Below are 56,382 nucleotides of genomic sequence, written 5' to 3' on the forward strand. Positions count from 1 at the left end.
ACCGCCCGGGCGGCCAGGGCGGGGGCGTTCAGCTGCACGATCTCGGCGCCGGTCTCGACCGCCAGGGCGGCGATCCGGCGGCCGGCGACCTCGACCTCCTCCGGCCGGCCGGCCAGCCAGTCCAGCGGCAGCGCCGTCTCCACCAGCCGCAGTCCCGGCACCAGGCCGGCGGACCAGCGCTGGTCCTCGTCCGGCAGGGGGCCCAGCACCGCCAGCGTGGTCTCGACGCCGTGCCGGCGGGCCAGGGCCGCGGCGAGGTCCAGCGCATAGGACCAGACCCCGCCGACCGCGTCCGCCGTCATCAGCAGCCGGCGGGGGGTGCTCACGCCGGGCCGCACGCTGCCTCCAACTCTCTCAGGGGCAGGGGCCGATCGTCCTGGATGTCGCTGAAATGGTCGAACTGGCGCAGATAGTGCTCATGCGCCCGCTCCCAGGCCCGGTCGTCGGGCTGGCCCCAGAGGCGCCGGTAGTCGGGCGAGCTGGGATAGGGGTACAGCGGCACCGGGTCGTTGGCCCAGACGCCGTTCCGCTGCAGCCTGTCGCGCCAGGCGGCGATCATGTCGGGGTCGTCGTCGGCCGTCTTGATCAGGTTGGCCTGAACGAAAGGCACGCTGCGGCGGGCGTAGAGCAGCCGGTCGGCCAGCTCGTCGGTCGACATCCTGCAGTTCTTGGTCAAGAGGTCGCGGCCCTCGCGGGTCAGGCTCTCGACCCCGGCCTCGATCGACACGCAGCCGGCCCGGCCCAAGAGGTCCAGCATCTCCGGCTTCCACAGGTCGATGCGCATCTGCACGCCGAACTCGACCCGCCGGTCGACCAGGGCCTCCAGCAGCGGGCGCTGCGGCAGGAAGATCTCGTCGACGAAGTACAGATAGGTCGCGCCCTGCGCGATCAGCCCGTCGATCTCGTCGAGCAGGAGCGCCAGGTCGCGGCGGCGATAGGCGTCGCGGTACTCGTTCTTGGCGCAGAAGCTGCAGTGATAGGGGCAGCCGCGCGACGCCTCGACCTCGGCGCCGGGGCCGTGCGCCTCGGTGCCGAAGCGGTGATGGTGGTGGTCGTGGCGGCGGATCCATTCGTCCGGCCAGCGCAGCGCCGGCTGGTCGGTGAAGCGGCTGGCGTTCAGCCCGCCGTTCACGATGATCCTGTCGCCGTCGCGATAGGCGATCGCCGGCACCCGGCGCAGGTCCGGCCCTTCGGCCAGCGCCGCCACGACCTCCTCGCATTCGCCGCGGACGACTATATCGACGCCGAGCTTGCGCAGCGTCGCCTCCGGCGTCACCGAACCGTGTGGGCCGACCGCGACGGTGCGGCCGCCGCGGCCGTCCAGCGCCAGGATGAACTCGCGCGGGATGCGCAGCTCGGGCGGGGCGCAGCGCCAGAACAGATAGGTCGGCGCGGTGGTGACGACGGTCATCTCCGGCCCGAAGGCCGCGGCCTGGTCGGCCAGGGCCTGCATCTCCGTGCCGCAGAGATGGCCGTCCAGCATCAGCACCTCGTGCCCGGCGGCCTCCAGCATCGCCTTGGAATAGCCGAGCTCGAGCGGCAGATGCGGTTCCCGGCACCCGAAATAGATGCTGTTCTCGTAGCGCCAGGGCGGGTTGATCAGGGCGATCTTCACGAGATGGCCTCCGCTCGCTGTTCGCGGGGATGGGCGGTGAACGGAACCTCGGCGGGTGGCGGGTTGCGGCGCAGCCAGTCGGCCAGGCGCTGCAGCCCCTCATGCCACGGCAGGGGCTCGGGCAGGCCGAGATCCCGGCGGGCGCGGCCGATGTCGGAGACGTAGTAGCGCTGGTCGCCGGCCCGCCAGTCGCGGAACTGGACATTCACCGAACGGTCGGTCAGCGTTTCGATCCGGCGGATCAGCTGCAGCAGGCTGACGGCGTTGGCCGGCCCGCCGCCCAGGTTGAAGGCCCGGCCGCGCACCGCCGCGATCCGGTTCCAGGCGGCGAGATAGGCCTCCACCGCGTCGTCGACGAACAGGATGTCGCGCACCTGGCGGCCGTCGCCGAAGATGGTGATCGGCTGGCCGGCCAGGGCGCGAATCAGGAAATGCGCGACCCAGCCCTGGTCCTCGGTGCCCATCTGGTGCGGGCCGTAGATGCAGCTCATGCGCAGCACCGCCGTGGGCAGGCCGAAGCTGCGGGCGTGGTCCAGCACATACTGGTCGGCCGCGCCCTTGGAGCAGCCATAGGGCGTGTGGAAGTCGAGCCGGCGGTCCTCGCCGATGCCGCGCCTGCGGAGATCCGCATCGGCCGGGCGATAGGCGTCCTCGGTCCGCTCCAGCGCAACATCGGCCAGGTCGCCATAGACCTTGTTGGTGCTGGCGAAGACCAGCGGCGCGCCGGGATTGTGCCGCCGCAGCGCCTCCAGCAGGCGCAGCGTGCCGGCGATATTGACCTCGAAATCGGTCCAGGGATCGTCCAGGCTCGTGGTCACCGCGACCTGGCCGGCCAGGTGGAACACCGCCTGGACCTTCCGCGCCGCCGCGGCCACGGCGTCGCCGTTGCGCAGGTCGTCGATGACTGCGGAGATCCGGCCGGGATGGGTCCGGCGCAGCCAGTCCAGGTTGCGTTCCACCCCCGGCCGCGCCAGCGCGTCCAGCACCAGCACATGGTGGCCGTCGCGGGCCAGCCGGTCGGCCAGGTTGCAGCCGATGAAGCCGGCCCCGCCGGTCACCAGGACGGGCCGCAGGCCGGTCACGGCGGGAGAAGGCGGGGATCTGGTCATGCCACCAGCCCGCGGGATTCGAGCTCGCGCCGCGCTTCCGCCACGCGGTCCACCGCCTGCTGGGCGGCGACCCATTCGGCCAGCTCGCTCAGCCCCTCGGCGAAATCCTTGATCGCGGCGAAGCCGAGCTCCTCCTGCGCCTTGCGGATATCGGCGAAGCAGTGGCGCACATCGCCGGCCCGCGCCTTGCCCACCAGCTCCGGCTCCAGCTCCGGCCGGCCCATGGCATCGGCCAGGGCCTGGGCCGTCTCCAGCACCGTCCGCTCGCGGCCGCTGCCGACGTTGAACACGCCGCCCGTCGCCCTCGGCTGCTCCAGCGCCAGGGCGAAGGCCTCGGCGACGTCGGAGACATGCACCAAGTCGCGGCGTTGCTGCCCGTCCTCGAACACCAGCGGCCGCTGGCCGTTCAGGATGCGCGAGGCGAAGATCGCCAGCACGCCGGTGTAGGGGTTCGACAGCGCCTGGCCGGGGCCGTAGACGTTGAACATGCGCAGCGCCGCAGCCTCCATGCCGTAGGCGCCGGCCACGGTCAGGACCAGCCGTTCCTGGCAGTACTTGGTCAGGGCGTAGACCGAGGCCAGCATCGGCCGCTTCCATTCCGGCGTCGGCGCCGGGACCAGCGGCCGGCCCTGCCGGTCCAGCGGATCCCAGGGGTCGCCCGGCCGGCGTTCCGGCCGCATCACATCCTCCACCGGCTCGCCTTCGGCCGTGCGGTACAGGCCCTCGCCATAGACGCTCATCGAGGAAGCGACGACGATCCGGCGCACCGGATGCGCGATCAGCCGCTGCAGCAGGGTCGCGGTGCCCAGGTCGTTGACCGAGACGTAGCGGTCCACCGCATACATGCTCTGGCCCACCCCGACCTCGGCGGCGAGGTGGATGACGGCGTCGACGCCCTTCAGCGCCCGGGCCACGGCGACCTCGTCGCGCACGTCGCCAACCTGCAGCTCCACGTCGTCCGGCAGCGCGGCGGATCCGCCGGCGCTGCCGCCGTGCACCTGCTCCAGCAGGTTGTCGAGGATGCGGATCCGATGGCCGCGCCGCAGCAGGGCGTGGGCCACATGGCTGCCGATGAAGCCTTTGCCGCCGGTGATCAGGATGGTCTCTGCCATGGATCGGCCTTCCTCTCGGCTCCCGGGCGCGGAGGTCCCCCGGGGCTGGTGCGTGGAGGGGCATCCGGACCCGCTGCTGATGCTGTCGCTGCGGTGCTTCAAGCGCAGTTCTGGCGCGCTTCTTACGGGGCCAACGGGATGGGTACTTACCCAGTTCCACCTCCGGCCCTTCGGCGCGCTGCGGCTGCCGCCGCGTCAGAGGCCTGCCAGGAGCCGCCGCAGATGGCGGGCGTAGCGCGACACCTCGCGGTCCAGCCGCGCCGCCTCGTCCGGGTCGCCGTCGGATTGCCGTGCCATGCTCCAGGACCCGAGCTGGAAGGCGGCGTAACAGGGGCCGAGGAGGCGCAGCAGCTCGGGGTCGACCGGGCGTCCGGCCTCGTGCCGGACCAGGGTCCGCAGCTCGGCCTCCTCATCGGGGGCAAGGTCCAGCTCGATTGCGGCACCGGCGATGTCCCATGCCAGATCCTGGCAGCCGACCAGGTCGTGCGCCGCGCAATGGTCGAGCGCGTCGGTCTTGAGCAGGGTGCCGGTCCGGTCGACCAGCCATTCCCAGCGGTGCAGCCGGTTGTCGGTCTCGATCCTGCGGATCCGGGACTCCAGGCGGCCGGCGGCGCGGGTGAAGCGGTCGAAGGCGCGGCCGGCCTCGTCCCCGAGCGCCTCGGAGGTGTTCCGGCGCAGCATCTCGGCCAGCATGGCCAGGTCGGCGCCGCTGTCCGCCGGCGCCGGGAAATGGCGGGCGCGGAAGCCGAGATAGGCCGCGATCCGCCGCAGCAGGGCCGGCCGGTCGCGGGCGGCGGGATCGAGCGGCCTGGCGTCGTCGATCCAGCGCTCCACCAGGAAGCCGCGCCGGCAGCCGACCGGCTCCGGGCTGAAGCCGGCGGCGTGCAGCGCCTGCGCCCGCCGCAGCTTGTCGCGGCCGTGCCGGCCCAGCCCGGCGAATTTCAGCAGGAAGCGGCCGCCGCCGGTGTCCAGGCGGAACTTGCGCCGCTCCTGCTGGCGATGGGCCGGCGGCCAGCGTGCCGGCGGCTGCCCGTGGCCGGCCCGCCAGCGGCCGGCGGACAGGTCCTCCAGCCGGCCCGGACCGCCGACCAGATCCTCGACCCAGGCCCCCAGCCCGTGCCAGGGCTGCCGCGGGCTCAGCGCCAGCGCGTCGAAGTCGACCCAGTGCCGGACCGAGTTCCGCCACCGCTCGCGATGGGCCGGCGAGGCCTGCGGCCCGGGTTCGTTGCCATGGCTCGGGAAGAACCGGATGCGGCCGCGGTCGACGCCGTGGGCTTCGAGATGGTCCGCGACCGCGCCGAAGGAGCTGCCGGACAGGCCCGGCCCCTCGTCGACGACCGCGAAGGCCGCATCGGGGTCGCGCAGCAGGCCGGCCGTCAGCGCAGGGTCGAGGGCGAGCTCGCGCCGGAACGGATGACCGACCGGCCGCACCGAGACCGGATCCTCCGCGCCGCAGGCCTCCGCGACCACGGCGGCGAGCGGCAGGCCGATGCTGCGGATGCCGATCACCTCGAGCGGCCGGATCCCGGCCAGCGCGGCCGCGGCCTCGAGATAGGATTCCGGATACAGGGCATAGAAGGCGAAGCCCTCGGCCAGGCGGCAGCGGATCGCGGCGGGCAGCGGCAGCGCGGCCAGGGCATCGATGCGGCGGCGCGGAGCCGGGTCCTCCGGTTCGAGCGGGAACCCCGCCGCCCAGGACCGCCGGACCGCCGCCGCCAGGGCGGCCAGCAGCGCGGTCGCGGCGTCCCGCAGGGGCGAGGGCGCATCGCGGCCGAGGGCGTCGAACCCGGCGTCGATCGCACCCTGCGCGAACTCTCCGGCCTCGATCAGGGCCTCGACCAGATGATCGTGGCGGTCGATGCCGCGGCGCGCGTCGCGGGCCCCGTCCAGCGCCGCCGCGACGCGGCCGAGCTGCCGCCGTGGCTTCTCCATCCGCACGCCGTCGCCGAAGACGAGCATGACGGCACCTCAGAGGAACCACGTCGCCACCAGCCCCGCGCTGGCGGTGAAGATGATCCCGGTCGTCGCCCAGCCGAGGATGGCGATCGCAGGGGTGTTCACCTGGTCGCCCATGATCCGGCGGCTGCCGGTCATCAGCATGATCAGCAGCATCAGCGGCGGGGTGGAGAAGCCCTGGACGATGCCGGACCAGACCAGCGCCTTCATCGGGTTGAAGCCGAGGAAGTTCAGCCCCATCGCCACCAGGGTGAAGCCGACGATCGCCAGGTAGAACGCCTTCGCCTCGGACGGGCGGGCGTGCAGGCTGTGCTTCCAGCCGAAGGTCTGGGCCAGGTCGTAGGCGGCGCCCGTGGTCATCACCGGCACCGCCAGGAAGCCGACGCCGATGACGCCGGCGGCGAACAGGATGCCGGCGGCGTCGCCGGCCAGGGGGCGCAGCGCCTCCGCCGCCTGGGCGGCGGTGCTGATCTCGGTCTGCCCGGCGGCGTGCAGCGTCGACCCGGTCGACAGGATGATGAAGTACATGATCAGGTTCGAGAAGATCATGCCGATCAGCACGTCGGCGCGGGTTCTGCGCAGCTCGGCATCGGTCGCGCCGATCCTCTGCGACAGGCGACGGCGGCCCATCTGGATCTCCTCCTCGACCTCTTCGTTCGACTGCCAGGTATAGAGATAGGCGGAGAGCGTGGTGCCGATCGCGGCCACCAGCATCGACAGGAACTCGGCGGTCAGCTCGATCCGCGGCACCACCGTGCCGGTCAGCGTCGCCGCCAGATCCGGCCTGGCCAGGACCGCCGCCCCGACATAGGCCAGCAGCGCCAGGGCCAGCCAGCGGAACACGTTGCGGATCAGGGCGTAGGAGCCCCAGATCTGCAGCGCCAGGATCGCCGCCGTGACCGTCACCACGATCCCGGCGAAGGGGACCGGCAGCAGGAGACCGATCGCCGCGGCCATGCCGCCGATGTCGGCCGCAGCCTCGATGGTGTTGCCGATCAGCACCCCGATCAGCGCCGGATACAGCACCCAGCGCGGGAAGTGGTCGCGGATGACGTGGAACAGGCCGCGGCCCGACACCTGGCCGAGCTTGGCGGAAAGGTAGACCACCGCGAACATCATCGGCAGCGTCGCCGGGGCGGTCCACAGGAAGGACGGCCCCAGCGCGGCGCCGGCGCTGGCATAGGTGCCGATCGCCGAGGGGTCGTCGTCCGCCGCCCCGGTGATCAGGCCGAGGCCCAGCACCCGCAGCGGACCGCGCCGGGCCACCTTACCGCACGTCCGGCGGCGCGTCGCTTCGGGGTTCAACGGGCGGCCTGCAGGCCCTTCTGCAGCGCCCGGGCCCGGTCCAGATGGCGCTGGATCATCGGCAGGCCGGCTTCCGCGATGGCCCGCAGCGACGGCTCCTCGGCCGTGGGCGCGTAATGCTGATAGACCTTCAGGGCCTCCTGATGGGCGGTGACCTGGCCGTTGAGGTAGAGCCGGTCGAAATCGGCATCGGTCGCGCGCTGCAGCTGGTCGAGGACCTGCTGGTGCTTGAGATCGATCCGCTTCGGCAGCGGGGTCGACAGGTCGTGGTCCTTCACCGCCTTGGCGATCTGCTCCTGCGACCGGGTGTGGTCGGCCACCATCATCTCGGCGAAGGCGCGGATCTCCGGGGACTGCGTCCGCCGCAGGGCGATCCTCGCGGCCTCGATCTCGAACATGTCGCTGCGCCCCGCCTGCTGCACGAAGAAGGCCGCGTGCTGGCCCTCGGTGCCGGTCAGCACGCCGCCCTCCTGGGCCTGGGCGGCGCGGCCGAAGGGAAGGGCCAGCACGGCCGCGAGCAGCAGGGCGGGGGCGATCCGCATCTCGACCTCTGAGGCTGGTTCGAAGCTGCCTGGACAATGGGGCGCCGCCGGCCGGGGTTCCGGCCATGCGACGGGCGGAGACCGCTGCCCGGTCCCCGGATCGGACCCCGGGATAGACTCGGCCGTCCATTGCAAAGGTGTTTCAGCAAATATGGGCAGCATTGATCGCTTTCGCCAAAGGGAGGGTCTGATGCAGGGTTGAATCGTCTGTCATATCGAGATAAAATAATATGCCTGCGCAATACTGAAGTACAATAGTAGATAAAACTTTCGACATATATAGAGACAATTATCAGACAATTATATAGATTCAGTCCTATACTGGTAATATAGTTAGTCGATTAATTACTTATTGCACTGCACCGTAAACGATGCCAAAAAGAAGAGGTGGCCTGCGGCCGACGAGCCCTGATGACAGGCGTTCAGCCTGCATGGGGAATGGCGCTACGACGCCATTGTGCCTGATCTGGGGTTCAACCCGGGCAGGAGGTCGCGATCATCGGCTGTTCCTGCGCTTGACGGATGGCTGATTTCGGGCTGCGTGACTTGGACGAAGGGGGATCAGATGGAATCCAGCGACCACCGGCGTCTCAGACGGACACCCGACGCCCGTTAGCGCCGAAGATTCGCGCCTCTCAACGATGACAGCCACTCTCCGCCCGGCCGTGCCGCCGGCGGTCGGCAGCTAGTCGCGTCCGCATTTCCGGAAGAGGCCCTTCCGGAAGCGCGGGAGGCCGGTCGCGTCATCCCCCCTCAAACCCGCTCTTGGAGGGGAAAGTGGATAAGCACCACAAGGACATGATCTCGTCGCTGAAGGCCGCGTCGGGAGAAGAGGTTCTCGTCCCGGACTACCTGTTCGAGACCTTGTCGAATGCTTTGACCAATGCCCGGGTCATTCCGTACAGCGCGGCGGCGCAGCTCAAGTCGCTGGTTCCCGATTGTGCGATCGTGCACAAGGGGCTGATGCCCCGCCTGCCGCGGCAGATCCTGCAGGCGCTGGTGATCCACGGCGATATCCAGCATGCCAACGAGGTGTTCGTGGTGTTCGCCCGGCACGCCGCCGGCGCGAAGCCGTCGGTGCTGGACGTCACCCGCCGCCGCCACACCCAGCCGGTCCTCGAATACGTCAAGCGCGACACCCGCGTCCGGCGCCGGTCGTCGACGGAGAGGCGGGCGGTGGTGGTCTCGGCCTTCGGCGTCGGCAATGTCGGCGACGACGCGGTCAGCTTCGGCGCCCGCGAAGCCCTGTATCGCAACGGCTTCGACGAGGTCGAGCTGGTCGGCCCGAACCCCGACTACGGCGTCATCGACACGGCGGACCTGGTCGTGGTCGGCGGCGGCGGGCTGCTCTACGACAGCAGCTTCAGCAACGTCTCGAACTACACCGCGCCGATCCGCTACGCCTATGAGCGCGGCATTCCCAGCGCCGTGCTCGGCGTCGGCACCCAGGGGATCCGGACGACGCTCGGCGCCGCCGCCTACAAGGACGCGCTGTCCCTGGCGCGGCTGGTCACGGTGCGCGAGCGCAGCGACGCCACCCTGCTGACCGAGACGGTGGGGCTGAAGAACGTCCACACCACCGGCGACTTGGCCCTGCTGCTGGCGGACGGGCCGGACTCGATCTCCCTCCGGCGCGACCCGAGCCTCGTCGTGCTGTCGCTGAGCCACAGCCTGGAGAGCTGGCTGGCCAAGCGGGACAGCACGATCGACGCCTATCTCGACGAGACGCTCGACGCGCTCGGCAAGACCCATTCCTCGGTGGTCGGCGTGGTCCATTCCGTCGACGACGAGGCGATCTACGAAAGGCTGCGGCAGCGGCGCGAGATCCAGGTCGTCAAGGCGGCCGATTTCGACGTCTCGGCGATCATGGACCTCTACGCCTCCGCCGGCCTCGTGGTCAGCTCGCGGTTCCACGGGCTGCTCTTCTCGGTGATCGGGCGGACGCCGCTGATCCAGGTCTGCGGCCCGACCAGCAAGAGCGGCCGGGCGCTGGCGGAGCGGTTCCCGTCGCTGACCCGCGCCGCGATCCTCCTGGACAACGCCAACCGGAACCTGCGGATCGCGGACGCGATCGAGTTCGTCCAGCCGGTCGGCGAGGAGGAGCGGTCCGCGGCGATCGAGGGCGCGCGCGAGAACATCCAGCTTCTGGCGACCGTCTTCGACCGCAAGGGCGCCATCATGGTCGAGGCCGTCCCGGCCGAGCCGGCCCCGGCATCCGCGAAGGCCCCGCCCGCGGCGAAGGCGCCGGAGCCTGCCGCCGCGCCGCCTGCCGCCCCGGCCGCGGCCGAGGCGCGGCCGGAGAACCGGGAGATCGTGCTGCCGGACCATGTCGTGGTCACCACGGCCGATGCCATCCAGCTCGCCGTGCCGGCCGACAGCGCCGAGGCCGAGCGGCAGGAGATCGAGGCCCGGCGGTGGCGGAACAGCACGCTGGCCTGCGCCGCCAAGATCCTGAAGCCGGGCGACAAGGTGGTCGATCTCGACCCGGGCTTCCTCTATTTCGCCTCCGCCTTCGGCAGCCTCGTCTCCAAGGCGGGATCGGTGTCGGTTGCGTTCGAGAAGAGCGAGGGCGAGCCGATCCTGAAGCAGTACCAGGCCCTCAACGGCAAGAAGACCGACCGGGCGGCGATCCGGCTCTGCGATGCGGCCGACCCGAAGCAGGTCGCGAAGGCCTGCGACGACGCCAAGCTGGTGCGGCTGCGCCTGTCGGGCGAGATCGCGAGAGACCGGGCGGAGTGCATCCGCGCGATCCGGTCGCGCTCGCCGCACGTCATCCTCGAGGCGCCCGACCTGCCAGCGGTCAGGGCCGCGATCGAGGCATTCCTGGGGTCCGAGATCGCCCGCGAGGGCCGGCGCATCTTCACCTTGGGCGACTCCGACCTGGTCGAACGCCCGATCTACGAGATCAGCCAGCTCGACGAGACCACCCTGCTTCTCCAGCTCGAAGAGGCGAATCATGGATAAGGAAGCCGTTGTCGTCAGCTTCTACGGCGGAAAGCAGTACTACTACGACTCCGCCTACAACCTCGCCGAGGACTGCAAGAAGCTCGACATCGAGCACGATTTCGAGGAGGTGAAGCTCGGCCCGGACGCCAACTGGGCCGACATCTGCCGCTACAAGGTCAACTACTATTCCCGCAAGCTGGAGGAATACAAGCGGCCGATCATCTGGGTCGATATCGACACCCGCATCATCAAACGGCCGGACCCGTTCCTGCGCTGCGAGAGCGACTTCGCGGCCTTCCTGCGGAACTTCAAGTATTTCCGGGAATACGACCCGTTCATCTTCGCGCGGACATTCCATCCCGGGTTCCTGTTCTTCAACTACACCTCGGCGACCCGGCGGCTGCTGGAGCAGCTGGTGGAGCTGGAGAAGACCAGCAAGGAGCGCGGCACCGACGACTACTTCTTCGAGGAGGCCTGGCGGGCGCATTCCGAGCAGCTGCAGGTCACGCTGCTGCCGCCGAAGCGGATCGCCTGGGGCGAGAAGCTGGGCGCGGCGGATGCCTGGTTCGCCTTCGGCGACAGCGGCAATGTCCGCGACTTCGTCAAGGAGGTGGCCCAGCACGACGCGCCGATCCTGGAGCCGTCGCGCCAGTACCGCGTGCTCAAGGCCATCTCCGAGCAGGAGCTGAAGGCCGGCAAGCTGCAGAACGCCGCGGTCTATCTGAAGAAGATGACCGACCTCGACCCGTCGCAGGACGACCCGCTCAACACCCTCGCCCGCGTCGCCCGGCGGCAGGAGGGCGAGAAGGCCGCGCTGACGCTCTATGAGGGGCGGATCTCGCAGCTGCGGCAGGAGGGCGAATACAGCGAGCGCCTGTCCACGCTGCTGCAGCGGGTGGTCGATTTCTGCATCGAGTTCCACCTGCCGGAGGAGGGCCAGCGCTATGCCGGCGAGCTGCTGCAGCACGGCACCGCCAAGGCGAAGGCCTTCGCCAAGGGCCGGATGCTGCGGCTGGGGCTGGAGGAGCGCGCCAAGGCCGGGGGGCTGGAGCCTAAGCAGCGGCCGCAGCTGTGGTGGATGGAGCAGCCCTATCCCGGCAATTTCGGCGACATCCTCAACCCCTACATCGTCGAGAAGCTGACCGGGCGCCCGCCGCGCTGGGTCGCCGCGGGCAGCGGCGCCCTCGTCATCGGGTCGGTGATCAAATTCGCCAAGAAGGGCACGCCGGTCTGGGGCACCGGCAGCCCGCGCCTGACCGACAAGCTGCACCCGCAGGCGGTGTACAGGGCGGTGCGCGGCCCGCTGACGCGGCGCCTGGTGCTCGACAGCGGCGGCAAATGCCCGCAGGTCTACGGCGACGCCGCCCTGCTGCTGCCGCAGCTCTACCAGCCGAAGGGCACCAAGAAGCACAAGCTCGGCCTGATCCGCCACTTCACCCATGTGGCGGCGCCGCTGGAGGTGCATCCGGACGTCAAGGTGATCGACATCATGCGCAGCTCCTACGCCGACATCGAGGCGTTCCTCGACGAGGTGTCGGAGTGCGAGCACATCATCTCGACCTCGCTGCACGGCCTGATCGTGTCCCAGGCCTACGGCATCCCGGTCGGCTGGGCGGTGATGTCGACCAGCGAGACCCAGATCCCGGGCGGCAACACCAAGTTCGAGGACTATTTCGCCTCGGTCGGGCTGAAGGATGTCGAGCCCTTCGACCTCGCGGAGATCGGCACGGTCACGCCCGACCATGCGCGGCTGTGCCAATACGTGCCGGAGCGGATGCCGGACCTGGCGGCGCTGCGCGAGGCCTGCCCGTTCCCGCTCGCGGCCTGACCGGCAGGATGGGAGAACCGGCACAAGTGCCGCTGGCCGTGGTCCGCCGGAAGCGGGATGCGGCGTTCCTGAACGAGACGCGGGTGGCGGATCTGATCCGCCCCCGCCGCTTCGCCAAGGAGCGGCTGATCGCGGAGCGCGCCCGGTCGACGCAGGAGATCGGGCCGCTCGACCTGTGGGAGGGCTATCGCGACTTCACCGCGCCCGACGACAGCTTCAAGCGGTCCAGCAACGCCGTCCGCACCAGCCACAAATACGGGCGGGTCTATTACCAGCTGGTCCGCCGCTTCCGGCCGTGGACGGTGGTCGAGATCGGCACCGCCTTCGGCGTCTCGGGCATGTACTGGCTGGCCGGGCTCTCGGCCAACCGCCGCGGCCGGCTGGTCACCTTCGACCCCAACCGGCAGTGGCAGGAGATCGCCCGCGCCAACCTGGCCGCGATCAGCCCCCGCTTCACGGCCGTCGCCGACACCTTCGAGGCGGGCTTCGAGGCGGCGGACATCCGCTTCGACCGGCCGGGCATCGCCTTCATCGACGGCATCCACGTCGGCGAGATCGTCAAGGCCCAGGCCGAGCTGCTGCTCCCGCGGCTGGCCGGCCGCTGGATCGTCGTGTTCGACGACATCCGCTTCAACGACGGCATGTACCGCTGCTTCCGCGAGATCGAGCAGGGGCCGGCAGTGGCGTCGGCCGTCGAGATCGAATCGCGGGTGGGAATCGTCGAGGTGGAGGCGGCGCGGCAGGACGGGTGAAACGCTGCCGGCATCTTGCGCGGCGGCAGGGGCTTGCCGCTTCCGATTTAATAATTATTATTAAAGCTCGGCATTTCGGAGAATGACCGTGATCAGTGCTGATCTTGGGCCGCGGCTCGAAAGCGTCGTCAAGAAGCTGGTCGAATCCGGCCGCTACGGCTCGAAGAGCGAGGTGCTGCGCGAAGGCGTACGCCTCGTCGAGGAACGCGAGAAGCGCCTCGCCCTGCTGGATGCCGCCATCGAACGCGGCCTGGCTGATATCGAGGCCGGCCGAACCAAGCCTGTCGACGAGGTCTTCGAGCGGCTTGAGCGCAAGTACCGGTCTATGGCCGGGGAAACGGAATGATCGTTGCGCTTTCCGCAGAAGCAGAAAGCGATCTTGAGGACATTGCCGATTTCATTGCGAGGGACAACCCGGCTCGGGCCCTGAGCTTCGTGCAAGAGCTGCGGGCAAGCTGGCCGACATGCCGATGGGCCACCCCTCGTGCCGCGTTACGAGAAACGGGGCATCCGCCGGCGCGTGCGCGGCAACTGCCAGATTTTCTATCGTGCCGATGACGAGCAGGTCTATGTGGTGCGTGTCCTGCACGGCGCGCGCGACTATGAGGCGCTCCTGTAGGGGGCGGCATGCTGTACCCATCGCCCGCACCTGGCGAACTGCTCCGGGCGCGCGCTTGCGCCTCTGAGCTGTCCACGACGAAAGCCGCCGATGTCGCCAAGCTTCCTGAGATCCGGTGGTGGGCGCGACTGGGATTGAACCAGTGACCCCTACGATGTCAACGTAGTGCTCTCCCGCTGAGCTACGCGCCCGTTACCGGGAAGGACGGCCGAGGCCGGTCGTCCGCGGGGAGCGCCCATGTAGCATCATCGACCGGGGTGTGCAAGCGTCAAACCAAGCCCGCCGGCCACCCAGCCCATCGGCCCCGTCGACAGCCCCCGGAGGCTGCGATATGACGGTGACATGGATGGTCAAGTCGCCTCGCAGTCGCCGGCGTCCGACGCGGTGGCGATCGCCCTGCCGCCGGGTCGGCGCCTCCCGGTCGTGGTCGCGTCGCCGCACAGCGGCCGCGAATACCCGCCATCGTTCCTGGCCGCGGCACGGCTCGACCCGCACACGCTGCGCCGTTCCGAGGACGGCTTCGTCGACGAGATCTTCGGCCGGGTGCCCGAGCGCGGGGTGCCGCTGCTGCGCGCGCTGTTCCCGCGCGCCTTCCTCGACGTCAACCGCGAGGCCTATGAGCTCGACCCCGAGATGTTCGACGACGCGCTGCCGGGCTGGGTCAACACCCGCTCGCCGCGGGTCGTCGCCGGGCTCGGCACCATCGCCCGCATCGTCGCCCAGGGGAAGGACATCTATCGCGGCAAGCTGCGATTCGCCGAGGCGGTGGAGCGGGTCGAGCGCTACTACACCCCCTATCACGCGGCGCTGCGCCGGCTGGTCGACGAGACCCGCGCCGCCTTCGGCCACGCCATCCTGATCGACGCCCATTCGATGCCGTCGCAGGGCGCCTCGCGCACCCCGGGCGGCCGCGCCGTCGATGTCGTGCTGGGCGACTGCTACGGCAGCTCCTGCGCCGCGACGGTGACCGAGGCGGCGGAGCAGTGGCTGGCCGGCCGCGGCTATGTCGTCACCCGCAACACACCCTATGCCGGCGGCTTCACCACCCGGCACTACGGCCGGCCGCGCGCCGGCATCCACGCCCTGCAGATCGAGCTGAACCGGGCCCTCTACATGGACGAGGCGACGCTGTCGCCGAGCCGGGGCCTGGAGCGGCTGACCGCCGACATGACCGATTTCGTCGCCGCCCTCGGCGCGATCGGGCAGGAGACGCTGTCGGGATAGCGGGATCGTCGGGCGAGAGAGGGGATCGCCATGAGCCTCTTGGTCAATATCGACGTGCCCGATCTCGACGCCGCGGTCGCCTTCTACACCGCGGCCTTCGGCCTCACGGTCGGGCGCCGCTTCGGCGGTGAGATGGCGGAGCTGACCGGCTGGCCCGCCCCGGTCTACCTGCTGCGCAAGCCGGCCGGCACGATCGGCGCCGGTGACAGCCGCCGCGGCTACGCCCGGCACTGGACGCCGGTGCATCTCGACGTGGTGGTGGACGACATCGCGGCGGCGCTGCGGCGTGCGGTCGCGGCCGGCGCCGTGGCCGAGGGCGAGATCCGCACCGCCGCCTGGGGCAGGCTGGCCCCGCTGGCCGACCCCTTCGGGCACGGCCTCTGCCTGATCGAGTTCCTCAACCGCGGCTACGACGAGATCGCCGACCACCCGGCCTGACCGGCGGGCGTACCCACGCCCGGAACGCCTCGGTCCTTCCTGCGACGGACGAGAGAACGGTTCTGTCCCTCTTTACTTTCCTGTAAGGATGGCCCGCGGACAGACTGCGCGCCGCCGGCGGCGATCTTCGCCGCCCGGCCAGGAGACGCGCGGGGCAGGGAGCTTCATCCGTCCAATCCGGGAGAGCAGGGCGCAGGATGACCCGCGAATTCATCAACGTCATATCCACCAAGCGGTCCGGCCATCACGCCTTCGTCCGCTGGCTGCGGCAGCACCGCGAGGCGCCGACCGCCTTCGCCAACAACCTCGTGATCGGCGAGCCGATCCGGTCGCGCCTGCTGAAGCTCGACCAACCCCCGGCGCCCGGCAAGAGCGCGCCCGACGCCGTGATCTTCAACTATGAGGGGGTGACGCGGCTGGGGCTCGACGTCGCCTGGCGCCTGCAGCGCGTGGCCGGCGGCCGGACGGTGGACCTGCTGTTCCTGCGCGACCCGCTGAACCTCTGCGCCAGCCTGCTGCACCGCAAGCGGCTCGTCCGGCTGGACCTGGTGATGATCCTCCGCCAGCTCTTCGCCGAGCGCGACTGGCTCGAGGCCTATGCCGAAGGCGCCGTGCCCGGCCTCTCCCTGATCGGCTACAACGCCTGGCTGATCGATGCGGCCTATCGCCAGCGGGTGGCGGACCGGCTCGGGCTGCGGTCGAGCGAACGCGTCACCGCCGTCACCCGGCACGGCGGCGGCAGCTCGTTCAAGGATCTCGCCAGCGTCGGCGACGACGAGGCCAGGCGCCTGACGACGCGCTGGCACGGCTATCGCGAGGATTCGCTGTTCGGCGCGCTGCTGACCCACCCCAGGCTGCTGCCGTGGTTCGAGGCCGCGCTGGCCGGCGAGATCAGGGACAGCTTCGGCGCCGACCTGGCCGACCCGGACGGGCTGGCCTATCTGCGGGCGACCGCCCAGGCCCGGCCGCGGCATCCCTTCGTCGACCGCATGATCGACTCCCTGGCGGACCGGCAGGACCTGTTCCACCGCATCGAATCCGGCACGTCCTTCGAGAAGAAGTTCGGGATCGCCCGGGCCCATCTCGCGGTCCTGGCCGGGCCGGGGCGGGGGGCCGGCGAGCGCGCGCGGCAGACCGTCTAGCCCCGGGCTAGGCCGGTACCGACGCCGTCTTCTCCGGCCATTCGCACAGATCGGCGACGGGGCAGGCCGGGCACAGCGGCTTGCGCGCCTTGCAGGTGTAGCGGCCGTGCAGGATCAGCCAGTGATGCGCGTGCCGCTTCCACCGGTCCGGCGTCACCCGCTCCAGCACCCGCTCCACCGCGTCCGGCGTCTTGCCGGGGGCCAGGCCGGTGCGGTTCCCGACCCGGAAGATGTGGGTGTCGACGGCGATGGTCGGCTCGCCGAAGGCGACGTTGAGCACCACATTGGCGGTCTTGCGCCCGACCCCCGGCAGCGCCTCCAGCGCCGCCCGGTCGCGCGGCACCTCGCCGCCATGCTGCTTCAGCAGGATCTCCGACAGGGCGATGACGTTCTTCGCCTTCATGTTGTAGAGGCCGATGGTGCGGATGTAGCGCGACAGCCCCTCCACCCCCAGCGCCACGATCTTCTCCGGCGTGTCGGCGACGGCGAAAAGCGGCCCGGTCGCCTTGTTCACCCCGACATCGGTGGCCTGCGCCGACAGCACCACGGCGACCAGCAGGGTGTAGGGGTTGTGGTAGTTCAGCTCGCTCTTCGGCTCCGGCATCCGGGCGGCGAGGCGGGCGTAGAAGGTGTCGATGGCGGCGGGCGTCATGCGCCGCAGCCTAGCGGGGCGAAAGGGGGCGCGCCATCGGCCTTTGCCATGCGGCCGCCGCGGCCTATGCTTCCAGTATGCGCAGCAGCAGCATCACCCGGGTCGGCGCCCATGGGGCCGCCGATGACCGCGCGCCGGTCCTGTTCGAGCGGCTGCTGCGGCCGAAGCGCAGCCTGGGCCCCTTCGGCTTCTGGCTGGTGATCGGCGTGGTCGGCGTCACCAGCCTGTTCAACGGCGTGCTGTTCCTGATGCTCGGCGCCTGGCCGGTGTTCGGCTTCTACGGCCTCGACGCGGTGCTGCTCTATCTTCTGATGCGGTCGAATCTGCGGCGGGCGGAGCGCAGCTGGGAAAGCCTGCGCCTGACCGCGGACCGGCTGGTGATCGAGCACGGCGACCATCGCGGCGTGTCGCACCGGATCGAGCTGCAGCCCTACTGGCTGCGGGTCGAGGTCGACCGCAGCGAGATCGGCCAGAATCGGGTCACCCTGACCAGCCACGGACAGCGCGTCGCCATCGGCGGCTTCCTGGCCCCGTCCGACCGCGCCGATCTGGCGCGCGACCTCTCGGCGGCGCTCGACCGGCTGCGCGGGCCCCGGGCGGAGGGGTGACGGCGGGGAGTGCGTCAGCTCAGCCCCAGCACGTCGGCCATGGTGTAGAGGCCGGGGGCCCGACCGCGGCCCCACAGCGCCGCCTTGACCGCACCGCGGGCGAAGATGCCGCGGTCGGTCGCCCTGTGCGCCAGCTCGATGCGCTCGCCGGTCCCGGCCAGGATCACCGCATGCTCGCCGACCACGTCGCCGCCGCGCAGCGTGGCGAAGCCGATGGCGCCGTCCGGGCGCCTGCCGTCGCGGTCGATCGCCTTCACCGCGTCGAAATCGACCCCGCGGCCCTCGGCGGCGGCGCGGCCCAGCAGGATCGCGGTGCCGGAAGGGGCGTCGATCTTGTGGCGGTGGTGCATCTCCACCACCTCGATGTCCCAGCCGGCGGCGTCGAGCGCGCGGGCGGCCTGGCGCACCAGCGCCGCCAGCAGGTTCACGCCCAGGCTCATATTGTAGGACTGGATGATCGGGGTGTGGCGCGCGGCCCGGCCCAGCGCCGCCAGATCCTCGGCCGAGAAGCCGGTGGTGCCGACGACATGCACCGCCTTGCCCTGCGCGGCCAGCGCCGCGAAGCGCACCGAGGCCTCCGGCCGGGTGAAGTCGACCACCGCGTCGGCGGTGGCGAAGAGCTGCACCGGGTCGTCGCCGACGGTGACGCCGCAGGCCGGCCGCCCGGCGACCAGGCCGGCATCCCGGCCGACCGCGGCGCTGCCTTCATGCTCGACCGCGCCGTGCAGCACCACCGAGCCGTCGGCGATGTCCAGCACCGTCTGCACCAGCATCCGGCCCATCCGGCCGGCAGCGCCGGTGATGCCGAGCCTGAGGGGGCCCTCGACAGGGCGGGGGGTGTCGCCGGCGGTCATGCGGCAGGGTCCTTCGGTGTGGTCCTCCACCCCTCCTGTCATGCCCGGGCTCGACCCGGGCATCCAGGTTGGGTGCATCGGCTCTTTGCGGCCCCCGGATCACCAGGTCAAGCCGGGTGATGACAAGAAGGAGAGAAGGCGGTCCGATCCCGCCTGCCGCTACTCCTTGAAGAACTCCTTCACCTTGGCGAAGAAGCCCTGGCTCTCGGGGCTGGTGCCGCCGCCGCCGTCGCGCTCGAACTCCTCGAGCAGCTCGCGCTGGCGCTTGGTCAGGTTGACCGGGGTCTCGACCTGCAGCTCGACATACATGTCGCCGCGGCCGGCCGAGCGCAGCACCGTCATGCCCTTGCCGCGCAGGCGGAAGCGGGCGCCGGACTGGGTGCCGGCCGGCACCGTGATCTTGGCGCGGCCGCCGTCGATCGCCGGGATCTCGATCGGCCCGCCCAGCGCCGCCGTGGTCATCGGGATCGGCGCCTTGCAGAACAGGTCGGCGCCGTCGCGCTGGAACAGCGCGTGCGGCCGCACCGACAGGAAGATGTAGAGGTCGCCGGGCGGTGCGCCGCGCATGCCGCTCTCGCCCTCGTTGGCCAGGCGGATGCGGGTGCCGTCGTCCACCCCCGGCGGGATGTCGACTTTCAGCGTCTTGTCCTTGCGGGTGCGGCCGGAGCCGCCGCAGTTCCGGCACGGGTTCTTGATCACCCGGCCCTGGCCGCCGCAGCTCGGGCAGGTGCGCTCGACCGTGAAGAAGCCCTGGGAGGCGCGGACCCGGCCGGCGCCGCCGCAGGTCGGGCAGGTCACCGGCTGGCTGCCGGGCTCGGCGCCGGAACCGTCGCAGACCTCGCAGGCGACCGAGGACGGCACCTTGATCGTCGCCTGCTTGCCCTGGAACGCCTCCTCGAGCGTGATCTCGAGGTTGAAGCGGACATCGGCGCCGCGCCCGGCCTGGGCGCGCTGGCCCCGGCGGCCGCCCATGAAGTCGCCGAACATCTCCTCGAAGATGTCGGCGAAGCCGCCCGAGAAGTCGGCCCCGCCCGGGCCGCGCGGCCCGGCGCCGTCGAAGGCGGCGTGGCCGAAACGGTCATAGGCGGCGCGCTTCTGCTCGTCCTTCAGGACGTCATAGGCCTCGTTGATTTCCTTGAACTTCTGCTCGGCGGCCTTGTCGCCCGGATTGCGGTCCGGGTGATACTGCATCGCGAGCTTGCGATAGGCCTTCTTGATCTCGTCCGCGCCGGCGCCGCGCGCAACCCCCAGAAGATCGTAAAAGTCCTGCTTCGCCATGCGGATCCTCGTGCCGAACCGGGAGAGCCCTCGACGGCCCCGGCCCGGATGGAAACCGCCCCCGCGCGGCCCGTCAGGAACCCTCGCGGGGGCGGCGACTGCCCCTTATCGACGTGTCGCGGTCATCGGCCCGCGGTCACGCCGACTTCTTCTTCTTGTCGTCGTCGACTTCCTCGAAATCGGCGTCGACCACGCCGTCGTCCGGCTTCGCCGAAGCCTGCTCGCCGCCCGGGGCGGCGCCCGACTCCTGACTGGCCTTGTACATGGCCTCGCCGATCTTCATCGCCGCCTGGGCCAGGGCCTGGGTCTTGGCCTTGATCTCCTCGGCGTCCTCGCTGGTCAGGACCGACTTCAGATCGGCGATCGCGCTCTCGACCGCGGCCTTGTCGGCCGCCTCGGCCTTGTCGCCGAACTCGGCCAGCTGCTTCTCGGTCGAATGGATCAGCGCATCGGCGTGGTTGCGGGCCTCGACCGTCTCGCGCCGCTTCTTGTCGGCGGCGGCGTTGGCCTCGGCGTCCTTGACCATCTTGTCGATGTCGGTGTCGGACAGGCCGCCCGAAGCCTGGATGCGGATCGCCTGCTCCTTGCCCGTCGCCTTGTCCTTGGCGCCGACATTGACGATGCCGTTGGCGTCGATGTCGAAGGTCACCTCGATCTGCGGCATGCCGCGCGGGGCCGGCGGGATGCCGACCAGGTCGAACTGGCCCAGCAGCTTGTTGTCGGCCGCCATCTCGCGCTCGCCCTGGAACACGCGGATCGTCACCGCGGTCTGGTTGTCCTCGGCGGTCGAGAAGGTCTGGCTCTTCTTGGTCGGGATCGTGGTGTTGCGCTCGATCAGCCGGGTGAACACGCCGCCCAGCGTCTCGATGCCCAGTGACAGCGGGGTGACGTCGAGCAGCAGCACGTCCTTGACCTCGCCGCGCAGCACGCCGCCCTGGATCGCGGCGCCGACGGCCACGACCTCATCCGGGTTGACGCCGCGATGCGGGTCCTTGCCGAAGAACTGCTTCACCGTCTCGATGACCTTGGGCATGCGGGTCATGCCGCCGACCAGGATCACCTCGTCGATCTCGCTGGCCTTCAGGCCGGCGTCGCGCAGCGCGGCGCGGCACGGCTCGACCGTGCGCTGGATCAGGTCGTCGACCAGCGCCTCGAGCTTCGCTCGGGTCAGCTTGATGTTCAGGTGCTTCGGGCCGGACGCGTCGGCGGTGATGAAGGGCAGGTTCACCTCGGTCTGGACCGAGGAGGACAGCTCGATCTTCGCCTTCTCGGCCGCTTCCTTCAGGCGCTGCAAGGCCAGGCGGTCCTTCCGCAGGTCGATGCCCTGCTCCTTTTTGAACTCCTCGGCCAGGTAGTCGATGATCTTGGCGTCGAAGTCCTCGCCGCCCAGGAAGGTGTCGCCGTTGGTCGACTTCACCTCGAACACGCCGTCGCCGATCTCGAGGATCGAGATGTCGAAGGTGCCGCCGCCGAGGTCGTAGACCGCGATCGTGCCCGACGCCTTCTTGTCCAGGCCGTAGGCCAGGGCGGCCGCCGTCGGCTCGTTGATGATGCGCAGCACCTCGAGCCCGGCGATCTTGCCGGCATCCTTGGTGGCCTGGCGCTGGCTGTCGTTGAAGTAGGCCGGGACGGTGATGACGGCCTGGGTCACCTTCTCGCCCAGGAACGCCTCGGCCGTCTCCTTCATCTTCATCAGGGTGAAGGCGGAAATCTGGCTCGGCGCATACTTCTGGCCGCGCGACTCGACCCAGGCGTCGCCGTTGTCGCCGGCGACGATCTGGTAGGGGACGAGGCCCTTGTCCTTCTGGGTCATCGGGTCGTCGTAGCGGCGGCCGATCAGGCGCTTGACCGCGAAGATCGTGTTCTCGGGGTTGGTCACCGCCTGGCGCTTCGCCGCCTGGCCGACCAGCCGCTCACCCGATTCGGTGAAGGCGACGATCGACGGCGTGGTGCGCGCGCCTTCCGCATTCTCGATCACCCGCGCCTGCGACCCATCCATGATAGCGACGCAGGAATTGGTGGTGCCGAGGTCGATACCGATGACTTTGCTCATCTCTTCCTCATTCCTTCAGCAGGTCGCGGCTGGCCCTCGGTGAGGCACCGCCGGGACCCCCAATCGATCTCACTGCCGCCCGCGGCGGCCTTTGCTTCCCCGGTCATATAGGCGGCGCGTCCTCGGGCTGCAACGTCGAGTCTTCAGGATTGTGACGGCCCGCAGGGATGTGGCCGCCCGGTCACGCCCGGCCCGTCACGCCCGGGCTCATCGCGCCCGCCCCTGTCACGCCCGTCGGGGCGCGCCCAGGACGAAGCCGGCCAGGAAGCCGCCGATATGGGCCTGCCAGGCGATCTGGGCGTCCACGCCCATGAGGCCGCCGCCCAGCACGGCGAATACGACGTTGACGACGATGGTGAAGCCTATCAGGTTCAGGGCCAGCCGCCGCCCGGCCGGATCGTGCCGCGCCAGGGCCAGCCGGCAGAAGGCGCCGACGCAGCCCGACACCGCGCCGGAGGCGCCGATCAGCGTGGTGTCCTCGCCCCAGCTCGCGGCGATCTGGACCAGCGCCGCGGCCACGGTCGTCACCAGCAGCAGCACGGTGTAGCGGCGGGGGCCGTACTGCCGCTCGCAGACGCTGCCGAAGGCCAGGAAGAAGCCGAGATTGGCGATCAGATGGATCGGCTCGGAATGCACCAGGGCATAGAACACCAGCGATGCGACCACCGTCAGGGCGTCGAGCGGCGACAGCTGGCCGAGATACTGGAAGAAGGCCGGAACCACGGCCATGCGGTAGACGACCGGCGCCCAGACCTGCTGCGGCAGCAGGTGGATGGCGGCGAAGACCGCGATCATCGCGCCGCTCAGCCACAGCGTGATCGGCGGGACGTTGAAGATCGGCTGGCGCGACATGGCCCCTCCGGGCGGCAACGGGTCCCGGCCTCTTACAGGAGCACGAGGCCGATCGGAAGCGCGCGATCCGTCACCCCGGCCCGAGGATCTCGGCCCGCGCGGCCCGGGTCAGCTTGGCCAGGATCAGCCGGTGCGCCTCGCGCAGATAGGCCTGCAGGTCCGCCTCGGGCAGGGCGTCCAGCGCCGCCGCCACCCATTTGGCGCGGGCCAGATAGGGCGCCGGGCGGATGCCCGGCTGCTCGATCAGGAGGATGTGGGAGAAGTCCGACGCCTTGAACCAGGCCTCGGGTTCGCCGCGCGACATCCCGGCCAGCAGGGCGAAGATCTTGCCGCCGACCTTGAACACATGGGCGCCGCCCCATTGCACGCTCAGGGTCGCGCCGGGCAGCGACAGGCAGAAGGCCTCGACCGCCTCGGGCGTCATCCCCGGCGCCGGGCGGTCAGTGGCCGTGGCGGTTGCCCTTGCGCACGAAGCGGCGGCCGCAATAGTTGCACACCACCTCGTGCTCATGCCCGATCGGGTAGTAGACCATCGGGTGGCCCAGCGGCCCGCCGCCGCCGTCGCACCCCACCGTCTCGACATCGCGGTCGACCTCGATCACTTCGGACGGCTGAAGGGTGGCGGGCTGCATGGCTCGGAGGTTCCTGGCGGCAAAAGACATCGGCGGGCGAAGATTGCCCGCGCTCCGGCCGGATGATACCCATGGCGCCCAGCCGATCAACTACTTCGCACAGGATCATGGCCGCCGAGCCGCTGCCGAACGCCGCACCGGAGAGCGCCATCCGGCTGCGCGGCCTGACCAAGACCTATCGCGGGCGCAACAAGCAGCCGGACAAGCTGGCCCTGCACCCGATCGACCTCGACATCCCCGCCGGGTCCATCTTCGGCCTCCTGGGCCCGAACGGCGCCGGCAAGTCGACCCTGATCAACATCCTGGCCGGGCTCGTCAACAAGACCGCGGGCGACGCCTGGATCTGGGGCTTCGACATCGGCCGGTCGCCGCGCCAGGCCCGGGCCGCGATCGGGGTGGTGCCGCAGGAACTGAACATTGACCCGTTCTTCACTCCGCGAGAGCTCCTGGACCTCCAGGCCGGGCTCTACGGCGTGCCGAAGGGCGAGCGGATCACCGAGGCGCTGCTGGAGGCGGTCGGGCTGGCCGACAAGGCCGATGCCTATGCCCGGACGCTGTCGGGCGGCATGCGGCGGCGGCTGATGGTGGCCAAGGCGATGGTGCATTCGCCGCCCGTGCTGGTGCTGGACGAGCCGACCGCCGGCGTCGACATCGAGCTGCGGCGCAGCCTCTGGGCCCATGTCCGGGCGCTGAACCGGGCCGGCACCACCATCGTCCTGACCACCCATTACCTGGAGGAAGCGGAGGAGCTGTGCGACCGGATCGCGATCATCGATCACGGCCGCATCGTCGCCTGCGACAGCACCGCCAACCTCCTCTCCAGCGTCGACAGCAAGACCCTGGTGGTGAGCTTGAGCGAGCCGCTGGACGCGCTGCCGCCGGTCCTGGCCGCCCGCGGCATGGAGCTGGCGGGCGCGGCCCGGCTGGTGGTGCGCTACCGGCCGAGCGAGACCCGGCTGGGCGATCTCCTGAACCTGATGGACCAGAACGGTATCCGCATCGCCGACCTGACCACCGAGGAGACCGACCTCGAGGACATCTTCCTGCAGCTCACCGGCGAAGGCGCCGCGGCGGCAAGGAGGGCGGCAGGGGAGTAAACGAGCCACTCCTCCGATTGTCATTGCCGGGCTTGACCCGGCAATCCAGAGGCTGTCGAGACCGTCTGGATGCCCGGGTCAAGCCCGGGCATGACAATGTGAGGGAGCGGTGAACGAACCCGCTACTGCGCCGCCTGGGCCGAGGCGAGCTGGCGGGAGACCAGCTGGGCGTAGAGCCCGCCGCGGGCCAGCAGCGCCGCATGGGTGCCGGTCTCGGCCACCCGTCCCTCGTCCAGCACCACGATCAGGTCGGCGTCGCGCACGGTCGACAGGCGGTGGGCGATGACGATGGTGGTGCGGTCGGCCTGCAGCCGGTCCAGCGCCCGGCGCACCGCCTGCTCGTTCACCGTGTCGAGATGCGAGGTCGCCTCGTCCAGGATCAGCACCGGCGCGTTCTTCAGGAAGGCCCGGGCGATGGCGACGCGCTGGCGCTGGCCGCCGGACAGCGCCGTGCCGCGCTCACCGACCGGCGAATCGAGCCCCTCGGGCAGGGTCTCGACCAGCTCGGCCAGCGACGCATGCTCGATCGCCGCAGCCAGCTCCTCTTCGCCCGCATCGGGCCGGGCGATCCGGATGTTGGCGCGCAGCGTGTCGTTGAACAGGTAGGTGTCCTGGGCCACCAGCGCGATGCGCCGGCGCAGGTCGTCGAGGTCGTAGTCGCGCAGATCGACGCCGTTCAGGATGATCCGGCCCTCGTCCGGGTCCCAGAACCGCATCAGCAGCTGGGCCGTGGTGGTCTTGCCGGCGCCGGAGGTGCCGACCAGCGCCACCGTCTTGCCGGCCGGGATCTCGACCGTCACCCCGGCCAGGGCGCGCCGGCCCTGGCCGGGATAGGTGAAGCCGACGCCCTGCAGCGCCAGCGCCGCCGGACCAGGATGGTCGGGCACGCCCGGCCCGTCGGTGACCGGCACCGGCTCGGCCTTCAGCCCGTAGATGCGGCGGGTGGCGCCCAGCGTGTCGGCCAGCTGGCGGCCGATCTGCGCGATCTCCGACACCGGCAGGAAGGCGGCCATGGCCAGGATGGTCAGCAGCGGCAGCAGGCCCGGGTCGATGGCGCTCTGCGTCGACAGCGCGGCGCCGGTCACCACCACGGCCAAGCCGCCCAGGCCGGTCAGGATCTCCAGCAGGCTCTGCTGCCGGGTCAGCTCGGCGAAGAAGGGCAGGCGCAGCCGGATGAAGCGTTGCGACAGCGCGTCCAGCCGGTCGCCGCGGGCCTTCTCCTGCTGGAAGGCGACGATCTCGCCCAGCCCCTGCACCGAATCGACCGCGAAGGCGCCCAGCTCACCCGCCGCCTCGCGCGACTCGGAGCCGAGGCGGTCGACCCGGCCGCGCATCAGGAACGGGCTGACGGCCACCGCCAGCAGGAAGGGCAGCAGCGCCAGCGCGATCCAGGGGCTGGCCCAGACCAGCACGGCCAGCACCGCGGCCGGCACCAGCACGGCGACGAAGGCCGGCGCCACGGTGTGGGCGAAGAAGTACTCCACCAGCTCGATGTCGTGGGTGACCAGCGCCATCAGGTCGCCGGTGCGCCGCCGCACCAGATAGGCCGGGGCCAGGGCGTCGAGCTTGCGGAACACGTCGGCACGCATGTCGGCCAGCAGGCGGAAGGCCATGTCGTGGGCGATCCAGGATTCCAGCCAGTGCAGCACGCCGGACAGCGGCGCTACCACGGCCAGGGCCCAGAGCAGCCCGCCATAGGGCTCGCCGTTCTTCAGCGCCAGCAGGACCAGCGCGCTCAGCACCCCGACGCCGATGAAGGCGACGACGCGCAGCACGCCGAACGCGAAGGTCAGGGCCAGCTTGCCCTTCCAGGGCATGGCCAGCCTCATCAGCTCGGCCACCAGCCGACCCCAGCCCAGGCCCTCGGCCTTGAGGATGCCCTCGGTCTCCACCTTGGTCGCGGCGGCGGGCGCGGCCGGGGCCGGCTCGGCGGTGCGGGCGGCGACCGGGGCATCGATGATAGTGCCGGCGGCGGATTCGCGCGCCTGCTCGGCCATCAGCCCGGCATAGACGCCGCCCTGCTGCATCAGCGCGGCGTGGGGGCCGCTCTCGACCACCCGGCCACGGTCCAGCACCAGGATGCGGTCGCAGCCGATCACGCTCGACAGGCGGTGCGCCAGGATCAGCGTGGTGCGGCCCTGCATCAGCCGGTCCAGCGCCTCCTGGATCACCGCCTCGTTCTCGGCGTCGACCGCGGACAGCGCCTCGTCCAGCACCAGGATCGGGGTGTCGCGCAGCAGGGCGCGGGCGATGGCGACGCGCTGGCGCTGGCCGCCGGACAGCTTCACGCCCTTCTCGCCGACGACGGTGCGGTAGCCCTGCGGCAGCGACTGGATGAAGCCGTGGATGTTGGCGGCGCGGGCGGCCGCCTCGACCTCCGCTTCGGTGGCGTCCGGCCGGCCCATGCGGATGTTGTCCTCGACCGTGCCGTGGAACAGGAAGGTGTCCTGGTTCACCACCGAGATCATCGACCGGATCTGGTCGAAGGACAGGCCGCGCAGATCGTGCCCGCCCAGCCGGATGGTGCCGGCCTCCGGGTCGTAGAAGCGCAGCAGCAGGCGCACGATCGACGACTTGCCGCCGCCGGACGGGCCGACCAGGCCGATCCGCTCGCCGGCCCTGGCCTCGAAGCTCAGCGCCTCATGGATGGTGCGGCGGGTGCCGGGATAGCGGAAGCGCACGCCGTCGAATTCGATGGTCGGGGCCAGCGGCCGAGCCAGCGCCGCCGGGGGCGCATCCGCAACCTCCGGCGTGTCGTCCAGCACCTGGTAGATGCCCTGGGCGGCGGACAGGCCGACCATGCCCTGGTGCAGCACCGACCGCAGCTCGCGCATCGGCCGGAAGATCTCGACGCCGAGCATCAGGATGACCAGCAGCGCCGACAGGGCCATGGCGCCCGACTCGACCCGCCAGGCGCCCAGTGCCAGGGCCGCGGCGGCGCCGCAGGCGATGGCGCTGTCGGTGATGCCGCGGGCCAGGACGTTGGTCGCCAGCACCCGCATGGTGCTGCGGAACAGCGACCGCGCCTTGGCTTCCAGCACCGCGGCGCGGGCCTTGCTCTGGCCGAAGGCCTTCAGCGTCGCCAGGCCCTGGACCGAATCCAGGAACTCGGCGGCGAAATCGGCATAGACCTGGCGCAGCTGCAGCGAGCTGCCGGTCTCGTGCCGGTGCCACAGCGCCGGGCCGAACAGCGCGATCAGCGCGAAGGCCAGCATCACCGCGGCCACCGGCAGGTCGACGAAAGCGATGGCGGCGAAGATCAGGACCGGGGTCAGCAGCGAGATCAGGAACTGCGGCAGGAACTGGCCGAAATAGACCTCCAGCTGCTCCACCCCGTCGATCAGCGACAGGGTCAGGGCGCCGGAGCGGCGGCGGGCCACGGTGCCGGGCCCCAGTGCCGCGATCCGGTCGAAGATGGTCCGGCGCAGCCGGGCCTGAACGCGCGACGCGGTCTCATGCGCGATCATCACGCGTCCGTGCTCGAACACGCCGCGCAGCACCATGACGCCGGCGATCAGGGCGATGGCGGGCGCCAGCTCGGCCAGCGGCCGTCCGGCGAAGACCTGGCCGATCAGCCAGCCCAGCAGGGCCAGCCGGGCGACGCCGAGCGCGACCGAGACCAGGCCGATGGCCACGGCCCAGACGATGCGGAGACGGACCCCTTGGGTGAAGTGCCACAGGCGCGGTTCGAAGTGCATCGCGCGTGTTTCCCTCTGATGAGACGCCGCCGGTCGGCCCCCCTTGAATAAGTCAGGCGTCGGATGGGTCGGGCCGGCCCCGACCAGACGATAATGTGAACGCTGGTGAACGGAATTCGACAAATTCGAGGAGGGGCTGTACGTTTCTGTTCAGGCATGTCGATGCGGGAGACGCCGGCCATGACCGCCGATTGGGACGATCTGCGCGTGTTCCTGACACTGGCGCGCGAGGGCAACCTGACCGCGGCGGCGCGGCGGCTGCAGGTCAGCCACCCGACCGTGGCCCGACGGGTGCGCAGCCTGGAGGAGGCGATCGGCACCCGGCTGTTCGACCGGCTGCCCGACCGCTTCGTGCTGACCGCGGCGGGCGAGGAGCTGCTGGCCGACACCGAGGCGATGGAGCGCGCGGCCGAATCGATCCAGCGCCGCAGCGCCGGCCTCGGCGACACGGCGCACGGCACGGTCCGGATCTCGGCCGGCGAGGCGATGACGGGCTTCCTGGCCGACCATCTGCCGCGGCTGCGGCGCGGACTGCAATGCATCGAGATCGAGCTGGCGGCCAGCCACATGCTGGCCAATCTCTCGCGGCGCGAGGCCGACCTCTTGATCCGCGAGCAGGTGCCGGATATCCCGAGCCTGGTGGCGCGGCGGCTGGGCCGGGTGGAATACGCGATCTACGCCGCCCGGGACCGCGAGGTCGCCGACACGACGCCGGAGGGTCTGCGCGGCGTCACCTGGGCCGGCTTCGACGAGGAGCACGCCTACATGCCCGGCCAGGCCTGGGTGGCGGAGCTGCTGCAGGGCGCCCGGCCGGCGGTGCGGGTCAACAACTGGCTGGTGCTGCAGCACGTGGTGCGCAGCGGCGAGGCGATCGGCCTGCTGCCCTGTTACGCCGGCGACCCGGATCCGGGCCTGAGCCGGCTGGGACCGGTGGTGGCGGAGGTCGGGGTCGACCAGTGGCTGCTGGTGCATCGCGACCTGCGGGCGCTGTCGCGGGTGCGCCGGGTGATGGATTCCCTGGTCGCCCTGTTCCGCGAGCGCCGCGATGTCCTGGAGGGCCGTCTGCCGCAGGAGGCCGCGGCGGCTTGATCACGCCGCGGCGGGCGGATGAAATGGCGCCATGCTGGTGAGCGACCTGACTGTGACGAAGGCAAATCCTGGTCCCCCCTCCCCCTACCCCCCTCCCGAGAGGGGAGGGGGGACAAAAAAGGCGCATCTCTTCAAAGTCGCTTCCCGCCTCCTCTCCCTCCTCACCCTGCTCCTGGTCGCCGCCTGCGGGGCGGAGCTCCAGCCCATGGGAGCCCTGAACGGAACGCCGGGGCTGGAGGCGGATGCGGTGATCGCGGCCGACGGCTACCGCCTGCCGCTGCGCCACTGGGGCCCGGTGGACAAGCCGCGCGCGGTGATCCTGGCGCTGCACGGCTTCAACGAATACGGCAAGGCCTTCGACGACCCCGCGCGGTTCTGGGGCCAGATCGGCATCGCCACCTACGCCTATGACCAGCGCGGCTTCGGCGCCACCGCCGGGCGCGGCATCTGGCCGGGGGCGGAGACCCTGGCCGACGACGCCGCCACGGCGCTGCGGCTGCTGGAGGCGCGCTACCCCGGCGTGCCGGTCTATCTGCTCGGCGAAAGCATGGGCGGCGCCGTCGCGATCCTGACCGCGACCCGACCGGAGCATCCGCCGATGGCCGGGCTGATCCTGTCCGCCCCGGCCACCTGGGGCCGGCAGAGCATGGACGCCATCCCCCGGGTGGCGCTGTGGCTGACCCGCCGGCTGATCCCGGCGATGACCTTCACCGGGCGCAATCTCGGCGTCCAGGCCAGCGACAACATCCCGATGCTGGTCGCGCTCGGCCGCGACCCGCTCTACATCCGGGCCACGCGGGTCGACGCGATCGACGGGCTGGTCGACCTGATGGGCCGCGCCTCCGATGCGGCGGCGGAGATCCCGGAGCCGACCCTGGTGCTGCTGGGCGAGCATGAGCAGGTGCTGGCGCCGGCGTCGGTCGACCGGCTGCTGCGCCGCCTGCCGCGGCGGCCGGATGTGGTCGTCGCCTCCTACAGCCGCGGCTGGCACTGGCTGCTGCGCGACCTCGGCCGGCGCACGCCGCAGCGCGACATCGCCGACTGGGTGCTGCATCCCGGGCCCGGCCTGCCTTCGGGCGCCGAGCTGCGCGGCCAGGCCCGGCGGGCCCTGGCCGACGGGACGGCCCCGGCCACCGAGCAGCAGGCGTCGACCGGGCGCTGAGCGATCGGGAAAGGGCGGCTAGGCGGCCTCGGCCGGCAGCGGCAGCCGCACCGGGCTGAACACCTCCTGCTCCTCCAACACGCCGCGCAGGCTGAATCGGCCCATCGGCTCGGCCTCCACCCCGGCGGCCCGGCGGAAGGCGTCGGTCATCAGCGGCCGGCGGCCGGTGATGCGGCACAACGCCTCGACCCGGCTGGCCAGGTTGACCGCGGGGCCGATGACGGTGAAGTCCAGCCGGTCGGCGGCGCCGATGTTGCCGTACATCACCTCGCCGATATGCAGCGACAGGCCGTAGTCCAGCGCCGGCCGGCCCTCCTCGACACGTCTGGCGTTGAGCGCGGCCATGCCGTGCTCCGCCATCGCCGCCGCAGCCAGGGCCTTGGCCGCGGCGTCGCGCACGCCCTGCTCCTCGTCCACCGGGAAGATCGCCAGCATGGCGTCGCCGATGAACTTCAGGATCTCGCCGCCGGCTTCCTGCACCGACGCGGCCATCGTCTCGAAATAGCTGTCGAGCGTGGCGACGATCTCCTCGCGGCCCACGCTCTCGCTCATCGCCGTGAAATCGCGGAGGTCGCAGTACCAGATCGCGGCGTGCAGCGATTCCGACATGCCGCGGCGGATCTGGCCGTTCAGGATGCGGGCGCCGGCGTCGTGACCGACATAGGTGTCCAGGAGGTCGACCGCGGTGGCGCGCAGCGTGTGGATCTCGATCAGCCGGGTCAGGATCGGCATCAGCCGGTCGAGCTTTTCCAGCGCCGGCTCGGAGAAGCCATCCTCCTCCCGCGTGGCGAAGGAAATGGCCGAGCGGCGGCCGCCGGTGAAGCCGAGGCCGAACAGGGCGTAGTCGGTCAGCCCCTCGTCGCGGAACTCCTCCAGCACCGGGAAGTCCAGCTGCGCCTTCGGTCCGGTCAGGCGGCGGCGCAGCGCGTCCGCCCCCTCCTCGATCACCACGCGGATCGGGCTCTGCTGGTATTCCGGCGAGTTCCGGTTCTCCCACAGGCCGCGGCGGCGCTCGATCGCGCCGGTGCCGCGCCAGATATAGGCGGTGCCGAAATAGAGCGGGTGGAGGGCGGGCACGATGGCCAGCGCGCGGGCGACCGGAACGTCCTCCGCCACCAGGCGGTTGCAGAACTCCTCCAGCAGCTGGCTGGTGTCGCGGATCGTCGGCGCTTCATAGAGCAGCCAGTCGAGGGTGGGTGAGCCGGTACAGCTCGTCATCGGATGGTCTTTCTCGATCACGACGCCCATGGTCCCGCCCCTCGCGCAGCGCAAGCTCCCTTCATCTAGGTGCGCCGTCTCCGGATTTCGAGGGCCGCGTGCGCCGCCCGCTGTCAGACCCGCTCAGCCCCAGAGCGCCGGTTCCGGCGGCCAGACGGTGGCGCCATCATAGCGCAGGGCAGGATCGTGGTCCTGCGCCAGCAGCAGCGGCCCGTCGAGATCCACCACCTCCGCCCCCTGCGCCACCAGCGTCGCCGGCGCCATGGCGAGGGAGGAGGCGACCATGCAGCCGACCATCACGGCGAAGCCGCGCTCGCGCGCCGCGGCGCGCAGCCGCAGCGCCTCGGTCAGCCCGCCGGCCTTGTCCAGCTTGATGTTGACCATGGCGTATTTGCCGGCGCAGCGGTCCAGGCTGGCGGTGTCGTGGCAGCTCTCGTCGGCGCAGAGCGGGATCGGGCTCTCGAAGCCCAGCAGCGCATCGTCCTCCGACGCCTTCAGCGGCTGCTCGATCAGCTCGACGCCGAGGGCGGCGAAGGCCGGGCCGAAGCGCTCCAGATGGGCGATCGACCAGGCCTCGTTGGCGTCGACCACCAGCCGGCAGTCCGGCGCGTTCTCGCGCACCGCCTGGACCCGCTCCAGGTCGCCGTCGCCGGTCAGCTTCAGCTTCAGCAGCGGCCGGTGCGCCGACTGCCGCGCCGCCTCGCCCATCCGCTCCACCGTGTCGAGGCTCAGCGTGTAGACCGTGGTGACAGGCCCCGGCTCGGGGATCCCGGCCAGGGCCCAGGCCGGCACCCCGGCCAGCTTGGCCTCCAGGTCCCACAGGGCGCAGTCGACCGCGTTGCGCGCGGCGCCCGGCGGCAGCAGCGCCTGCAGCCCCGGCCGGTCGGCGCCATCGGCGATCGCCTGGGCCACGCTCTCGATCTGCGCCGTCACGCTCTCCAGGCTCTCGCCGTAGCGGGCATAGGGCGTGCATTCGCCGCGGCCGACCGCGCCGCCGGCGGCGATCTCGGCGATCAGGGTCCGCGCCTCGGTGCGGCTGCCGCGCGAGATGGTGAAGACGCCGCGGATCGGCCACACCGCCTCGCGGACCGAAAGCCGGCGGCCGGTCATTGGTCTGCCGACGGGGCGACCAGCCGGTCGACGATGGCGCCGACCCCGGTGCGGACCGGGTCGACCGCGGGCAGGCCGAAGCGGTCCTCGGCCTCCTTCAGCGCCCGCTCCGCCGCCTGCGGGTCGAGCGCCGAGGTGTTGAAGGCGAGGCCGACCACCCTGGCGTCGGGGTTGGTCAGGCGGGCGCAGCGCTCGTTCAGCGCGATGCACTCGGCCAGATCGGGCAGCGGGAAGTGCGGCAGGCCGCGCATATGCGGCCGCCCGGGCTCGTGGCACATCACCAGCGCCTCGGCCTGGGCGCCGTGCAGCAGGCCCAGCGACACCCCGGCATAGGAGGCGTGGAACAGCGATCCCTGGCCCTCGATCAGGTCCCAATGGTCGGGCTCGGCCTCGGGTGCCAGCCACTCGGTGGCGCCGGAGATGAAGTCGGCGACCACGGCGTCGACCGAGACGCCGCCGCCGGCGATCAGGATCCCGGTCTGGCCGGTGGCGCGGAAATCGGCCTTCAGGCCGCGGGCCCGCATCTCGCGCTCCAGCGCCAGCGAGGTGAACATCTTGCCGACCGAGCAGTCGGTGCCGACGGTCAGCAGGCGCCGGCCGCCGCGCGGCGCGCCGGTCGCGACCTCGAAGTCTCGGTCCGGGTGGCGGACGTCGAACAGGCTGCGGCCCAGCGCCTTCGCCCGCTCCGCCACCGCCGGCAGGTCGGCGATGCGGTTGTGCAGGCCGGACGCGATGTCCATGCCCAGCTCCAGCGCCCGCAGCATCGTGTCCTGCCAGGCGTCGGAGATCCGGCCGCCGCGGTTGGCGACGCCGATGATCAGCGTCTGCGCCCCTTTCGCCGCCGCCTCCTCCAGAGTCAGGTCGGGCAGGCCGCAGGTGGCGCGGCAGCCGTCCAGCCGCAGCTGGCCGACGCAGACCTCGCGGCGCCACTGCGCCACACCATAGGCGGTCTTGGCCGCGAGCTGGTCGGGGGCATCCCCGAGGAACAGGAGATAGGGGCGCCTGATGTCCACGATGCGGGCTCCTCACCAACGGTCGCGGCGAGTGTAGCGGGAATCGAAGGGCAGGCCAGGACCGCGGCATCGGGACGTCATAACCGGCGGTGAGGGTCCCGGCGCATCAGTTCTGCGGCTGATCCTGCCGCCGCTCTTCCGGCGGCGGGCGCCGCGGCGCCGGCGGGGGCGGCCGGCGCTGGATCTGCGGCTGCAGATGGACCGGCGGCCGGGCGATGTGCGGCGCGGTATGGGGTGCGGCCGCGGCATCGTGCTGCGGCTGGACGACCGCCGGATGGTGCGGCTGTCCAGCTGCCGGTGGACGCGCCGCGGCCGAGGGCTCGGGTCCGGGATGACCGGTGAGCGGCCGGCCGGGCGTCGGCGGCGCGGCCGTCATGGGCGGCTTCGGGGCTGCGGCCCCGGCCGGCGCATCGGCGGGCCGCTGACCGCGCTCGGGCAGCGGCGGACGATTCGGCAGCGGGTGCTCCGCGGGACCGGCCTGGGCCGCGGCCGGACCGTTCGGCACGCCGGGCCCGCGCTGGTCGCGCTCCGGCAGGGGCGGGTGGTCCGGCTGGGCGTGGGCAATCGGCTGGGCGGGCCGGCTCGGCGCCGGCGGATGCGGCCGGTTCGGATCGGCGGCGGCGAGCGGCGGCCGGCCGCCCGGCGCGCGGGCCAGCGCCGGATGGGGCGCCGGCGGCTGGCCGGCAGCCGCCGGGGCCGGATGCGGCAGGGTCGAGACCGGGGTCAGCCGGGCCTTGTCGAGCTGCTCGGCCGGCACTGCCAGCGCGGCATGCGCCACCGGCTGGCGGGCGGCCAGGACCTGGGCCGGCACCACCGTGGCGAAGCGGCGGTTGGCGTCACCCTCGACGATGGTCGGACCGTTGTGGATGTTGGTGATCCGGTTGATCTCGACATTCCGGACATTGGTGACGTTCACGTTCCGGACATAGGTGTCGCTGGCCCGGTAAGGCGGGCGGTAGATCTCGCCCGGGCCCAGCGGATACCAGCCGATCGGATGGCTGTCGACCGCCGCGGTGACGGCGGCGCCGACCGCGGCCCCGGCGAAGAAGCTGACCAGCGCCGGGGCGTAGACCGGATGCGCCTCGACCGGGCCGGGCACCCAGCCCCAGCGGTCGTCGACATAGGTCCAGCGGCCGTAATGGAACGGGGCGAAGCCCCAGGGCTGGTCGTCGATCCAGGTCCAGCCCCAGCGGTCGTCATAGGTCCAGCGGCCGTAGCGGTACGGCACCCAGCCGGACGGTACGTCGGTCGGGTACCAGACGGCGCCGTAGGCCGGCGTTTCCTTCCAGCTGCCGGCGGCCTCCAGGTCCTGCCAGCCGGTCATGGCGCGCGGGACGTATCGCGGCGCCGCGGCGGCCGTCCGGATCCGGCCATCGGCCCAGTCGTCCAGCGGGCTGCGGTCGGCCGACTGCGCCAGGGTGGTGCTGAACGGATCGCTGCCGCTGACCACGCCGGTCTCGCCGCCCTGGATGTCGACCGGCCCGTCCGGTCTGCCTTCGATCTGCGCCTCGCCGGAGAACACCACCACCTGGGTCGGGTCCTGGGTGGTGCCGGCGTCGATCCGGTACTCGCCCGGCCGCTCCAGCGTGACCGTGCCGCGCGGCGTGTCGACGGTCCAGGTCTCGCCCGCCTCCAGGTCGGCGATGTCGATATTGACCGATCCCTGGTCCAGCGTGGCGGCGAAGGCGGCATCGTCCAGCCTCTGGATGTCCAGCTCGGCCTGGTCGCCGAGATGCAGCTCGGCCGGGCCGATCTCCAGCTCGGCGCGGGCCTGCGGCTCGGTCCAGAACGACATGCCGGTGGTCACCGGCTGGTTGCGGGCGGCCACCGCCCAGGGCTGGCTCGCATCGGGGCGCAGCGACACCGCGCCCGAGATGTCGGCCAGCCGCCCGACCCGGGCTGGCGGATCGTCCGCCCGCGCCGGCACCGCGCCGCACAGCAGGGCCGCCGCGGCGACCCCTGCCAGGATCTGCGCTCTCATCCGTTCCTCCTCGGCCGCCGGTGCCACCGGCAGGGCGGCCCGACATCCCCGTTCGGCGCCGGCGGCGGGACGGGGCCCGGTGCCGGCGCGAGCGCACGTCCGCAGCCCTGAAGCTAAGCGGGGCGGGATTGCGCGAGGCTGACCATCGGATGAATTCGCGGTGAGGTGGCCGGCCGCCGGTTCAGTTCAGCAGGCGGTCGATCTCGGCCTTCAGCTCGGGGTCGTCCGGCATGCGGCCGGCCGAGGCCAGCACCGCGGCGCGCAGGAACAGGGCCTGGGCCGTCAGTTCGTCGACGCCGTCCTCCGCCTGGGCCATCACCTGCTCGATCTGGTCCAGCCGCTCGGCCATGCGGTCGGCCGTGGCGCCGTCCAGCGGCTCGGCCTTCGCCGTGCCGACCGCCTCCAGCAGGTCGGCGGCGACGATGCGCAGGCCCAGCCAGGCCGTCGCCGCCTCGAGCGCCTGCCGCGACCGCCGGTTCTCGCCGCCGCCCAGCCGGCCGATCAGCGGCGCCGCCGCGGTCAGGCTGCGCCGGGCGTCGGCCCGTGCGTCGAGGGCCTGGGCCGCCTGCACCAGCAGCAGGTCGGCGTCGAGCATCTGCGTCGATTCGGCGCCGTGCTCGAGCAGCGCCCTGCCCACCAGCTCGTAGCGGCCGGCCTGCACCGCCTGCATCTCGCCATTGGCGGCATGGCCGCGCATCCGGGCGTAGAATTCGGCGAAGGGATCCGGCGCCGCGGGGGCTGCGTCCGGCGCGGGGGGCGCCGTCACCACCGGCGGCTGCGGCCAGTGGCGCAGAGCCTCGATCAACCGGGCGGCGACGCGGGCCGACGGCACGGCCTCCGGTTCGGCCGCCGCTTCCGGGGGCTGGGTCGGGGCGATCGGGGCGGCCGGCGCCTGCTGGGCGGGCGGTGCCGGCGGCGCGGTCTCGGCAGCCGGCGGCGGAGGGGTCTCGGCCGCAGGCGTCGATGCTTGGGCGGTTATCGACGCTGGAGGCGCCGGGCTCGCAGCGGCGGCCGGCGGCTCCGCGGGCGCGGGGGACCGGGCCGGCGGTTCCGCCGCAGGCGGCGGCTCGGCGGCCGGCGGCAAGGGGGCGGCCGGCGGCGCTTCAGCCGAGGCGGATGTCTGTGGTGCCGGCGCCGCGGGGGCTTCGGCCGACGCCAGGGGCGTCTGCCCGGAAGCGGAGGAGGGCGCCGGCGGTGCCGGCTGGGCAGCCGCCGCAGCGGCCGTTGCGGCCTCCGCCGCCTGGACCAGCGGTCGGGGCGGCGCCGTCGCCGGGTCGGCCAGCAGCGCATCGGCCTGGGCACGGGTCAGGCGGCCGGTCGGGGCGGCGCCGGCGGCGCGCTGATAGACGGCGATCGCCCGCCGGGTGGCGTCGCCGAACAGGCCGTCGACCGGGCTGCGGTAATGGCCCAGCGCGGCCAGGCGCTGCTGGATCCGGCGCCGCTGCGCCGTGCTCAGCGTCGGTTCGGCCTCCTCCGGCGCCGGCGGGCCGATCAGCCTGTCGGCCTGGTCCTGCAGCGCCTGCAGCGACTGACGGTCGGCGGCGGCGCGGTCGCGGATCGCCGCGGCCTGGGTGCAGTCCGGGCCCTGCGTCGCGGCGCGCGCATCGATGGTGTCGACGCGCTGGCGCTGCTCGGCAATGTCGTCGGCGACCGCCAGGGCCCCGGTGCGGCCGGCCAGCGGATCGGCGGCCTCCAGATCGCGCAGGCGCCGACTGGTGCGGTCGAGGACCGTGGCCGTGTCGGCCTGCACCGACCGGGCGTCGTCGACCAGCGCCGGACAGGCCTGCGGGCCGCCGGGCAGGGCGCCGGTCGGGGTCGAGGCGATCCGGTCGGCCAGCCGGTTCGCCCGCCGGGCCTCGGCGTCCAGCCGGCGGGCCAGGCTGCCCAGCCGCTCGCTCTGCAGGTCGGGCCGGCCGCACTGGCCGATGATGGTGCGATAGGCCGCCTGGGCCCGCCGCAGCTTCGCCGACAGGCCCTGGGCCTGGGCTGCCGTCTGGGCCGCCTGGTCGATCGAGGCGCGGGTGGTGCCGGTGCCGGCCTCGCGCTCGATCCGGTCGATCCGCGCCCGCACCCGGCCCAGATCGCTCTCCGCCGTGGTCGCCAGCACATGCGCCTCGGCCTCGGTCTGGGCGCAGCTCTGCGACCGGCTCGGCCGGGCCGGCTCCTCGAACTGGCGGCGGATGCTGCTGAAGAAATCGTCCAGCCCGTCCGCCCGCGCCGGTCCGGCCGCGGCGGCGAGGGCCAGCGCGACGGCGAGGCTAGGGGCGATCCGGGCGATCTTCATGCGGGGTCTTGCTCTTGCGGGCCAGCAGGCGGAACGCCGCCATGACGCCGGCCAACGTCATGACGACCAGGAGTATGATCAGCAGCGGCGCCGCTTCTTCAATGCCGAAGATGCGGCTCAGCGTCTCGCCGGCGAACCAGCCGAGCCCGACCCAGATCGGCGCCCAGGCGATCGCGGAGGCGATGTTGGCGATCTGGAACGGGATCTGGCGCATCCCCATCATGCCGGCCACCAGAGGAATCACGGCGCGGACCGGGCCGAGGAAACGGCCGATGAAGACGCTGATGCCGCCCCAGCGGGCGAAGAAGTTCCGGCCGGTCCGCAGCATCTGCGGGTGCCGGGTGAACGGCCAGATCCGCTCCACCCGATGTTCCAGCCATGCCCCGATCCAGTAGGAGACGGCGTCGCCCAGCACGGCGCCGGCGATCGCCCAGGGGATCACGTTCCACGGGCTCAGCGTGCCGGATTGGATCAGCGTGCCGGCGGCGACCAGCACGGCGGTGGCCGGCAGCAGCAGGCTGAGGACGACGAAGGATTCACCGAAGGCGAAGACCAGGATGATCGGCCCGGCCCAGCCGGCATGGGTGCCGATGAAGGCGATCGTCTGGTCGATGAAGCCCTGCACGCGCCAAACCTCTCCTGGCCGATCTCAGCGGCGCCCCGTATCGACGGCAAAAGCGGCGATCAGAGGGCGAGGATGCGGTCGGGCGCGTCGGAGAAGACGCCGGCCACGCCGAGATCGAACAACGTGCGGGCCCGCTCCGGGTCGTTGACCGTGTAGGCCAGGACCGGCCGGCCGGTGGCGCGGTATTCGGCGATCGTCTCCGGCGTCTCCTTCTCGTGGCTGACATTGATGGTGGCGGCGCCGATGGCGTCGGCATTGGCGGCCCAGACCGCCGGCCGCTCCCAGATCAGATAGCCGCGCGGCCAGTCGGGCGCGATCTCGCGGGCCTTCATCAGGCTCTCGATGGCGAAGCTGGAGATCAGCGGCTTCGGCCGGTCGGCGGGCCACAGCCGCTGCGCCGCCGCCAGCGCCACCTCGGCGGTCTCGACCTCGCGGCCCGGGCAGGGCTTGATCTCGATGTTGACGGCCAGGCCCAGCTCCAGTGCCAGGGTCAGCACCTCGTCCAGGGTCGGGATCCGCTCGCCGCGGAACTCGGGCGCGAATTTGCGGCCGGCGTCGAGCATGCGCAGCGCCGCGAAATCGGCGTTGGCGACGGCGCCGCTGCCGTCGGTGGTGCGGTCCAGCGTGTCGTCATGGATCACCACCGGCACCCGGTTGCGGGTCAGCTTGACGTCGAACTCGATCATCTCGACGCCCAGCGCGGCGGCCTTGCGAATCGAGGCCAGGGTGTTCTCCGGCGCATGGGCCGCGGCGCCGCGATGGCCGATGACTCGGGGCAGGGTCAGGGTCATGGGGCTGGTCTCCGGGGGCGTCGAGGGCACTGCGGGAGGCGGTTTTCGGCTGGATGAAACGGTCCGGCTCACTCGCCCGGACGGAAAATGCCGGCAGCTCGTCAGGACGGTCTTCCCTCTCAGGTGCCACCCTCGCCGAGCCGGCGTCAAGTGCGGCGGCCCCGGCCGCGACTCCCCACGCCGGACCATCCGTGCTAGACGGGCCCCCGATTCGAGAGATCCGGACGAGACCCATGGGATTCAATTGCGGCATCGTCGGCCTGCCCAATGTCGGCAAGTCGACGCTGTTCAACGCGCTGACCTCCACCCAGGCGGCGGAGGCGGCGAACTACCCGTTCTGCACGATCGAGCCGAACACCGGCCGCGTCGGCGTGCCCGATCCGCGGCTGGACAGGCTGGCGGCGATCGCGGGCTCGGCCAAGATCATCCCGACGCAGCTGGAGTTCGTCGACATCGCCGGGCTGGTCCGCGGCGCCTCGAAGGGCGAGGGGCTGGGCAACCAGTTCCTGGCCAATATCCGCGAGACCGACGCGGTCCTGCACGTGCTGCGCTGCTTCGAGGGCGACGTCACCCATGTCGAGGGGTCGGTCGACCCGGTGCGCGACGCCGAGACGGTCGAGACCGAGCTGATGCTGGCCGACATGGAGAGCCTGGAGCGGCGGGTGCAGTCCGCCGCCAAGCGCGCCAAGGGCGGCGACAAGGAGGCCAAGGCCGAGATCGACCTGATGGAGCGGGCGCTGGCGGTGCTGCGCGAGGGCAAGCCGGCCCGCACGGTCGAGCTGTCGGCGGAGGAGCGCGAGCCGTTCCGGCGGCTGGCGCTCTTGACCTCCAAGCCCGTGCTCTATGTCTGCAACGTGGCGGAGGAGGAGGCGGCAACCGGCAACGCCCACTCGGCCCGGGTCGAGGCGATGGCCAAGGCCCAGGGCGCCGAGGCGGTGGTGATCTCCGCCGCCATCGAGGCCGAGCTGGCGCAGCTTCCGCCCGAGGAGAAGCAGGAATTCCTGGCCTCGATCGGGCTCGAGGAGCCGGGGCTGAACAAGGTGATCCGCGCCGGCTACAAGCTGCTCGGCCTCCTCACCTTCTTCACCGTCGGCCCGAAGGAAGCGCGGGCCTGGACGGTCACGGTGGGCGCCACCGCGCCGGAGGCTGCGGGGGTGATCCACACCGACTTCCAGCGCGGCTTCATCAAGGCCGAGACCATCGACTACGACAGCTATGTCGCCCTGGGTGGCGAGCAGGGGGCCAAGGACGCCGGCAAGATGCGGCAGGAAGGCAAGGACTACGTCGTCCGCGACGGCGACATCTTCCACTTCCGCTTCAACGTGTGACCCTCGGCTCCGTCTTCCCTCGACGTCATCCCCGCGAAAGCGGGGATCTCTTCAGCATCCCTCCGAGATCCCGTGTCTGCGCCGCGGCACTCCGCGCCGCAGCGCGCACGGGATGACGAACCGGCGGATCACCCCGCCGTACAGGTGGTGCTGGCGGCGCCGGCGATGCGGCTGTAGGTCGCCTGGCCGCCCTTGTCCCAGAACTCCGCGCCGTAGGGGTTGGTGTAGCGCGCGCCGCTGCCGGAGATTGCGCGCTGCAGCGTGATCGTGTTGCCGCCATCGGCCAGCACCAGCGCATCGCCGGTGAAGCCGGCGGACAAGGTGGTGCCGTCGGCGCAGCGGTAGCCGACGGTGCGGGTCGCCACGGCTTCGGTCTTCGCGGTCGGATTCGGTGTGTCGTCGCCGCAGGCGGCCAGCGCCGCGAGGGCCAGCATGGAGGTGACGAGGACCGGGCGACGGATCATGGCTCTAGCTCCTGGCATCGTTCGGGCGGCTCCGCCGACGTGGCGGGCCGCAATGTGCCTGAACAACGCAGCCGCAGGCCTTTTGTTCTGACGTTTCACCGCCTGTCGATCGTCCGGTACGCCGCGACTGACAGCATCGGGTCGTCGATACTGACGCAGCTCGCATCTGATTGCGGCCGGACGGCGCCGGGAGCCATTGACAGCGCCCGCGGGATGCGAAGTAATGGTTGTGCTTTTGCCAAAAACACAATTTCTGTATGAAGATGCCAGCCTCTCCACACTCCTCAGGCTCCGCCTAGATGGTCGCCCGGATCGCCACGGTCGCGTTCCAGGGGATCGAGACCGCGCCGGTCGACGTGCAGGTGCAGGTCTCCGGCGGCTTCTCCGGCATCACCCTGGTCGGCCTGCCGGACAAGGCGGTGGCGGAAAGCCGGGAACGGGTGCGGGCGGCGCTGCACGCCCTCGGCCTGGCCCTGCCGCCGAAGCGCATCACCGTCAACCTGGCGCCGGCGGACATGCTGAAGGAGGGCAGCCATTTCGACCTGCCGATCGCGCTCGGCCTGCTCACCGCGCTCGACGTGCTGCCGGTGCAGGAGGTCGGCCAGTACATGGCGCTGGGCGAGCTGGCGCTGGACGGGGCGCTGACCCCGGTCGCGGGCGTGCTGCCGGCGGCGCTGGGCGCGGCGGAGCGCGGGCTCGGCCTGATCTGCCCGGCCGCCTCGGGGCCGGAGGCGGCCTGGGCGGCCGATGCCGAAGGCCGCATCGACGTGCTGGCGGCGCCGACGCTGCTGGCCCTGGTGAACCACTTCAAGGGAACCCAGGTGCTGACGCAGCCGGAGCCGCTGGTGGCGCCGGCGGACGGGCCCGGCCTCGACCTGCGCGACGTCAAGGGGCAGGAGACGGCGAAGCGGGCGCTGGAGATCGCCGCTGCCGGAAATCACAACTTGCTGATGATCGGCCCGCCCGGATCCGGCAAGTCGATGCTGGCGGCGCGGCTGCCCGGCCTGCTGCCGCCGCTGTCGCCGGCCGAGGCTCTCGAGGTGTCGATGATCCATTCGGTGGCCGGGCTCCTGGAAGGCGGGCGGCTGATGCGCCGCCGGCCGTTCCGCGATCCGCACCATTCCGCCTCGCTGCCGGCCCTGGTCGGCGGCGGCCTCAGGACCCGGCCGGGCGAGATCTCGCTGGCCCATCGCGGCGTGCTGTTCCTGGACGAGCTGCCGGAATTCGCCCGCGCCACGCTCGAATCGCTGCGCCAACCGATGGAAAGCGGCCGGGCGGTGATCGCCCGCGCCAATTCCCACATCACCTATCCGGCCCGGGTCCTGCTGGTGGCGGCGATGAACCCATGCCGCTGCGGCCATCTCGGCGATCCGGCCCTGGGCTGCGGCCGGGCGCCGCGCTGCGGCCAGGACTATCAGTCGCGCCTGTCGGGCCCGCTGCTCGACCGCATCGACCTGCATGTCGACGTGCCCGCGGTCTCCGCCGCCGACCTGGCGCTGCCGCCGCCGGCCGAAGGCACGGCGGAGGTGGCGGCCCGGGTCGCGGCCGCGCGCGAGATCCAGGCGGCGCGCTATGCCGAAGACGGCATCGCCACCAATGCCGAGGCCGACGGCGCGGTGCTGGAACGGGTGGCGGCGCCCGATGCGGCCGGCGCCGCCCTCCTGACCCAGGCGGCGGAGCGGCTGCGCCTCTCCGCCCGCGGCTATCACCGGGTGCTGCGCGTCGCCCGCACCCTGGCCGACCTGGCCGGCGCCGAGACCGTCGGCCGGGCCCAGATCGCCGAGGCGCTGTCCTATCGCCGGCTGGCCGTCGCCGGATAGCCAGTATCGGCATCCGGTCCGGCAGTCGAATCGAGCGACAACCCATAAAATAATAGGAAAATCCATCGGCGGCGGCAGAAAAATGCTGCCGGACCCAATCAAGCCGGGGTTGGCCATCGGCGGAATTTCTGTGATCCTGGCACGGCTCGCTTCCGTCCAGGCAATCACCTTCACCCGAATCTGACGGGGAACGCCGCCGATGCGCTCGATTCTCTTGCTGTCTGTCGCGGTCCTGGCCGGCGCCTGCGTCCCGCAGCCGGCCAAGCGTTTCGTCGTGGTGGAGACCTTCAACGAGCGCGGCGCCGCGGGGGCCCAAGCCACCGCCGACCGCTACTGCGGCCAGTCCGGCCGCACCGCGCTGGCCGCCAACCGGCAGTGGAACTACATCGGCTTCCAATGCGTGGCGCCGGCCAGCACCTTGCTGGCGCAGACGCCGATCCCACCGCGCTGAAGGAAAACCCGAGCCCCAAACAGTAGAGGAGCCGCCTCGGCGGCTCCTCGTGGTGCTCCTTTGTCCGCAGGCTCACCCGACGATGCCGGGTTGCCATTCTGACGGAGGTCGCCGCACGGGCGTTGCGGCTGGCCAATACGCGTTACCGGCTATGCCGACCACGTGGCTGGAGGATGCGCCCCCGGAACGATCGGATCAAGGGGGTAGTCGTGCAGCGCAGCAAAGGTCAGCCGGGCTGCCATGTCCCGACGCGGCGGATCACGCCGCCTGCGTGGCCTGGGCAACCCGGGTCATGAATCTCTCGGCCGCCCGTTCGGCCAGGAGCGGCGCCGCGTCGGCGATCGCCTCCAGGAGCGGGTCGAGCCAGGCCTCGTCGGCCTTGGCGAAGTCTCCCAGCACCCAGCCATGCACCCGGTCCTTGTGGCCGGGATGGCCGATGCCGATGCGGACGCGCCAGAACTCCGGCCCGATATGGGCGTCGAGCGAGCGCAGGCCGTTGTGGCCGGCGGTGCCGCCGCCCTTCTTGACCCGGACCTTGCCGGGCGCGAGGTCGAGCTCGTCATGGAACACGACGACGTCGTCGGGCGTGAGCTTGTAGAAGCGCATCGCCTCGCCGACCGACCGGCCGCTTTCGTTCATATAGGTGGTGGGCTCCAGCGCCAGCACGCGCTCGGCGCCGAGCCGGCCTTCCGCCAGCCGGCCCTGGAACTTCAGCTTCCAGGACGAAAAGGAATGGCGCTCGACGATGTCGTCGAGCGCCATGAAGCCGACATTGTGCCGGTGATAGGCGTATTGCGAGCCGGGATTGCCGAGGCCGACGAACAGCAGCATCGAATCCTCCCGATCCGCCCGGCCTTGATCAGGCCTTCGACTCCTCGGCGGCCGGGGCGGCCTCGCCGGTCACCGCCGCGGCCTGGGCCTCGGCGGCCTCGGCGCGGACCGCCGACGGCGCGGCGATGGTGGCGATCACGAAGTCACGGTCGGCCACGGCCGGGCGCACGCCCTCCGGCAGCTTGACCGCACTCATGCGCAGCGAGTCGCCGATCTCGGCGCCGGTCAGGTCGACCGAGACGAATTCGGGGATCGACTCGGCGCGGCAGATCAGCTCCACGTCGTGGCGCACGACGTTCAGCACGCCGCCGCGCTTGATGCCCGGGGAGGCCGCTTCGTTCTCGAAATGCACCGGCACGTCGGCGTGGACGGTGGTCTTGTCGCTGACGCGCAGGAAATCCATGTGGATCGCGCGGTCGGTCACCGGGTCCAGCGCGATGTCGCGCGCCAGGCAGTGATGCCGCTCGCTGCCGATCTCGATGTCGTAGAGATGGGTCAGCGCGGCAGGGTCGCGCAGGATCTTCAGCATCGAGTGGGCATTGACGCTGAACAGCACCGGCGGCTTGTTGTCGCCGTAGATGACGCCCGGGATCATCCCGGCCCGACGCGCTGCCCGGGCTGCCCCCTTACCGGCCCGGTCCCGCGCCTCGGCCGTGATCTTGATGGTTTCGGCCATCGGCTCTCTCCTAAGTGAAGACGCCGGCCTCCAGGGGTGCCGGCGTCGGTCCGGCGTGGGAAAGGTCCCACGCAAGCGCGGTCGTCTAGCAGAAATGGTCCGGCTGCGCAACGGCCGGGGCGGCAGCCCCGGTCATGCGAAGCCTCAGAGACCGTTCGAGAATGCGTGTGGCGTGAGTCGGCTGGCGGCGGTTTCGAGAACCGGAGCGCAGCGGACATAGGTCCGTGAGCACCGGAAGCGGAGAAACCGCCGTCAGACGGCCGCGCCGCGCGCGTTATCGGACGGTCTCACCAGGCGGGCAGGATCGCGCCCTTGAACCGGGTCTCCAGGAACTGCGCCACCTCCGGCGACTGGTAGGACTCGACCAGGATCTTCAGGTCGGGCCGGTCCTTGTCGGCGGCGCGGGCGGCGACGAAGTTGCCGTAGGGGTTGTTGGTCCGGCTCTCGGCGATCAGCGCGTCCTTGCGCGGGTCCAGCCCGGCCTCCAGCGCGTAGTTGGTGTTGATGATCGCGCCGTCCAGGTCCGGCAGGGCATGCGGCAGCTGCGCCGCGTCGAGCTCGGAGAACTGGAAGTTGTGCGGGTTCTCGGTGACGTCGAGCAGCGACGGGGTCAGGCCCTTGCCCTCCGCCACCTTGATCAGGCCGTGGGCGGCCAAGAGGTTCAGCGCCCGGCCGCCGTTGCTGGGATCGTTCGGGATGCCGATCTTGGCGCCGTCCGGCAGCGACTCGACCTTGTCGAACTTCTTCGAATACAGGCCGATCGGCTCGACGATGGTGTAGCCGATCGGGACGATGTGATAGCCGCGGGCGGCGATCTGGGCGTCCAGATAGGGCTTGTGCTGGAAGGCGTTGGCGTCGAGCTCGCCGTGCTCCAGCGCCTCGTTCGGGATGGCGTAGTCGGAGAAGGTGATCAGCTCGACCTCGAGCCCCTTCTTGGCCGCCACCTGCTTGGCGACCTCGGCGATCTCCTCCTCGCTGCCGCCCATGACGCCGAGCTTGATGCTGGCGGCGGCGGCGCTGCCGCTGGCGGCGATGCCGAGGACGAGGCCGAGCGCCAGGCCGATCAGGCCGCGCTTCAGCGGGAAACGGGACATGGTGTGCTCCTGCACGTCTGGGATCGAAAAGAGATAGCGCGATTGCGCGCCGCGGGTCAGGCCCGGGCCTGATCCGTCCGGCGCTGGCGGCGGCTGATCGTCGTCAGCGCCGCATGCGCCGCCCGCCCGGCCGCGCGGGTGGTGCGGAACAGGCGGCCCTCCAGCGGGGTGAAGGCGGCGTCGGAGGCGTAGAAGCGGAAACCGCGCGGCTCGCGCGTGACGATGCCGGCGGTCAGGCCGCCGGCGACGATGATGAAGGCGTCAGCCATGGAAGGGATCCTCTCTCGGGCGCCCGGTCGGGGCGCTGCGTCGGTCGTGCGGACGGGTTGCGGCGGGCGGGGCCCGCGATCAGCAACAGCGACAGGCGCGACGCATGCAGCCGGTGCGCGACGAAGCCGGGGTCGGCGCGGCGGCGGAGAGGATGGGCAGGGTCGAAGAAGACATCGGTCGGCTCCTCAGCATCAACTGCCGGAACCACGAACTCACGTCGTGGCGCTTTAGCGTTTGGTGACGCGGCGCAAGCTGCTTCCGTCAAAATCCCGCGGATCCGAAGATCGGTGCCGACCCTCTAACATGCGCATCGATATGTCAATCATAAAAAATCTACCGATGAGCTGTGTGTTTGTCGGGGCTCCCGCAGCAAAAAGCCCGCCCGGCAGGACCGGGCGGGCTCTTCGGTTCCGCTGTCGGCAGGCTCAGCCGGCGCCGCGCCGCCACCAGCCGCGCTTCGGCGCCTCGGGCGGCTGGTTGATCACCTGATTGGCCTCGACCGCCAGATTCTCGGCCGGGGGCTCGGGCTGCGGGGCAGGTTCGGGCGCGGGTTCCGCCGGGGCCGGCTCGGGCTCGGCACCGTTGAGCGCCGCCGCCTCGGGTTCCGCCGCCGGCTCGGGGGCGGCGGCCTCGACAGCCGGCTCGGCCGCGACCTCGGCCTTCTTGCGGCGCGGGGCGCGGCGCTTCGGCTTCGGCGCCTCCTCGACCGCTTCGGCCGGGGCGGGCTCCGGCGCGGTCACGGCTTCCGCCGCTTCCGCCGGCTCCGGCGCCGCGGCGGCCTCGGGCTCGGCATGGCTGGCGGCGTCGGCGGCCTCGACCACGAAGGGCTCGGCCTCCTCGCCCTTCTTGCGGCGACCGCCGCGACGGCCGCGGCGCCGGCCCTTGGCCTCGTCCTCGGCCGGGGTGGCCTCGGGCGCCGCCGCCTCGGCAGGCGCCGGCTCGGCGGCGACCGGCTCGGCCTCTGCCTCGGGCTCGGCATGGCTGGCGGCGTCGGCGGCCTCGACGGTGAAGGGCTCGTCGACACGCTCCTCGGGGGCGGCCTCCTCGTCCTCCGCCTCGCGCGGGTCGTAGCCGAAGCTGCCGTCGGCCGCGACCGCGGACGGCTCCACGCGATGCCCGTCCTCGCCGCCGCGCCGGCCGCGCCGGCGCCGGCGGCGACGCCTGCGGCCGCCGGCCTCGCCCTCGGCCTGCTGGCCGTGCTGCGGCGGCTGCGCCGGGCGCTGCTGCTGCGGCCGGGCCGGCTCGCGGGCCTCCGCGACCTCCTCCTCGTCCTCGACCTCGGCCGCCTCGGCCTCCAGCGCGGCGTCGGTCTCCGCCATGATCCGGGCGGTGTTGTCGACCGGCGCCGCCGGGGCCGGCAGCTCGGCGCCGCGGGCGCGGGTGCGCTCGATCCGGTGCGCCGGCGGGATCAGGCTGTCATCGGCCTCTATCATCACCCGCACGCCGTAGCGCCGCTCGATGTCGGCCAGGGCGTCGCGCTTCTGGTTGAACAGGTACAGCGCCAGGGCGGTGGCGACGTGCACGGTGATCTCGGAGGCGCGCTTGCGGATGCCCTCCTCCTCGATCGCGCGCAGCACCGACAGCGCCGCCGAGCCGGTGGTCCGGGTCATGCCCAGCCCGCCGCAATGGGCGCAGGTCTCGAAATGCGTCTCCATCAGGCTCGGGCGCAGCCGCTGGCGCGACAGCTCGAGCAGGCCGAAGGCGCTGATCCGGCCGATCTGGATGCGGGCGCGGTCCTGCCGCATCGCCTCCTTCAGCCGGTGCTCGACCGCCTTGTTGTGGCGGTCGTCCTCCATGTCAATGAAGTCGATGACGATCAGCCCGGCCAAATCGCGCAGCCGCAGCTGGCGGGCGACCTCGTCGGCGGCCTCGAGATTGGTCTTGTACGCCGTCTCCTCGATGTTCCGCTCGCGGGTCGAGCGGCCGGAGTTGACGTCGATCGAGACCAGCGCCTCGGTCGGGTTGATGACGATGTAGCCGCCCGACCGGAGCTGCACGACGGGGCTGTGCATCGCATCGATCTGGCCTTCCACGTTGAAGCGGTGGAAGAGGGGGACGTTGTCGTCCTCGTAGCGCTGCACCTTCTTGGCATGGCTCGGCATGAGCATGCGCATGAAGTCCTTGGCGACGCGGTAGCCTTCCTCGCCGGCGACCTGGACCTCCTCGATATCCTTGGAATAGAGGTCGCGGATCGCCCGCTTGATCAGGTTCGCCTCTTCGTGGATGACGCAGGGCGCGGTCGACTGCAGCGTGGTCTGGCGGATCGAATCCCACAGCCGCAGCAGGTAGTCGAGATCGCGCCGGATCTCCAGCTTGGTGCGCTCCAGCCCCGCCGTCCGCAGGATGACAGCCATGCCCTCCGGCACGTCCAGGTCATCCATGATCGCCTTCATCTTCTTGCGATCCTTGGGATTGGCGATCTTCCGGCTGATGCCGCCGCCGCGCGGTGTGTTCGGCATCAGGACGCAGTAGCGCCCCGCCAGCGACAGGTAGGTGGTCAGCGCAGCGCCCTTGTTGCCGCGCTCCTCCTTGGTCACCTGCACCAGCATGATCTGCCGGCGCTTGATGACCTCCTGGATCTTGTAGTTGCGGTAGTTCGGCAGCTTCGAACGGCGGTCGCGGGCCTCCTCGGCCTCGTCGCCGCCCAGCACCTCGACGCCGGCCTCCGGCTCGCCGTCATGGCCGTTGCCATTGCCGTTGCCGTTCTCGCCCTCGGCCGGGGTCGGGTCGTCGCCCTTCGGCGCCTCGGCCGGGGCCAGCAGCGCCACCGGGCCGCTGTCGCCCTCGGTCGACAGGGTCTCGCCGAAACTCTCCGCGGCGACGGCGTCGGCGGCGATCACCTCGCCTGCCACCGCGTCGCCGGCGGCCTCGACGACCTCGACCACCTCGCTCGGGCCGGCCTCGGCCTCGGCGCGGGCCGGGCGGCGGTCGCGGCCGCGGCGCCGGCGCGGCGCCGGCTCGGCGGCCTGGGCCTCGGCCTCTTCGGCCTCCTCGGCCTGGCGGGCCAGGAGCGCCTCGCGGTCGGCGATCGGGATCCTGTAGTAGTCGGGATGGATTTCGGAGAAGGCGAGGAAGCCGTGCCGGTTCCCGCCATACTCCACGAAGGCGGCCTGGAGCGAGGGTTCGACCCGCGTCACCTTGGCCAGGTAGATATTGCCCTTCAACTGCTTCTTGGCTTCGGTCTCGAAATCGAATTCCTCGAGCCGATTGCCGTCCAGAACGACCACCCGCGTTTCTTCCGCATGGGTGGCGTCCACCAGCATTCTCTTCGCCATGTATAAACCCTGGCGACGCTGCCGGCCGCCCCGCGCGACTCACGGGGCAGCGGCGCGTCCTTGTCCTGCCGAAGCCGCCGGGGACGCGAACCGTGATCACCCGAGAACGGCGCTTCGCAGCTGGCCAGACGGGAGGGTCCGCGACCACCGGTCCGGCGCGGATGCGCCGGGGCACGGCCTCGAGTTGATCCTCGATGTCGCCCGACACCGCAGCTGCGCATCGCGTGCCGGCCGTTCGACAAGAGGCGTTCCACGGCGGAAATCGATGCGTCGCCGCGCGATCGACCCGGAGATCCGGGGGACCCGGACATCCGATCGAACGATCGGGCAGACTGTCGCGCCGCCACGATACCGAGGCACCGCACTCTCGACAATGGGAGATTTCAACGGTAATGGGGCTCGCTGCCGCAAAGACCTGACTTGCGGCCGGGACCGTGGTAACACGAGGCGCCCGGCCCGACACCGTCATCAACGGAACACAATCGCGGCCTATTCGCTTCTGCGTCGAGGCCGGCCTCGCTGGGGCCGTCCCCGTCGTTCCGGGGCGGCGGCCGCCGCCCATCCATTGCCCCCAAGGTCCGATGCGCCTGATCGGCTGGCTCCTGTCCTCCCTCATCCTCCTCCTGGTCATCGCGGCGATCGGGGTCTTCGCGGCCGCCAGCTATTTCGGCCGCGACCTGCCGGATACGGCGCAGCTGGCCGAATATGCCCCGCCCATCACCACCCGCCTGCATGCGGCCGACGGCCGGCTGATGGCGGAATATGCCAGCCAGAACCGCCTGTTCGTGCCGTTCGGGGCGATCCCGCCCCTGGTGGCGCAGGCCTTCGTCTCGGCCGAGGACCAGCGCTTCTACGACCATCCGGGCGTCGACCTCCAGGGCATCGCCCGGGCCGGCATCTCCGCCATCCAGAACTACGCCTCCGGCCGCCGGGTGGAGGGCGCCTCGACCATCACCCAGCAGGTGGCGCGCAACTTCTTCCTGACGCCGGACCGGGCGATCAGCCGCAAGATCCGCGAGGTGCTGCTGGCGTTCCGGATCGAGAGCGCCTTCACCAAGCAGCAGATCCTCGAGCTGTATCTGAACCAGATCTATCTCGGCCGCGGCGCCTACGGCGTGGCGGCGGCGTCGCTGGCCTATTTCAACAAGCCGCTGAAGGACCTGACGATCTCCGAGGCCGCCTTCCTGGCCGGCCTGCCGAAGGCGCCCAGCAGCTACGACCCGAAGACCCGGCTGGACGCCGCCGTCGCCCGCCGCAACTACGTCATCGGCCGGCTGCTGGAGGACGGGGCGATCACCCGGGAGCAGGCCGACGCCGCCCGGGCCGAGCCGCTGGTGACCAAGGACCGGCGGCAGATCGAGTTCGTCAGCGCCAGCTACTTCGCCGAGGAGGTGCGGCGCGAGCTGCAGCGCCTCTACGGCAACGATGCCCTGTACCAGGGCGGGCTGTCGGTGCGCACCTCGCTCGACACGCATCTGCAGGATCTGGCCGACCAGGCGTTGCGCGGCGGCCTGCGCAGTTACGACATGCGGCACGGCTGGCGCGGCCCGCTGAAGAAGATCGAAGGCTTCGACGACTGGGCCGGGCAGCTGGCCGCGATCGAGCGGCCGGCCGGCGCCGGCGACTGGCAGATGGCCGTGGTGCTGGACGTCGACGCCAAGGGAGCGTCCATCGGCTTCTCGGACAAGAGCCGCGGCGTCATCCCCTTCGCCGAGATGAAATGGGCCCGGCCCTGGCGGCCGAACCAGACGGTCGGCGCCGAGCCGAGGAGGCCGTCCGACGTGCTGGCCAAGGGCGACGTGATCCTGGTCGAGCCGACCGGCCCGGTGCCGGAGGACAAGGCGGTGCCGCAGGAATTCGGCCTGCGCCAGATCCCCGACGTGCAGGGCGCGCTGGTGGCGCTCGACCCCAACACCGGCCGGGTGCTGGCGATCACGGGCGGCTACGACTACGCGATGAGCGAGTTCGACCGCGGCACCCAGGCGGTGCGACAGCCCGGCTCGACCTTCAAGCCCTTCGTCTATCTGACGGCGCTCGAGGCCGGCTACACCCCGGCCACCATCATCGACGACGCGCCGATCACCATCGACACCGGCACCACCGACTGGGCGCCGGAGAACGACGACCACCGGTTCCTCGGCCCGATGCCGCTGCGGGTGGGCGTGGAACGGTCGCGCAACCTGATGACGGTGCGGCTGATCCAGGCGGTCGGCCTCGACAAGGTCAAGGAGACGGCGGAGCGCTTCGGCGTCTACAAGGACATGCCGCTGCTCTACTCCATGGCGCTCGGCGCCGGCGCCACGACGCCGCTGCAGATGGCGACGGGCTTCGCCCAGATCGCCAATGGCGGCAAGAAGGTGGTGCCGACCTTCATCGACCGCATCCAGGACCGCACCGGCCGGACCATCTACCGGCACGACGACCGGCCCTGCGACAGCTGCGGCCAGCCCTGGGCCGACCAGGCGGCGCCGGTGATCCCGGACACGCGGGAGCAGATCGCCGACCCGGTCTCGGCCTATCAGATGACCTCGATCCTGCAGGGCGTGGTGCAGCGCGGCACCGCCTCGGCGCTGAACAAGCTGGGCTTCACCCTGGCCGGCAAGACCGGCACCACCAACGACGCCAAGGACGCCTGGTTCGTCGGCTTCTCGCCCGACCTGGTGGTGGCGATCTATGTCGGCTTCGACGACCCGAAGACGCTGGGCGCCCGCGAATGGGGGTCGACCGCGGCGCTGCCGATCTTCCGCGACTTCATCTCCGAGGCGCTGAAGGGCAAGGACGTGCCGCCCTTCCGCATCCCGCCCGGCGTCAACCTGGTGAAGATCGACCGGCTGACCGGCCAGCCCGCCTATGGCAGCGGCGGCGACACGATCTGGGAGGCCTTCCGCCCCGGCACCGAGCCCGGCACCGGCTACGCCCTCGACCGGCTCGACGGCACCGGCGGCGCGACCGACCAGGGCACCACCAGCTTCGGCGACAGCGTGCCGGAGGCCACGACCGGGACCGGCGGGCTGTACTGACGGCCGCCGCGGCCTAGATCAAGCGAAGCGGCGGGGCTGTCCCGCCGCCCGACGGCCGCACAGGGAGGAACGCATGGCTCTTCGCAAGTTCATCATCGAGCGCGACATCCCCGACGTCGGCAGCCTCGAGCGCGAGCAGCTGCGCGGCGCCGCCGCCAAGTCCAACGACGCCCTGCGGCAGATCGGCCCCGACATCCAGTGGGTCGAGAGCTATGTCGCCGACAACAAGACCTTCTGCGTCTACCTCGCCCGCGACGAGGAGGTGATCCGCAAGCACGCCGAGATCAGCGGTTTCCCGGCGACCAGGATCACCGAGATCCGCAAGATGATCGACCCGACGACAGAGAAGGCCGGCTGACACGGCCATCGGCGTCACCGGCGATGGACCTCGCGGCGTTCATCCGGCTGCTCGAAGCCTATCGCGACACCCGCTACCTGTTCACGGCCGACGGCGCCGAGCACGAGGTGCGGATCGACCGGCGGAACCCGGATGCCGAGGCTTGGCTGGCCGGCCGCGGCGTGACCGGGGCCGGCTTCGTCAGCGCCGACAACCCGGGCAGCCGGCTGGCGCCGGCGGCCGAGAACGCGGCGGCGCGGCAGCGCCTGGCCGAGGCGGTGCGCCGGCGCGGCTTCGACGCCGTGCCGCACACCGGCGCCGGGCTGGACGGCGCCTGGCCGCCGGAGCAGGGGCTGCTGGTGCTCGACATGCCGGCCGCGGATCTGGTCGCCCTGGCGGAGGAATTCGGCCAGAACGCGATCGTCTGGTTCGGCCCCGGCCGGCCGGCGCGGCTGGTGCCGACCCGGCTGCTGTTCGAGGCGCTCTCCCGGCCATGAAAAAAGGCCCGCGAGGGTCCTTCCCGATTGAGGCTCGTAGGTTGGGTTCGCGGCACGCGAACCCAACAGATGGCCGGCGGTGGGATGTTGGGTTCGCCGGGGCGAACCCAACCTACGCCTGTTCCATAAAAAAGGGCCCCTTTCGGGGCCCTTTCCGGTTCGGCGTTGCGGCAGCCCGGTCAGGCGTGGCCGGCGACGCTGCGGCTGACCGCGGTCAGCTTGGCGCGGGCCAGCTTCAGCGCCCGCTCGGCGACCGCCTTGTCGCCGGGGGTCTTGGCGTCGGCCACGTCCTCCTCGGCGTCGCGCAGCTCCTGCTCGACCTTGGCGCGGTCCAGCGAGGCCACCGGCACCACCTCCTCGGCCAGCACGGTGCAGCGCTCCGGCGTCACCTCGGCGAAGCCGCCGGTGACGAACAGCCGGCTGGAGATGGCGCTGCGCTGCTCATAGACGTCGATCACACCCGGCTGGATGGTCGACAGCATCGACATGTGCCCCTTCAGCACGCCGAAATGGCCGTCGCCGCCGGGGACGACCACCATCTCGACCTGCTGCGCCACGAGCAGCTTCTCGGGCGAGACCAGTTCGAAGGCGAATTTCTCGGCCATGGATGTCCCCGGCAGGCTTGGGCGTCAGATCAGGCGGCTTCGGCGAGCTTCTTCGCCTTGGCGACGGCGTCGTCGATGGTGCCGACCATGTAGAACGCCGCCTCCGGCAGGTGGTCGTAGTCGCCGTTGACGATGCCCTTGAAGCCGCGGACCGTCTCCTCGACCGGGACGAACACGCCCGGCGTGCCGGTGAACACCTCGGCGACGTGGAAGGGCTGGCTGAAGAAGCGCTGGATCTTCCGGGCGCGGGCCACGGTCAGCTTCTGCTCCTCGGTCAGCTCGTCCATGCCCAGGATGGCGATGATGTCCTGCAGCGCCTTGTACTCCTGCAGCGTGCGCTGCACGGCGCGGGCCACCTCGTAATGCTCCTGGCCGACGACGCGCGGGTCGAGGATGCGCGAGGTCGAGTCGAGCGGGTCCACCGCCGGGTAGATGCCGAGCTCGGAGATCGCGCGGCTCAGCACCGTCGTGGCGTCCAGGTGCGAGAACGAGGTCGCCGGGGCCGGGTCGGTCAGGTCGTCGGCGGGCACGTAGATGGCCTGCACCGAGGTGATCGAGCCCTTGGTGGTCGAGGTGATGCGCTCCTGCAGCGCGCCCATGTCGGTCGACAGGGTCGGCTGATAGCCCACCGCCGACGGGATGCGGCCCAGCAGCGCCGACACCTCGGCGCCCGCCTGGGTGAAGCGGAAGATGTTGTCGACGAAGAACAGCACGTCCTGGCCTTCGACGTCGCGGAAGTACTCGGCGACGGTCAGGCCCGACAGGCCGACGCGGGCGCGGGCCCCCGGCGGCTCGTTCATCTGGCCGTAGACGAGGGCCACCTTGGAGCCGTCCTCGCCCAGCTTGATGACGCCGGAGTCGATCATCTCGTGATACAGGTCGTTGCCCTCGCGGGTGCGCTCACCCACGCCGGCGAAGACCGACACGCCGCCATGCGCCTTGGCGATGTTGTTGATCAGCTCCTGGATGGTCACGGTCTTGCCGACGCCGGCGCCGCCGAACAGGCCGATCTTGCCGCCCTTGGCGTAGGGGCCGATCAGGTCGACGACCTTGATGCCGGTGACCAGCATCTCGGCCTCGGTCGCCTGGTCGACGAATTCCGGGGCCGGGCGGTGGATCGGGAAGTGCTGCTTGGCGTTGATCGGGCCGCGCTCGTCGATCGGCTCGCCGATCACGTTCATGATGCGGCCGAGCGTCTCCGGGCCGACCGGCACCGAGATGGCGTTGCCGGTGTCGTGCACCTTGGCGCCGCGGACCAGGCCGTCGGTCGAGTCCATGGCGATGCAGCGCACCGTGTTCTCGCCGAGATGCTGCGCCGCCTCGAGCACGAGGGTCCTGCCGCCGATCTCGGTGGTCAGCGCATTCAGGATGGCGGGCAGCTCGCCATCGAACTGGACGTCCACCACGGCGCCCAGAACCTGGCTGATGCGGCCGATGACGTTGCTTCCGGTCTGGGTCTCGACCATGGTGTTCACGCTCCTCGAACTGACTTCAAGCGATCGGTGGATCAGGGGCGCCTTAGACGGCTTCGGCGCCGGAGATGATCTCGATCAGCTCCTTGGTGATGTAGGCCTGGCGGGTCCGGTTGTAGACCAGCGTCAGCCGCTTGATCATGTCGCCCGCGTTGCGCGTCGCATTGTCCATCGCGGTCATGCGCGCGCCCTGCTCGGAGGCGGCGGATTCGAGCAGCGCCTTGTAGACCTGGATCGCCAGGTTGCGCGGCAGCAGCTCCGCCAGGATCTGCTCCTCGCTGGGCTCGAACTCGTAGACGATGTTCGAGGCCGTGGCCTCGGTCACCGCCGGGATCGCCACCGGCACCAGCTGCTGCACGGTGATGATCTGGCTGATCGCCGACTTGAACTTGTTGTAGACGACCGAGCAGACGTCGAATTCGCCGGCCCCGAACATGGTGAGGATCCGGGTCGCGATCGCGTCGGCGTCTGCGAAGCCCAGCTTCGGCCGGCCGATGTCGACGATGCTGTCGACGATCAGGCTGGCATAGTCGCGGCGCAGGCTGTCGCGGCCCTTGCGGCCGACGATCAGCAGCTTCACCTGCTTGCCCAGCCCCTGCAGCTCACGGATCTGCTTGCGCGTCTCGCGCAGCACCGTGGCGTTGAACGCGCCGGCCA

Annotated in this window: 49 protein-coding genes, 1 tRNA gene and 1 pseudogene (2 of these 51 only partly in view); 19 read left to right on the forward strand and 32 right to left on the reverse strand. The window is 71.3% G+C overall.

From position 1 onward, the window contains the following. From G537_RS0131110 to G537_RS40975, 7 genes are all read right to left on the reverse strand, one after another. Window positions 1–326, reverse strand: partial view of a glycosyltransferase family 4 protein gene (locus tag G537_RS0131110; RefSeq protein ID WP_245579177.1) — the start only. Its footprint begins 802 nt before the window's first position; the window shows 326 of its 1,128 coding nt (coding positions 1–326); it begins with the start codon at window positions 324–326; the stop codon falls past the left edge of the window. Then, window positions 323–1,615, reverse strand: a complete 1,293-nt coding sequence (locus G537_RS0131115) for a TIGR04295 family B12-binding domain-containing radical SAM protein (RefSeq protein WP_026873369.1) — start codon at window positions 1,613–1,615, stop codon at window positions 323–325. Before G537_RS0131115 ends, G537_RS0131110 begins: the two co-directional genes overlap by 4 nt. Continuing rightward, window positions 1,612–2,724, reverse strand: a complete 1,113-nt coding sequence (locus G537_RS40970) for an NAD-dependent epimerase/dehydratase family protein (protein ID WP_081689167.1) — start codon at window positions 2,722–2,724, stop codon at window positions 1,612–1,614. The genes G537_RS0131115 and G537_RS40970 overlap by 4 nt, the downstream gene beginning before the upstream one ends. After that, on the reverse strand, window positions 2,721–3,836 hold the full coding sequence (locus G537_RS0131125) for an NAD-dependent epimerase/dehydratase family protein (RefSeq protein ID WP_026873370.1): 1,116 nt from the start codon (window positions 3,834–3,836) through the stop codon (window positions 2,721–2,723). The genes G537_RS40970 and G537_RS0131125 overlap by 4 nt, the downstream gene beginning before the upstream one ends. Window positions 3,837–4,031: 195 nt before the next feature. Beyond that, window positions 4,032–5,795: a protein kinase family protein gene (locus G537_RS0131130; RefSeq protein ID WP_026873371.1), complete on the reverse strand. Its 1,764-nt coding sequence runs from the start codon at window positions 5,793–5,795 to the stop codon at window positions 4,032–4,034. Between the two features lie 9 nt (window positions 5,796–5,804). Beyond that, on the reverse strand, window positions 5,805–7,058 hold the full coding sequence (locus G537_RS0131135; protein WP_026873372.1) for an Nramp family divalent metal transporter: 1,254 nt from the start codon (window positions 7,056–7,058) through the stop codon (window positions 5,805–5,807). A 35-nt stretch (window positions 7,059–7,093) separates the two neighbouring features. After that, window positions 7,094–7,639, reverse strand: a complete 546-nt coding sequence (locus G537_RS40975; RefSeq protein ID WP_051249351.1) for a DUF4142 domain-containing protein — start codon at window positions 7,637–7,639, stop codon at window positions 7,094–7,096. Window positions 7,640–8,416: 777 nt separating this feature from the next. Between G537_RS40975 and G537_RS0131145 the strand changes: the two genes are divergently transcribed. The 6 genes and pseudogenes from G537_RS0131145 to G537_RS45515 all read left to right on the forward strand — a co-directional run bounded on the left by G537_RS0131145 (window position 8,417) and on the right by G537_RS45515 (window position 13,784). Further along, entirely contained in the window at window positions 8,417–10,603 is a 2,187-nt protein-coding gene (locus G537_RS0131145; protein ID WP_155888859.1) for a polysaccharide pyruvyl transferase family protein, read from the forward strand. After that, window positions 10,596–12,413, forward strand: a complete 1,818-nt coding sequence (locus tag G537_RS42565; protein ID WP_051249352.1) for a polysaccharide pyruvyl transferase family protein — start codon at window positions 10,596–10,598, stop codon at window positions 12,411–12,413. Before G537_RS0131145 ends, G537_RS42565 begins: the two co-directional genes overlap by 8 nt. 26 nt (window positions 12,414–12,439) lie before the next feature. Next, the gene (locus G537_RS40985) at window positions 12,440–13,165 is read left to right on the forward strand and encodes a class I SAM-dependent methyltransferase (protein WP_051249353.1); all 726 of its coding nucleotides are present in this window, start codon (window positions 12,440–12,442) and stop codon (window positions 13,163–13,165) included. An 82-nt stretch (window positions 13,166–13,247) separates the two neighbouring features. Beyond that, on the forward strand, window positions 13,248–13,511 hold the full coding sequence (locus G537_RS0131160; protein ID WP_211230567.1) for a type II toxin-antitoxin system ParD family antitoxin: 264 nt from the start codon (window positions 13,248–13,250) through the stop codon (window positions 13,509–13,511). After that, window positions 13,508–13,612, forward strand: a pseudogene (locus G537_RS45690) (type II toxin-antitoxin system RelE/ParE family toxin); the annotation flags it as partial. The gene G537_RS0131160 and the pseudogene G537_RS45690, both read left to right, overlap by 4 nt. A gap of 37 nt (window positions 13,613–13,649) precedes the next feature. Continuing rightward, window positions 13,650–13,784 carry a type II toxin-antitoxin system RelE/ParE family toxin gene (locus G537_RS45515; RefSeq protein WP_281171517.1) on the forward strand — a complete coding sequence of 45 codons (135 nt, stop codon included), beginning with the start codon at window positions 13,650–13,652 and terminating at the stop codon, window positions 13,782–13,784. Window positions 13,785–13,900: 116 nt separating this feature from the next. Here the strand turns inward: G537_RS45515 and G537_RS0131170 are convergent. Beyond that, window positions 13,901–13,975 (reverse strand) — tRNA-Val (locus G537_RS0131170). A 151-nt stretch (window positions 13,976–14,126) separates the two neighbouring features. On the opposite strand from G537_RS0131170, the gene G537_RS40995 reads away from it, so the two are divergent. The 3 genes from G537_RS40995 (at window position 14,127) to G537_RS0131185 (ending at window position 16,588) form a co-directional block, all read left to right on the forward strand. Beyond that, window positions 14,127–15,008, forward strand: coding sequence for an N-formylglutamate amidohydrolase (locus tag G537_RS40995; protein WP_051249354.1), 882 nt, complete (start codon window positions 14,127–14,129; stop codon window positions 15,006–15,008). 30 nt (window positions 15,009–15,038) lie between these two features. Beyond that, a complete protein-coding gene (locus G537_RS0131180) occupies window positions 15,039–15,446 on the forward strand; it encodes a VOC family protein (RefSeq protein ID WP_026873375.1) in 408 nt (135 codons plus the stop codon). A 197-nt stretch (window positions 15,447–15,643) separates the two neighbouring features. Then, window positions 15,644–16,588 carry a hypothetical protein gene (locus G537_RS0131185; RefSeq protein ID WP_026873376.1) on the forward strand — a complete coding sequence of 315 codons (945 nt, stop codon included), beginning with the start codon at window positions 15,644–15,646 and terminating at the stop codon, window positions 16,586–16,588. Between the two features lie 7 nt (window positions 16,589–16,595). Here the strand turns inward: G537_RS0131185 and nth are convergent, their stop codons facing one another. Next, window positions 16,596–17,240 (reverse strand): endonuclease III, encoded by a 645-nt coding sequence (gene nth, locus G537_RS0131190; protein WP_026873377.1) that lies wholly within the window; start codon window positions 17,238–17,240, stop codon window positions 16,596–16,598. Window positions 17,241–17,317: 77 nt separating this feature from the next. On the opposite strand from nth, the gene G537_RS0131195 reads away from it, so the two are divergent. Beyond that, window positions 17,318–17,848, forward strand: a complete 531-nt coding sequence (locus G537_RS0131195; protein ID WP_034853556.1) for a DUF2244 domain-containing protein — start codon at window positions 17,318–17,320, stop codon at window positions 17,846–17,848. A gap of 14 nt (window positions 17,849–17,862) precedes the next feature. On the opposite strand, the gene dapB is transcribed toward G537_RS0131195, so the two are convergent. The 6 genes from dapB to G537_RS0131225 form a co-directional block, all read right to left on the reverse strand. After that, window positions 17,863–18,702 (reverse strand): 4-hydroxy-tetrahydrodipicolinate reductase, encoded by an 840-nt coding sequence (gene dapB / locus G537_RS0131200; RefSeq protein WP_051249355.1) that lies wholly within the window; start codon window positions 18,700–18,702, stop codon window positions 17,863–17,865. A gap of 159 nt (window positions 18,703–18,861) precedes the next feature. After that, complete coding sequence (gene dnaJ, locus G537_RS0131205) at window positions 18,862–19,980, reverse strand: molecular chaperone DnaJ (RefSeq protein WP_026873380.1); 1,119 nt, start codon at window positions 19,978–19,980, stop codon at window positions 18,862–18,864. 136 nt (window positions 19,981–20,116) lie between these two features. Beyond that, window positions 20,117–22,033 (reverse strand): molecular chaperone DnaK, encoded by a 1,917-nt coding sequence (gene dnaK / locus G537_RS0131210; RefSeq protein ID WP_026873381.1) that lies wholly within the window; start codon window positions 22,031–22,033, stop codon window positions 20,117–20,119. Window positions 22,034–22,258: 225 nt separating this feature from the next. After that, a complete protein-coding gene (locus tag G537_RS0131215; RefSeq protein ID WP_026873382.1) occupies window positions 22,259–22,885 on the reverse strand; it encodes a rhomboid family intramembrane serine protease in 627 nt (208 codons plus the stop codon). Window positions 22,886–22,955: 70 nt separating this feature from the next. Beyond that, on the reverse strand, window positions 22,956–23,309 hold the full coding sequence (locus G537_RS0131220) for an MmcQ/YjbR family DNA-binding protein (protein ID WP_026873383.1): 354 nt from the start codon (window positions 23,307–23,309) through the stop codon (window positions 22,956–22,958). A 16-nt stretch (window positions 23,310–23,325) separates the two neighbouring features. Then, window positions 23,326–23,517 carry a zinc-finger domain-containing protein gene (locus tag G537_RS0131225; protein WP_026873384.1) on the reverse strand — a complete coding sequence of 64 codons (192 nt, stop codon included), beginning with the start codon at window positions 23,515–23,517 and terminating at the stop codon, window positions 23,326–23,328. A gap of 71 nt (window positions 23,518–23,588) precedes the next feature. On the opposite strand from G537_RS0131225, the gene G537_RS0131230 reads away from it, so the two are divergent. Beyond that, a complete protein-coding gene (locus G537_RS0131230) occupies window positions 23,589–24,614 on the forward strand; it encodes an ABC transporter ATP-binding protein (protein WP_425402318.1) in 1,026 nt (341 codons plus the stop codon). A 122-nt stretch (window positions 24,615–24,736) separates the two neighbouring features. Here G537_RS0131230 and G537_RS0131235 read toward each other — a convergent pair whose 3' ends face one another. Next, complete coding sequence (locus tag G537_RS0131235; protein ID WP_026873386.1) at window positions 24,737–28,312, reverse strand: ABC transporter ATP-binding protein; 3,576 nt, start codon at window positions 28,310–28,312, stop codon at window positions 24,737–24,739. A 180-nt stretch (window positions 28,313–28,492) separates the two neighbouring features. On the opposite strand from G537_RS0131235, the gene G537_RS0131240 reads away from it, so the two are divergent. After that, a complete protein-coding gene (locus G537_RS0131240; protein ID WP_026873387.1) occupies window positions 28,493–29,401 on the forward strand; it encodes a LysR family transcriptional regulator in 909 nt (302 codons plus the stop codon). A gap of 205 nt (window positions 29,402–29,606) precedes the next feature. Then, window positions 29,607–30,563 carry an alpha/beta fold hydrolase gene (locus G537_RS41000; RefSeq protein WP_051249357.1) on the forward strand — a complete coding sequence of 319 codons (957 nt, stop codon included), beginning with the start codon at window positions 29,607–29,609 and terminating at the stop codon, window positions 30,561–30,563. A gap of 18 nt (window positions 30,564–30,581) precedes the next feature. Here G537_RS41000 and G537_RS41005 read toward each other — a convergent pair whose 3' ends face one another. From G537_RS41005 to ugpQ, 7 genes are all read right to left on the reverse strand, one after another. After that, window positions 30,582–31,781, reverse strand: a complete 1,200-nt coding sequence (locus G537_RS41005) for an adenylate/guanylate cyclase domain-containing protein (protein ID WP_064742249.1) — start codon at window positions 31,779–31,781, stop codon at window positions 30,582–30,584. A gap of 123 nt (window positions 31,782–31,904) precedes the next feature. Beyond that, window positions 31,905–32,891 (reverse strand): N-acetyl-D-Glu racemase DgcA, encoded by a 987-nt coding sequence (gene dgcA / locus G537_RS0131255; RefSeq protein ID WP_026873388.1) that lies wholly within the window; start codon window positions 32,889–32,891, stop codon window positions 31,905–31,907. Beyond that, the gene (gene dgcN / locus G537_RS0131260) at window positions 32,888–33,904 is read right to left on the reverse strand and encodes an N-acetyltransferase DgcN (RefSeq protein WP_026873389.1); all 1,017 of its coding nucleotides are present in this window, start codon (window positions 33,902–33,904) and stop codon (window positions 32,888–32,890) included. The genes dgcA and dgcN overlap by 4 nt, the downstream gene beginning before the upstream one ends. A 106-nt stretch (window positions 33,905–34,010) precedes the next feature. Further along, window positions 34,011–35,885, reverse strand: coding sequence for a DUF6600 domain-containing protein (locus G537_RS41010; protein WP_026873390.1), 1,875 nt, complete (start codon window positions 35,883–35,885; stop codon window positions 34,011–34,013). 181 nt (window positions 35,886–36,066) lie between these two features. After that, on the reverse strand, window positions 36,067–38,169 hold the full coding sequence (locus G537_RS41015; protein WP_034853560.1) for a peptidoglycan-binding domain-containing protein: 2,103 nt from the start codon (window positions 38,167–38,169) through the stop codon (window positions 36,067–36,069). Continuing rightward, a complete protein-coding gene (locus G537_RS0131275) occupies window positions 38,144–38,794 on the reverse strand; it encodes a DedA family protein (RefSeq protein WP_026873391.1) in 651 nt (216 codons plus the stop codon). Before G537_RS0131275 ends, G537_RS41015 begins: the two co-directional genes overlap by 26 nt. Window positions 38,795–38,853: 59 nt before the next feature. Then, window positions 38,854–39,585 carry a glycerophosphodiester phosphodiesterase gene (gene ugpQ / locus G537_RS0131280; RefSeq protein ID WP_026873392.1) on the reverse strand — a complete coding sequence of 244 codons (732 nt, stop codon included), beginning with the start codon at window positions 39,583–39,585 and terminating at the stop codon, window positions 38,854–38,856. Window positions 39,586–39,818: 233 nt separating this feature from the next. Between ugpQ and ychF the strand changes: the two genes are divergently transcribed. Continuing rightward, a complete protein-coding gene (gene ychF, locus G537_RS0131285) occupies window positions 39,819–40,913 on the forward strand; it encodes a redox-regulated ATPase YchF (RefSeq protein WP_026873393.1) in 1,095 nt (364 codons plus the stop codon). Window positions 40,914–41,041: 128 nt separating this feature from the next. Here ychF and G537_RS0131290 read toward each other — a convergent pair whose 3' ends face one another. After that, window positions 41,042–41,377, reverse strand: coding sequence for an MliC family protein (locus G537_RS0131290; RefSeq protein ID WP_026873394.1), 336 nt, complete (start codon window positions 41,375–41,377; stop codon window positions 41,042–41,044). Window positions 41,378–41,676: 299 nt separating this feature from the next. Between G537_RS0131290 and G537_RS0131295 the strand changes: the two genes are divergently transcribed. Both G537_RS0131295 and G537_RS0131300 read left to right on the forward strand, forming a co-directional pair. Continuing rightward, entirely contained in the window at window positions 41,677–43,197 is a 1,521-nt protein-coding gene (locus G537_RS0131295; RefSeq protein WP_026873395.1) for a YifB family Mg chelatase-like AAA ATPase, read from the forward strand. 199 nt (window positions 43,198–43,396) lie between these two features. Next, window positions 43,397–43,648, forward strand: coding sequence for a hypothetical protein (locus tag G537_RS0131300; protein ID WP_026873396.1), 252 nt, complete (start codon window positions 43,397–43,399; stop codon window positions 43,646–43,648). 258 nt (window positions 43,649–43,906) lie between these two features. Here the strand turns inward: G537_RS0131300 and pth are convergent, their stop codons facing one another. The 5 genes from pth to G537_RS0131330 form a co-directional block, all read right to left on the reverse strand. After that, window positions 43,907–44,479 (reverse strand): aminoacyl-tRNA hydrolase, encoded by a 573-nt coding sequence (gene pth / locus G537_RS0131305; protein ID WP_026873397.1) that lies wholly within the window; start codon window positions 44,477–44,479, stop codon window positions 43,907–43,909. Window positions 44,480–44,507: 28 nt separating this feature from the next. Beyond that, window positions 44,508–45,155, reverse strand: coding sequence for a 50S ribosomal protein L25/general stress protein Ctc (locus G537_RS0131310; RefSeq protein ID WP_026873398.1), 648 nt, complete (start codon window positions 45,153–45,155; stop codon window positions 44,508–44,510). 287 nt (window positions 45,156–45,442) lie between these two features. Then, window positions 45,443–46,249, reverse strand: a complete 807-nt coding sequence (locus tag G537_RS0131315) for a MetQ/NlpA family ABC transporter substrate-binding protein (RefSeq protein WP_034853561.1) — start codon at window positions 46,247–46,249, stop codon at window positions 45,443–45,445. A gap of 56 nt (window positions 46,250–46,305) precedes the next feature. Continuing rightward, complete coding sequence (locus tag G537_RS0131320) at window positions 46,306–46,518, reverse strand: hypothetical protein (RefSeq protein ID WP_026873400.1); 213 nt, start codon at window positions 46,516–46,518, stop codon at window positions 46,306–46,308. Window positions 46,519–46,944: 426 nt separating this feature from the next. Continuing rightward, entirely contained in the window at window positions 46,945–49,794 is a 2,850-nt protein-coding gene (locus tag G537_RS0131330) for an Rne/Rng family ribonuclease (protein ID WP_034853562.1), read from the reverse strand. 581 nt (window positions 49,795–50,375) lie between these two features. On the opposite strand from G537_RS0131330, the gene G537_RS41020 reads away from it, so the two are divergent. The 3 genes from G537_RS41020 (at window position 50,376) to G537_RS41025 (ending at window position 53,648) form a co-directional block, all read left to right on the forward strand. Further along, window positions 50,376–52,814, forward strand: coding sequence for a penicillin-binding protein 1A (locus tag G537_RS41020; protein ID WP_051249359.1), 2,439 nt, complete (start codon window positions 50,376–50,378; stop codon window positions 52,812–52,814). Between the two features lie 73 nt (window positions 52,815–52,887). Further along, window positions 52,888–53,172: a DUF4242 domain-containing protein gene (locus G537_RS0131340; RefSeq protein WP_026873402.1), complete on the forward strand. Its 285-nt coding sequence runs from the start codon at window positions 52,888–52,890 to the stop codon at window positions 53,170–53,172. Window positions 53,173–53,195: 23 nt separating this feature from the next. Next, window positions 53,196–53,648 (forward strand): DUF3293 domain-containing protein, encoded by a 453-nt coding sequence (locus G537_RS41025; protein WP_051249360.1) that lies wholly within the window; start codon window positions 53,196–53,198, stop codon window positions 53,646–53,648. Window positions 53,649–53,827: 179 nt separating this feature from the next. Here G537_RS41025 and G537_RS0131355 read toward each other — a convergent pair whose 3' ends face one another. The 3 genes in view from G537_RS0131355 to G537_RS0131365 are tightly spaced (at most 52 nt apart) and all read right to left on the reverse strand, a layout consistent with a single transcriptional unit that may run on beyond the window. Further along, entirely contained in the window at window positions 53,828–54,253 is a 426-nt protein-coding gene (locus G537_RS0131355) for a F0F1 ATP synthase subunit epsilon (RefSeq protein ID WP_026873403.1), read from the reverse strand. 29 nt (window positions 54,254–54,282) lie between these two features. After that, entirely contained in the window at window positions 54,283–55,719 is a 1,437-nt protein-coding gene (gene atpD, locus G537_RS0131360) for a F0F1 ATP synthase subunit beta (RefSeq protein WP_026873404.1), read from the reverse strand. A gap of 52 nt (window positions 55,720–55,771) precedes the next feature. Further along, window positions 55,772–56,382: the 3' portion of a F0F1 ATP synthase subunit gamma gene (locus G537_RS0131365; protein WP_026873405.1), read on the reverse strand. It continues 268 nt past the right edge of the window; the window shows 611 of its 879 coding nt (coding positions 269–879); the start codon falls outside the window, past its right edge; it ends in the stop codon at window positions 55,772–55,774.

It is taken from the genome of Inquilinus limosus DSM 16000 (genome assembly GCF_000423185.1).
Taxonomy (GTDB): Bacteria; Pseudomonadota; Alphaproteobacteria; order DSM-16000; family Inquilinaceae; genus Inquilinus; species Inquilinus limosus.

Coding starts and splice junctions, on each gene's coding strand:
- G537_RS0131240 (WP_026873387.1), top strand. CDS start 28,493: ATGACCGCCGATTGGGACGATCTGCGCGTGTTCCTGACACTGGCGCGC.
- G537_RS0131225 (WP_026873384.1), bottom strand. CDS start 23,517: ATGCAGCCCGCCACCCTTCAGCCGTCCGAAGTGATCGAGGTCGACCGC.
- dapB (WP_051249355.1), bottom strand. CDS start 18,702: ATGACCGCCGGCGACACCCCCCGCCCTGTCGAGGGCCCCCTCAGGCTC.
- G537_RS0131320 (WP_026873400.1), bottom strand. CDS start 46,518: ATGGCTGACGCCTTCATCATCGTCGCCGGCGGCCTGACCGCCGGCATC.
- G537_RS0131125 (WP_026873370.1), bottom strand. CDS start 3,836: ATGGCAGAGACCATCCTGATCACCGGCGGCAAAGGCTTCATCGGCAGC.
- G537_RS40970 (WP_081689167.1), bottom strand. CDS start 2,724: ATGACCAGATCCCCGCCTTCTCCCGCCGTGACCGGCCTGCGGCCCGTC.
- ugpQ (WP_026873392.1), bottom strand. CDS start 39,585: ATGACCCTGACCCTGCCCCGAGTCATCGGCCATCGCGGCGCCGCGGCC.
- G537_RS0131130 (WP_026873371.1), bottom strand. CDS start 5,795: ATGCTCGTCTTCGGCGACGGCGTGCGGATGGAGAAGCCACGGCGGCAG.
- ychF (WP_026873393.1), top strand. CDS start 39,819: ATGGGATTCAATTGCGGCATCGTCGGCCTGCCCAATGTCGGCAAGTCG.
- G537_RS41000 (WP_051249357.1), top strand. CDS start 29,607: ATGGGAGCCCTGAACGGAACGCCGGGGCTGGAGGCGGATGCGGTGATC.
- atpD (WP_026873404.1), bottom strand. CDS start 55,719: ATGGTCGAGACCCAGACCGGAAGCAACGTCATCGGCCGCATCAGCCAG.
- G537_RS0131160 (WP_211230567.1), top strand. CDS start 13,248: ATGACCGTGATCAGTGCTGATCTTGGGCCGCGGCTCGAAAGCGTCGTC.
- G537_RS42565 (WP_051249352.1), top strand. CDS start 10,596: ATGGATAAGGAAGCCGTTGTCGTCAGCTTCTACGGCGGAAAGCAGTAC.
- G537_RS0131185 (WP_026873376.1), top strand. CDS start 15,644: ATGACCCGCGAATTCATCAACGTCATATCCACCAAGCGGTCCGGCCAT.
- G537_RS41025 (WP_051249360.1), top strand. CDS start 53,196: ATGGACCTCGCGGCGTTCATCCGGCTGCTCGAAGCCTATCGCGACACC.
- G537_RS0131300 (WP_026873396.1), top strand. CDS start 43,397: ATGCGCTCGATTCTCTTGCTGTCTGTCGCGGTCCTGGCCGGCGCCTGC.
- dnaJ (WP_026873380.1), bottom strand. CDS start 19,980: ATGGCGAAGCAGGACTTTTACGATCTTCTGGGGGTTGCGCGCGGCGCC.
- G537_RS0131235 (WP_026873386.1), bottom strand. CDS start 28,312: ATGCACTTCGAACCGCGCCTGTGGCACTTCACCCAAGGGGTCCGTCTC.
- G537_RS0131310 (WP_026873398.1), bottom strand. CDS start 45,155: ATGGCCGAAACCATCAAGATCACGGCCGAGGCGCGGGACCGGGCCGGT.
- G537_RS41005 (WP_064742249.1), bottom strand. CDS start 31,781: ATGACGAGCTGTACCGGCTCACCCACCCTCGACTGGCTGCTCTATGAA.
- G537_RS0131315 (WP_034853561.1), bottom strand. CDS start 46,249: ATGTCCCGTTTCCCGCTGAAGCGCGGCCTGATCGGCCTGGCGCTCGGC.
- G537_RS0131195 (WP_034853556.1), top strand. CDS start 17,318: ATGCGCAGCAGCAGCATCACCCGGGTCGGCGCCCATGGGGCCGCCGAT.
- G537_RS41020 (WP_051249359.1), top strand. CDS start 50,376: ATGCGCCTGATCGGCTGGCTCCTGTCCTCCCTCATCCTCCTCCTGGTC.
- G537_RS0131340 (WP_026873402.1), top strand. CDS start 52,888: ATGGCTCTTCGCAAGTTCATCATCGAGCGCGACATCCCCGACGTCGGC.
- G537_RS0131295 (WP_026873395.1), top strand. CDS start 41,677: ATGGTCGCCCGGATCGCCACGGTCGCGTTCCAGGGGATCGAGACCGCG.
- G537_RS41010 (WP_026873390.1), bottom strand. CDS start 35,885: ATGAGAGCGCAGATCCTGGCAGGGGTCGCCGCGGCGGCCCTGCTGTGC.
- G537_RS0131180 (WP_026873375.1), top strand. CDS start 15,039: ATGAGCCTCTTGGTCAATATCGACGTGCCCGATCTCGACGCCGCGGTC.
- dgcA (WP_026873388.1), bottom strand. CDS start 32,891: ATGACCGGCCGCCGGCTTTCGGTCCGCGAGGCGGTGTGGCCGATCCGC.
- G537_RS0131330 (WP_034853562.1), bottom strand. CDS start 49,794: ATGGCGAAGAGAATGCTGGTGGACGCCACCCATGCGGAAGAAACGCGG.
- G537_RS41015 (WP_034853560.1), bottom strand. CDS start 38,169: ATGAAGATCGCCCGGATCGCCCCTAGCCTCGCCGTCGCGCTGGCCCTC.
- G537_RS40975 (WP_051249351.1), bottom strand. CDS start 7,639: ATGCGGATCGCCCCCGCCCTGCTGCTCGCGGCCGTGCTGGCCCTTCCC.
- nth (WP_026873377.1), bottom strand. CDS start 17,240: ATGACGCCCGCCGCCATCGACACCTTCTACGCCCGCCTCGCCGCCCGG.
- G537_RS0131215 (WP_026873382.1), bottom strand. CDS start 22,885: ATGTCGCGCCAGCCGATCTTCAACGTCCCGCCGATCACGCTGTGGCTG.
- G537_RS0131230 (WP_425402318.1), top strand. CDS start 23,589: ATGGCGCCCAGCCGATCAACTACTTCGCACAGGATCATGGCCGCCGAG.
- G537_RS40995 (WP_051249354.1), top strand. CDS start 14,127: ATGGATGGTCAAGTCGCCTCGCAGTCGCCGGCGTCCGACGCGGTGGCG.
- pth (WP_026873397.1), bottom strand. CDS start 44,479: ATGCTGCTGTTCGTCGGCCTCGGCAATCCCGGCTCGCAATACGCCTAT.
- dnaK (WP_026873381.1), bottom strand. CDS start 22,033: ATGAGCAAAGTCATCGGTATCGACCTCGGCACCACCAATTCCTGCGTC.
- G537_RS0131355 (WP_026873403.1), bottom strand. CDS start 54,253: ATGGCCGAGAAATTCGCCTTCGAACTGGTCTCGCCCGAGAAGCTGCTC.
- G537_RS0131290 (WP_026873394.1), bottom strand. CDS start 41,377: ATGATCCGTCGCCCGGTCCTCGTCACCTCCATGCTGGCCCTCGCGGCG.
- G537_RS0131220 (WP_026873383.1), bottom strand. CDS start 23,309: ATGACGCCCGAGGCGGTCGAGGCCTTCTGCCTGTCGCTGCCCGGCGCG.